This is a genomic window from Paenibacillus alkalitolerans (assembly GCF_016482785.1).
In the GTDB taxonomy this organism is placed as follows: Bacteria; Bacillota; Bacilli; order Paenibacillales; family YIM-B00363; genus Paenibacillus_AE; species Paenibacillus_AE alkalitolerans.
On record NZ_JAEMXM010000035.1, the window covers coordinates 1 to 46,946 of the forward strand.

46 protein-coding genes, 1 tRNA gene, 1 pseudogene and 1 riboswitch are annotated in these 46,946 nt (G+C 52.8%); of the genes and pseudogenes, 31 read left to right on the plus strand and 17 right to left on the minus strand.

What is annotated here, in order from left to right; genetic code table 11:
- Window positions 1-70: 70 nt before the first annotated feature.
- The 3 genes from JET16_RS28450 to proV are packed head-to-tail and all read right to left on the minus strand — an operon-like array spanning window position 71 to window position 3,021.
- Window positions 71-976 (minus strand): glycine betaine ABC transporter substrate-binding protein, encoded by a 906-nt coding sequence (locus JET16_RS28450; protein WP_407673217.1) that lies wholly within the window; start codon window positions 974-976, stop codon window positions 71-73.
- A gap of 1 nt (window position 977) precedes the next feature.
- Window positions 978-1,817 (minus strand): ABC transporter permease, encoded by an 840-nt coding sequence (locus JET16_RS28455; protein ID WP_199624462.1) that lies wholly within the window; start codon window positions 1,815-1,817, stop codon window positions 978-980.
- Complete coding sequence (gene proV / locus JET16_RS28460; protein WP_199624464.1) at window positions 1,792-3,021, minus strand: glycine betaine/L-proline ABC transporter ATP-binding protein ProV; 1,230 nt, start codon at window positions 3,019-3,021, stop codon at window positions 1,792-1,794. Before proV ends, JET16_RS28455 begins: the two co-directional genes overlap by 26 nt.
- A 259-nt stretch (window positions 3,022-3,280) precedes the next feature.
- Here proV and JET16_RS28465 point away from each other — a divergent pair, with 259 nt between their 5' ends.
- Both JET16_RS28465 and JET16_RS28470 read left to right on the plus strand, forming a co-directional pair.
- Window positions 3,281-3,835 carry a GbsR/MarR family transcriptional regulator gene (locus JET16_RS28465; RefSeq protein ID WP_199624466.1) on the plus strand — a complete coding sequence of 185 codons (555 nt, stop codon included), beginning with the start codon at window positions 3,281-3,283 and terminating at the stop codon, window positions 3,833-3,835.
- 29 nt (window positions 3,836-3,864) lie between these two features.
- Window positions 3,865-5,577, plus strand: a complete 1,713-nt coding sequence (locus tag JET16_RS28470) for an ABC transporter ATP-binding protein (protein ID WP_199624468.1) — start codon at window positions 3,865-3,867, stop codon at window positions 5,575-5,577.
- A gap of 285 nt (window positions 5,578-5,862) precedes the next feature.
- Here JET16_RS28470 and JET16_RS28475 read toward each other — a convergent pair whose 3' ends face one another.
- On the minus strand, window positions 5,863-7,551 hold the full coding sequence (locus JET16_RS28475; RefSeq protein ID WP_199624470.1) for a DUF6044 family protein: 1,689 nt from the start codon (window positions 7,549-7,551) through the stop codon (window positions 5,863-5,865).
- 123 nt (window positions 7,552-7,674) lie between these two features.
- Here JET16_RS28475 and JET16_RS28480 point away from each other — a divergent pair, with 123 nt between their 5' ends.
- Window positions 7,675-9,537 carry an LTA synthase family protein gene (locus tag JET16_RS28480; RefSeq protein ID WP_325176796.1) on the plus strand — a complete coding sequence of 621 codons (1,863 nt, stop codon included), beginning with the start codon at window positions 7,675-7,677 and terminating at the stop codon, window positions 9,535-9,537.
- On the opposite strand, the gene JET16_RS28485 is transcribed toward JET16_RS28480, so the two are convergent.
- A complete protein-coding gene (locus JET16_RS28485) occupies window positions 9,521-11,287 on the minus strand; it encodes a methyl-accepting chemotaxis protein (RefSeq protein ID WP_199624472.1) in 1,767 nt (588 codons plus the stop codon). The two genes, JET16_RS28480 and JET16_RS28485, sit on opposite strands and share 17 nt — an antisense overlap.
- Before the next feature lie 250 nt (window positions 11,288-11,537).
- Here JET16_RS28485 and JET16_RS28490 point away from each other — a divergent pair, with 250 nt between their 5' ends.
- The 6 genes from JET16_RS28490 (at window position 11,538) to JET16_RS28515 (ending at window position 18,231) form a co-directional block, all read left to right on the plus strand.
- Window positions 11,538-12,554: a PstS family phosphate ABC transporter substrate-binding protein gene (locus JET16_RS28490; protein ID WP_325176797.1), complete on the plus strand. Its 1,017-nt coding sequence runs from the start codon at window positions 11,538-11,540 to the stop codon at window positions 12,552-12,554.
- 126 nt (window positions 12,555-12,680) lie between these two features.
- Window positions 12,681-13,598 carry a phosphate ABC transporter permease subunit PstC gene (gene pstC, locus JET16_RS28495; RefSeq protein ID WP_199624474.1) on the plus strand — a complete coding sequence of 306 codons (918 nt, stop codon included), beginning with the start codon at window positions 12,681-12,683 and terminating at the stop codon, window positions 13,596-13,598.
- Window positions 13,598-14,464, plus strand: coding sequence for a phosphate ABC transporter permease PstA (pstA, locus tag JET16_RS28500; RefSeq protein ID WP_199624476.1), 867 nt, complete (start codon window positions 13,598-13,600; stop codon window positions 14,462-14,464). The genes pstC and pstA overlap by 1 nt, the downstream gene beginning before the upstream one ends.
- 34 nt (window positions 14,465-14,498) lie before the next feature.
- Window positions 14,499-15,260, plus strand: coding sequence for a phosphate ABC transporter ATP-binding protein PstB (pstB, locus tag JET16_RS28505; protein ID WP_199624478.1), 762 nt, complete (start codon window positions 14,499-14,501; stop codon window positions 15,258-15,260).
- 23 nt (window positions 15,261-15,283) lie between these two features.
- Window positions 15,284-15,946 (plus strand): phosphate signaling complex protein PhoU, encoded by a 663-nt coding sequence (gene phoU, locus JET16_RS28510; RefSeq protein ID WP_199624480.1) that lies wholly within the window; start codon window positions 15,284-15,286, stop codon window positions 15,944-15,946.
- Window positions 15,947-15,972: 26 nt separating this feature from the next.
- Window positions 15,973-18,231 (plus strand): GGDEF domain-containing protein, encoded by a 2,259-nt coding sequence (locus JET16_RS28515; protein ID WP_199624482.1) that lies wholly within the window; start codon window positions 15,973-15,975, stop codon window positions 18,229-18,231.
- On the opposite strand, the gene JET16_RS28520 is transcribed toward JET16_RS28515, so the two are convergent.
- Window positions 18,203-19,018: an HAD family hydrolase gene (locus JET16_RS28520; RefSeq protein WP_199624484.1), complete on the minus strand. Its 816-nt coding sequence runs from the start codon at window positions 19,016-19,018 to the stop codon at window positions 18,203-18,205. The two genes, JET16_RS28515 and JET16_RS28520, sit on opposite strands and share 29 nt — an antisense overlap.
- A gap of 97 nt (window positions 19,019-19,115) precedes the next feature.
- On the opposite strand from JET16_RS28520, the gene polA reads away from it, so the two are divergent.
- The 5 genes from polA (at window position 19,116) to JET16_RS28545 (ending at window position 24,803) form a co-directional block, all read left to right on the plus strand.
- On the plus strand, window positions 19,116-21,764 hold the full coding sequence (polA, locus tag JET16_RS28525) for a DNA polymerase I (protein ID WP_199624486.1): 2,649 nt from the start codon (window positions 19,116-19,118) through the stop codon (window positions 21,762-21,764).
- A gap of 48 nt (window positions 21,765-21,812) precedes the next feature.
- Window positions 21,813-22,646, plus strand: a complete 834-nt coding sequence (gene mutM / locus JET16_RS28530; protein WP_199624488.1) for a DNA-formamidopyrimidine glycosylase — start codon at window positions 21,813-21,815, stop codon at window positions 22,644-22,646.
- Between the two features lie 76 nt (window positions 22,647-22,722).
- Window positions 22,723-23,388: a sporulation membrane protein YtaF gene (gene ytaF / locus JET16_RS28535; protein WP_199624490.1), complete on the plus strand. Its 666-nt coding sequence runs from the start codon at window positions 22,723-22,725 to the stop codon at window positions 23,386-23,388.
- Window positions 23,389-23,607: 219 nt separating this feature from the next.
- Window positions 23,608-24,210 carry a dephospho-CoA kinase gene (gene coaE / locus JET16_RS28540; protein WP_199624492.1) on the plus strand — a complete coding sequence of 201 codons (603 nt, stop codon included), beginning with the start codon at window positions 23,608-23,610 and terminating at the stop codon, window positions 24,208-24,210.
- Window positions 24,207-24,803: a lytic transglycosylase domain-containing protein gene (locus JET16_RS28545; RefSeq protein WP_199624494.1), complete on the plus strand. Its 597-nt coding sequence runs from the start codon at window positions 24,207-24,209 to the stop codon at window positions 24,801-24,803. The genes coaE and JET16_RS28545 overlap by 4 nt, the downstream gene beginning before the upstream one ends.
- A 193-nt stretch (window positions 24,804-24,996) precedes the next feature.
- Here the strand turns inward: JET16_RS28545 and JET16_RS28550 are convergent, their stop codons facing one another.
- Window positions 24,997-25,233 carry an alpha/beta-type small acid-soluble spore protein gene (locus tag JET16_RS28550; RefSeq protein ID WP_199624496.1) on the minus strand — a complete coding sequence of 79 codons (237 nt, stop codon included), beginning with the start codon at window positions 25,231-25,233 and terminating at the stop codon, window positions 24,997-24,999.
- Between the two features lie 110 nt (window positions 25,234-25,343).
- Between JET16_RS28550 and nrdR the strand changes: the two genes are divergently transcribed.
- Both nrdR and JET16_RS28560 read left to right on the plus strand, forming a co-directional pair.
- Window positions 25,344-25,802: a transcriptional regulator NrdR gene (gene nrdR / locus JET16_RS28555; protein ID WP_199624498.1), complete on the plus strand. Its 459-nt coding sequence runs from the start codon at window positions 25,344-25,346 to the stop codon at window positions 25,800-25,802.
- Window positions 25,803-25,845: 43 nt separating this feature from the next.
- Window positions 25,846-25,918, plus strand: a tRNA-Ala gene (locus JET16_RS28560).
- Window positions 25,919-26,152: 234 nt separating this feature from the next.
- Here JET16_RS28560 and JET16_RS28565 read toward each other — a convergent pair.
- Both JET16_RS28565 and JET16_RS28570 read right to left on the minus strand, forming a co-directional pair.
- A pseudogene (locus JET16_RS28565) lies at window positions 26,153-26,640 on the minus strand (5'-nucleotidase C-terminal domain-containing protein); the annotation flags it as partial.
- 2 nt (window positions 26,641-26,642) lie between these two features.
- Window positions 26,643-27,383, minus strand: coding sequence for a type II toxin-antitoxin system prevent-host-death family antitoxin (locus JET16_RS28570; RefSeq protein ID WP_199624500.1), 741 nt, complete (start codon window positions 27,381-27,383; stop codon window positions 26,643-26,645).
- Between the two features lie 210 nt (window positions 27,384-27,593).
- On the opposite strand from JET16_RS28570, the gene JET16_RS28575 reads away from it, so the two are divergent.
- The 3 genes from JET16_RS28575 to JET16_RS28585 all read left to right on the plus strand — a co-directional run bounded on the left by JET16_RS28575 (window position 27,594) and on the right by JET16_RS28585 (window position 31,249).
- Entirely contained in the window at window positions 27,594-27,848 is a 255-nt protein-coding gene (locus JET16_RS28575; RefSeq protein WP_199624502.1) for a YozQ family protein, read from the plus strand.
- 165 nt (window positions 27,849-28,013) lie between these two features.
- Window positions 28,014-29,678, plus strand: a complete 1,665-nt coding sequence (locus tag JET16_RS28580) for a histidine kinase N-terminal 7TM domain-containing diguanylate cyclase (protein ID WP_199624504.1) — start codon at window positions 28,014-28,016, stop codon at window positions 29,676-29,678.
- A 47-nt stretch (window positions 29,679-29,725) separates the two neighbouring features.
- Window positions 29,726-31,249, plus strand: a complete 1,524-nt coding sequence (locus JET16_RS28585) for an FGGY-family carbohydrate kinase (protein WP_233532398.1) — start codon at window positions 29,726-29,728, stop codon at window positions 31,247-31,249.
- Here the strand turns inward: JET16_RS28585 and thpR are convergent.
- Window positions 31,246-31,839 carry an RNA 2',3'-cyclic phosphodiesterase gene (gene thpR, locus JET16_RS28590; protein WP_199624506.1) on the minus strand — a complete coding sequence of 198 codons (594 nt, stop codon included), beginning with the start codon at window positions 31,837-31,839 and terminating at the stop codon, window positions 31,246-31,248. The two genes, JET16_RS28585 and thpR, sit on opposite strands and share 4 nt — an antisense overlap.
- Before the next feature lie 285 nt (window positions 31,840-32,124).
- On the opposite strand from thpR, the gene JET16_RS28595 reads away from it, so the two are divergent.
- The gene (locus JET16_RS28595; RefSeq protein WP_199624508.1) at window positions 32,125-32,643 is read left to right on the plus strand and encodes an RNA polymerase sigma factor; all 519 of its coding nucleotides are present in this window, start codon (window positions 32,125-32,127) and stop codon (window positions 32,641-32,643) included.
- 3 nt (window positions 32,644-32,646) lie between these two features.
- Here JET16_RS28595 and JET16_RS28600 read toward each other — a convergent pair whose 3' ends face one another.
- A complete protein-coding gene (locus JET16_RS28600) occupies window positions 32,647-33,009 on the minus strand; it encodes a helix-turn-helix domain-containing protein (RefSeq protein WP_199624510.1) in 363 nt (120 codons plus the stop codon).
- Window positions 33,010-33,165: 156 nt separating this feature from the next.
- On the opposite strand from JET16_RS28600, the gene JET16_RS28605 reads away from it, so the two are divergent.
- The 5 genes from JET16_RS28605 to selD all read left to right on the plus strand — a co-directional run bounded on the left by JET16_RS28605 (window position 33,166) and on the right by selD (window position 36,216).
- Window positions 33,166-33,411 carry a helix-turn-helix domain-containing protein gene (locus JET16_RS28605; RefSeq protein WP_325176798.1) on the plus strand — a complete coding sequence of 82 codons (246 nt, stop codon included), beginning with the start codon at window positions 33,166-33,168 and terminating at the stop codon, window positions 33,409-33,411.
- A 14-nt stretch (window positions 33,412-33,425) separates the two neighbouring features.
- Complete coding sequence (locus tag JET16_RS28610) at window positions 33,426-33,569, plus strand: hypothetical protein (protein ID WP_199624512.1); 144 nt, start codon at window positions 33,426-33,428, stop codon at window positions 33,567-33,569.
- A gap of 253 nt (window positions 33,570-33,822) precedes the next feature.
- Entirely contained in the window at window positions 33,823-34,497 is a 675-nt protein-coding gene (locus tag JET16_RS28615; protein WP_199624514.1) for a tetratricopeptide repeat protein, read from the plus strand.
- Between the two features lie 155 nt (window positions 34,498-34,652).
- The gene (locus JET16_RS28620) at window positions 34,653-35,120 is read left to right on the plus strand and encodes a DUF86 domain-containing protein (RefSeq protein ID WP_199624516.1); all 468 of its coding nucleotides are present in this window, start codon (window positions 34,653-34,655) and stop codon (window positions 35,118-35,120) included.
- A gap of 43 nt (window positions 35,121-35,163) precedes the next feature.
- Window positions 35,164-36,216: a selenide, water dikinase SelD gene (selD, locus tag JET16_RS28625; RefSeq protein WP_199624518.1), complete on the plus strand. Its 1,053-nt coding sequence runs from the start codon at window positions 35,164-35,166 to the stop codon at window positions 36,214-36,216.
- A 104-nt stretch (window positions 36,217-36,320) separates the two neighbouring features.
- Here selD and JET16_RS28630 read toward each other — a convergent pair whose 3' ends face one another.
- The 5 genes from JET16_RS28630 to JET16_RS28650 all read right to left on the minus strand — a co-directional run bounded on the left by JET16_RS28630 (window position 36,321) and on the right by JET16_RS28650 (window position 40,130).
- A complete protein-coding gene (locus JET16_RS28630; protein WP_199624520.1) occupies window positions 36,321-36,530 on the minus strand; it encodes a helix-turn-helix domain-containing protein in 210 nt (69 codons plus the stop codon).
- Window positions 36,527-36,703, minus strand: coding sequence for a YvrJ family protein (locus JET16_RS28635; protein WP_233532399.1), 177 nt, complete (start codon window positions 36,701-36,703; stop codon window positions 36,527-36,529). Before JET16_RS28635 ends, JET16_RS28630 begins: the two co-directional genes overlap by 4 nt.
- A complete protein-coding gene (locus tag JET16_RS28640; protein ID WP_199624522.1) occupies window positions 36,700-37,119 on the minus strand; it encodes a sigma-70 family RNA polymerase sigma factor in 420 nt (139 codons plus the stop codon). Before JET16_RS28640 ends, JET16_RS28635 begins: the two co-directional genes overlap by 4 nt.
- A gap of 110 nt (window positions 37,120-37,229) precedes the next feature.
- Window positions 37,230-37,329, minus strand: a riboswitch (cyclic di-GMP riboswitch).
- Window positions 37,330-37,399: 70 nt separating this feature from the next.
- Window positions 37,400-39,163: an EAL domain-containing protein gene (locus tag JET16_RS28645; RefSeq protein WP_199624524.1), complete on the minus strand. Its 1,764-nt coding sequence runs from the start codon at window positions 39,161-39,163 to the stop codon at window positions 37,400-37,402.
- Between the two features lie 133 nt (window positions 39,164-39,296).
- Window positions 39,297-40,130 (minus strand): AraC family transcriptional regulator, encoded by an 834-nt coding sequence (locus tag JET16_RS28650; protein WP_199624526.1) that lies wholly within the window; start codon window positions 40,128-40,130, stop codon window positions 39,297-39,299.
- Between the two features lie 165 nt (window positions 40,131-40,295).
- Between JET16_RS28650 and melA the strand changes: the two genes are divergently transcribed.
- The 5 genes from melA to JET16_RS28675 all read left to right on the plus strand — a co-directional run bounded on the left by melA (window position 40,296) and on the right by JET16_RS28675 (window position 44,592).
- Window positions 40,296-41,594, plus strand: a complete 1,299-nt coding sequence (gene melA, locus JET16_RS28655; protein ID WP_199624528.1) for an alpha-glucosidase/alpha-galactosidase — start codon at window positions 40,296-40,298, stop codon at window positions 41,592-41,594.
- 346 nt (window positions 41,595-41,940) lie between these two features.
- Window positions 41,941-42,756, plus strand: coding sequence for a glutamate racemase (gene racE / locus JET16_RS28660; RefSeq protein ID WP_407673218.1), 816 nt, complete (start codon window positions 41,941-41,943; stop codon window positions 42,754-42,756).
- A 58-nt stretch (window positions 42,757-42,814) separates the two neighbouring features.
- Entirely contained in the window at window positions 42,815-43,912 is a 1,098-nt protein-coding gene (locus JET16_RS28665; protein WP_199624532.1) for a M14 family zinc carboxypeptidase, read from the plus strand.
- A gap of 99 nt (window positions 43,913-44,011) precedes the next feature.
- On the plus strand, window positions 44,012-44,260 hold the full coding sequence (locus JET16_RS28670) for a hypothetical protein (RefSeq protein ID WP_199624534.1): 249 nt from the start codon (window positions 44,012-44,014) through the stop codon (window positions 44,258-44,260).
- Window positions 44,261-44,289: 29 nt separating this feature from the next.
- Window positions 44,290-44,592: a HesB/IscA family protein gene (locus tag JET16_RS28675; protein ID WP_199624536.1), complete on the plus strand. Its 303-nt coding sequence runs from the start codon at window positions 44,290-44,292 to the stop codon at window positions 44,590-44,592.
- On the opposite strand, the gene JET16_RS28680 is transcribed toward JET16_RS28675, so the two are convergent.
- Window positions 44,589-45,656 (minus strand): YheC/YheD family endospore coat-associated protein, encoded by a 1,068-nt coding sequence (locus JET16_RS28680; RefSeq protein WP_199624538.1) that lies wholly within the window; start codon window positions 45,654-45,656, stop codon window positions 44,589-44,591. The two genes, JET16_RS28675 and JET16_RS28680, sit on opposite strands and share 4 nt — an antisense overlap.
- Window positions 45,657-45,849: 193 nt before the next feature.
- Here JET16_RS28680 and JET16_RS28685 point away from each other — a divergent pair, with 193 nt between their 5' ends.
- Window positions 45,850-46,485 carry an O-methyltransferase gene (locus JET16_RS28685; protein ID WP_199624540.1) on the plus strand — a complete coding sequence of 212 codons (636 nt, stop codon included), beginning with the start codon at window positions 45,850-45,852 and terminating at the stop codon, window positions 46,483-46,485.
- Window positions 46,486-46,946 lie beyond the last annotated feature (461 nt).

Below are 46,946 nucleotides of genomic sequence, written 5' to 3' on the forward strand. Positions count from 1 at the left end.
AGGGCTTTCTTCAAAGTGTCCACCAACAAGGTCACAGTTCAAGGGCAAGGCGGCTTCAAATTACGCTTACTTATTGCTTCTTCAAATCCTCGATCGAACCGATTTCCATATACGACGGGACGACAAGGCCGATCTTTGTCCCGTTCAGGTTCGGTCCCAAATCTTCGAATTTTCCGTTGAATTCGTCATAATAGTCCTTATGCGTCGTCGGCAGCCATGCGGCAACCATCGCGTCGGCATCGCCGCCCGCAACTCCCGACCACATCGGACCGGCTTCCACCTGCAGCATTTCCACCTTGTAACCGAGACGGCTTTCCAATACGTTCTTAACGACATTGGTGCTGGCGATTTCCGAATCCCAAGCGACATAGGCCAGTGTAAGCTGCTTGCCTTCGGCTTTCGGGATGTCCTTCGTCCAAGCGTCCGCTTTATCGGCGTTCGCTTCCACCCATTCGGCTGCGGCTTCTTCCGGTTGTTTGCCGTCTTGAATCGAAACCATTACCTTGGCCATTTCGTCAGGCGTCCATTCGAAGTTATCCAAGAACGCGTACGCCGACGGATGATCGTCTTTCAGACCCGTGCGGACAATCGTATGAATTTGTTCGTCACCGCCGTATACGCCCTTCGGATCCTCCAAATATTTCAATTCGTATTTGGCGAACATCCAATGGGGAGTCCAGCCGGTAACGATGATCGGCTTTTTATCTTCATACGCCTTGTCCAGCGCCGCGGCCATCGCGGTGCCCGACCCTTCCACCAATGTCCAGTCCGTCAGGCCGTACTCCTCGACCGCCGAGGCGGTAGCCTTCATGAGTCCTGCGCCGGGGTCAATGCCGATGATCTCGTAATTTACTTGATCCCCGACAAAACCGGAATCGCTTGCCGCGGGTGCGGAACAAGCCGATATCGCAGCGACAGATACGGCTAAAACCGCCGCCGGCAAAAATCCTCGAAACATCTTTTTTCTGATTGACATGTCAACCTCTCCTTTGTTTGTTGCTTCGAATTATATTTTGAGTAATCCGGTCCAGCAAAATCGCAAGTATGACGACGGCAAGACCGGCCTCGAAGCCTTCCCCTATTTTCAATTGCGTGACGGCGCGGTAAACGTCCGCCCCAAGTCCTTTCGCTCCGATCATGGAAGCGATGACCACCATGGAAAGCGAAAGCATTATCGTTTGATTGATCCCCGCTACGATCGTGGGAACAGCTATGGGAAGCTGAACCTTCACCAATTTTTGCATCGGGGTCGACCCGAACGCGTCGGCCGCCTCCGCCAAATCCGCCGGCACTTGCCGGATGCCTAAGTTCGTCAAGCGGATCGTCGGCGGAACCGCGAAGATCACGGAAGCGATTACGCCCGGACCGACGCCAAGCCCGAAGAAGAAGATGGCCGGAATCAAGTACACGAAGGCAGGCATCGTCTGCATGAAATCGAGAATCGGCGTCAAGGCGTTCTGTATGGCGTCTTTTCTTGCGCTAAGAATGCCGAGCGGGACTCCGATCACTATCGAAATGAGCGCGGACGTGATGACCAGAGCCAATGTGTCCATCGTGCTTTCCCAATAGCCGAGATTATGAATCAATAGAAGTCCTGCAAGAGCAAACAATGATAAACGCCATTTCCCGATCACATACGATATGACCGTCAAAATAAAGATCATGATCAGAGGATGCGGGAAGTGGAACCAGAAAGCGAAAAAATCGACGGTTCCCCGGATCGAAAGCTTAATGCCGTCAAAGAATAAAGAAAAATTATCCATCAACCAGTCTACAAACGTCTCCACCCATTCAGCGAGCGGTATTTTCCATTGCATTGGAAATCACCTCCCGGCTTTGAAGGTTGATTTGGCCCGCGAGTGCTCCAAGCACGGCGCCTTTCACGATAATGCCGAGCAGCCGCCCTTCTTCGTTGGTTACCGCCACCGGATATTTCGACCTGCCGCAAATTTCAAACAGCTCGTGCAGCAGCGTTTCGGGACGCACCGTCTCCACTTCGGAGATGGCGATTTGCTCGAGCTGCAATCCGTCTTTCACCGCGTTCGATGCATCGTCCGCCGTAACGACTCCTAGAAGCTTCTTTTTCTTGTCCACTACATAAAGTGTGGAGACGCCGCTTTCGCGCATCAATTGAAGCGCAACCCGAGGTCCGCGGTCCGGGCCGATCGTTTCCGGACGACGCATCACGTGGGCGGCTGTCAGCACCTTGGACAGATCGACGTCCTCCACAAACCGCTCGACGTATTCATTCGCCGGATTAATCATAATTTCTTCCGGAGTCCCGATTTGAACGATCGCTCCGTCTTTCATCAAAGCGATTCGGTCTCCGATTCGCAATGCCTCGTCCAAGTCGTGAGTGATGAAGACGATCGTCTTCTTCATCTTCGTTTGCAGCTCCAGCAGTTCGTCCTGCATATCCTTGCGGATGAGAGGATCCAGTGCGCTGAACGCCTCGTCCATCAGCAAAATATCCGGATCGTTCGCCAACGCGCGCGCCAGCCCGACCCTCTGCTGCATCCCTCCGCTTAATTGATCGGGATAGCTGTTTTCCCAGCACTCGTCCAGCCCGACAAGCGCGAGCGCGTCCATTGCTTTGGCTCTCCGTTCCTTCTTATCCACTCCTCGGACTTCAAGACCGTATTCCACGTTCTGAATAACCGTCCGATGAGGGAATAACGCGAATTTTTGAAATACCATGCTTATTTTTTTTCTGCGTACTTGTCTTAACTGCTCCGGGCTCATCTTGACGATGTCCTGTCCTTGGATGAGCACCTGCCCCCTTGTCGGTTCGATCAGGCGGTTCAGCAGACGGACCAGGGTCGATTTTCCGCTCCCCGACAATCCCATGATCACGAAAATTTCTCCGGGTTCGACGGAGAACTGCGCCCGTTTGACGCCGACGGTCAGTTTCGTTTGTTTATAAATCGCTTCTTTGGATACCCCTTGCTCGAGCAATGGAAACGCTCTTTCCGGATCGGTTCCGAAAACTTTCGTTAACTCCTTCACTTCAATAATGGGCACTCGTTTCACCTCATCTTTTTCTGTAACCCCCGAAAATTACATGGCCGCATGGGCAGCTTTCACTGAATTAAGTGTATCGAACAAGGAAAATCGAGGTCAAAGCTCAAAACAGTACGTTAAGTACGTACAGTAAAAACTTTACGTACAAAACATGCCGAATACTCCCGTTTCCTTACAATTCCTTTCCGAACGCTTTCTTTACATTGAAAATTATATTTTCTACAATGAGTCGTAACAGCCGATAACGGAGGAACTCGCCATGAATCCATGGGAAGGTATTACCGAACAACAGGCATCAACCATTCATAAAGCGAGAAAGAGAGTCATAGAATCGATTGGCGCCAACATGGATTTGTATGGAGTGACTCACTCCACCGGTCATTTGTACGGACTAATGTTTTTTCAAGACCGGCCGATGACGTTGGATGAGATGGGCGGCGCCATGGAGATGAGCAAAACAAGCATGAGTACGGGCGTCCGTACGCTGCTGGATTTAAAGATGGTGCACAAAGTATGGGAAAAAGGTTCGCGGAAAGATTACTACGAGGTTGAAACCGATTGGTATCAGACATTTGCGGATTTCTTTGTGGTAAAATGGAAAAAGTCGGTCGAAATGAACCTGCAGGCGATACGAAAATCGAAGCAGGAGCTGGAGGGGTTGGCGGCTTCGCATCCCGAAGACGCAGCCCTCGCTGACATTGTCGATAGAGATATTCAGAAGCTCGAAGAAACGATCCGATATTATTTGTGGCTGCTGCGTCTGATCGACACATTTGAGTCGGGTGAAATTTTTAAGTTGGTGCCCAAAGATTAAGTTTGTGCCAACATCCAAGGGGAATACTCATGATTCGTCGTTTTCTCGCTTATTACCGGCCGCATAAGAAGCTGTTCCTGCTTGATTTCAGCTGCGCCGTTATCGTTGCGCTGCTGGAGCTGGCCTTTCCGATGGCCGTTCAATGGATGATCGATTCGCTGCTTCCGTCGCAAAACTGGTCCGCGATCATGTGGGCGGGAGTCGGTCTGCTGCTGTTATATTTAGTCAGTATGGGACTGCAGTTTGTGGTCAACTATTGGGGACACAAGCTGGGTATCAATATTGAGACGGATATGCGACGGCAGCTGTTTAATCACGTGCAGAAGCTGTCGTTTCGTTTCTTTGACAACACGAAGACCGGACATCTTATGTCGCGCATCACAAACGACCTGTTCGACATCGGCGAGCTTGCGCATCACGGGCCCGAGGATCTGTTTATCGCGATAATGACGTTCGTCGGCGCGTTCGGCATTATGGCCACGGTCAATTGGGAGCTGGCGGTCATTACGTTCACGGTCGTGCCGCTGCTTGTTTGGCTGATCGTGCACTTCAACAAGAAGCTGCACCGGGCCGCCACCAACATGTTCGAGCAAATCGGCGAAGTAAACGCACGCGTGGAAGACAGCATTTCGGGCATTCGCGTGGTGAAATCGTTCGCCAACGAAGAGCATGAGCGGACGCGTTTCCATGCGAACAACAATCTGTTTCGTTTAGCGAAGCTGCGTTCTTACTTGGCGATCTCCTACAGCTCGTCCGGGATCTACATGTTGACCCGTCTTATCTCGTTGACCGTGTTGGTTTGCGGAGCATGGTATGCATTCAGAGGGCACTTGACTTACGGTGAATTGGTCGCATTCTTGCTATATGTGAACATCTTCCTCAAACCGATCGATAAGATCAACGCATTAATGGAGAGCTATCCGAAAGGAATGGCGGGCTTTAAGCGGTATTGCGAGCTGCTCGATACGGAGCCGGATGTGAAGGATCGTCCCGAAGCGATCGAGGTCGGCCATTTGCGGGGAGATATCCGGTTTCACAATGTAACCTTCGGTTATGAAGGGCATACGCAGGTGTTGAAAAACATCAATTTGAACATTCGGGCCGGAGAAACAGTGGCGCTCGTCGGACCGTCGGGGGCGGGAAAATCGACGATATGCAGCTTAGTGCCTCGTTTCTATGAAATTGAAGAGGGCAGCGTTACCATCGACGGTATCGATATCCGGGATATGACGCAGCGTTCGCTTCGTTCCCACATCGGCGTCGTGCAGCAGGATGTGTTTCTGTTTAACGGGACGATTCGCGAGAATATCGAATACGGCAGGCTCGGAGCGGGCGAAGCGGAAATTCGGGAGGCGGCCCGCAGGGCGCATCTCGACGCATTGATCGAGTCGCTGCCCGACGGTTTGGACACGGTTATCGGCGAGCGGGGGCTGAAGCTGTCCGGCGGCCAGCGGCAGCGTCTTTCGATTGCGCGCATGTTCTTGAAAAATCCGCCGATTCTTATATTGGACGAAGCAACCTCGGCGCTTGACACGGAGACGGAAGCGATTATCCAGCAAGCGCTGCAGGAATTGTCCGTCAACCGTACGACGCTGGTCATCGCTCACCGGTTGGCCACGATCCGTCATGCGGACCGTATTGTAGTGGTAACGGAAGACGGCATTGCCGAAGAAGGAAGCCATCATGAATTGATCGCTGCGGGCGGCGTCTACAGCCGTCTGCACCAAGTGCAGGTGGGGTGAGGCGGCGGGAACGCCGATCTACGGCGCAGCGGCAAAAATTACCGCTAGAGAACGAGTTCGGATAATCGTTGAACTGCAGCGGTAAAAACTACCTCTGCATTCAACGAATTGTGTGCAAAGAGCGTTTTGGCAACTGTACAGCGGTAATTGTTGCCGCTAGGGAGTGCAGTAATTTGCTTTGGCTGTTGCAGCGGCAATTTTTTCCGCTGCAACGAGGGCCCCCTATAAAGGATAAATTTCCCTTTACACGTGCGTGCGTGCCGAAAGAACCGCTATGCCCGACGGTTACCGGACCTCATACAAGTACACTCTCCAAGCCGATTCCTCGTGATCGAACCTCTTCAGAAGAAACAGCCGGTTGCTCTCCGCATTCGCGATCCGTACGGCGGAAAATATGTACCTCCCTCCCAACTGTTCAAACGCTTCGGTATTTAACTCCAAATTGCGGATTTTCTTCTTCGACGTTTTCCGGTAATCGTATTTCTTGCCGAGCTCCGCCACGAATACATAGCATCTTCCTCCCCAAGTGTCGAAATACGTTCGCAATTTTTTGCTCTTATCCAGCTCTTTCGCAATGATCTTCCGAAACGCATGTTTATATTGCAAGGAGTAGAAGTTATTGTAGGTATCCAAAGTATAAAAACCGTTATATTGCGCTATCGCGGGGTGCAGCCCGATACTGGCGACACGGTATGCATGCTTCGGCAGACCGATGAACCGTTCGATTTCGCGGAACTGCTCCACAGCGTAAAATTCGCGGAAAGACGGTTTATTTTCGTAACGGTACACGAGTTCGTCATTATAGGCGAACAACAGCGCCACCTGCCCGACGATGGCGGCCTTGACGAGCATCTTCCCCTTTCCCCCTCCCCTCTGCCATAACAACCAACATCCGATAGCGAATCCCAGATAAATGATGAGCGGGCGCAAGAAGTGGAACCGGGCGAAATTAAACGTATTCAAAATATCGATCTTTACTTTCAATGGCTGCCAGGCTTCATGGAACCAGAACGCATACCATGTGGATAAAGCGAAATTGAGCGTGAATAGGAACATGAAAGCACCGGACATGGGCAAGCTTCTCCAGTTTCGGCGGCCAAGGCACAGGTAGAAGACGACAAGCGTCAGCGGCAGCACAAACACGGTATGCAGCGTCATCACATGGTTGTGTCCTAGCACGAAATTTTTTACGGTTAACCGGATGCAGCGCCATGTATCCAGACGGGAGGAAACGAATTCGTTGCGGCTGGTCGGCTCACCCGAGACGACAAGAGAGAGAAGCAGGCGGTATTCCACCAGTAAATAAACGGAACACATCAAGATGATGCTCCTGAGGAAGGGCGCGTTCCATCTCTTCTTGGTTACCGCGTCCCACAGCCAAAGAACGGCGACCGCCGTCAAGAAGAAGAAAAAGCCGAGCACCAGACTGGAATAAAACGGGATCAACACGAGGGCCGCCCATTGCTTCCATGTTCCGCGTCCGTTGCGAATGTGAAGGAACGCCCATAAAGCCATCGGTTGCCCCAACGTGCTCAGCATCCCCGAAGGCCAGAACGGCGTCAAAGCGAATGCGAGCGGCACTCCGATACGGATAAAAGCGGTTTCCGGACGGCCGGTCACATGATCCTTAATAAGCAAGTACATGCCTAGAAAGGCGAAAATTCTAGTTATTGTCTGGCTTAGCGCATAGGCCGCCATGGATGGAAAGAGCGCATGCAAAAGCACGATTCCGCTGAATTCGGTCCCGAATGCGTTGCGCGAAAGCCCGTTGATGATTTGCGGAATTACAGCCGAATACGGCCCGAACCATTCGCCGCTGCGGACGAGCACCTTGTACCAAGCGATGTTGGAATCGAGGTTGTCGTGGACGCGGATATGGGCGTCTTCACCCAGGATGTACAGAGGGGATACATATAGAGCCAGCAGTACGAAAGCAATCGCAAGCATCTTGTTTTCATGACGGCCAAGCTGCATTAACGGGTCTCCTAAGTGATTTGATGCAAATTAATATTCCTCTTTTCGCCATTGAATATTTTGGAAAAGGACGGCAAAACATATCTTTTGTTTTCGTATATACATGTTTCGGAGGACAACAAATTGAAATTGTTACAAAGCTTTGGATTGCGGGAGAACAACGGCTTCGCATATCTTTCGGCGCTCTTGATCTGGCTGAAAACATACTTTGTGCAGCGGTTCTGCTTTGTGCTGCCCGTCAAAGGGTGGTATCAGGAACTCATTATTTTCATCAGTCCGTTAAGCTCTGTATTGGTTTTATTGAGTCTTATTATGATTTTCTTGCGGCGCGGCGTACGTGCGGCCGTTATCGCCGCCAGCGCGTTCACCTCATTGCTGCTGCTGGCGGATCTCGTATATTTTCGGTTTTACAACGATTTCATTACGATTCCGGTCTTATTCCAATCGGACAACTTGGGCGATTTGTGGGGAAGTATTTTCAGCCTCCTTCGCCCGCTGGATCTGCTCATTTTTACGGATACGCTCGCTCTTGCCGTTGCGGCGTGCGCCATGGGATGCAGGGCAGCCGCCTGGGGCAAATACCGGATCGCGGCCGCGCTTGTGCTTGCGTTCATGGTATTTTCGACGAATTTGTCGATGGCCAACACCGTTCGGCCGGAGCTGCTGGAACGGACGTTCGACCGCCAAATTATGGTCAAAAGCATCGGCGCTTACAATTATCACTTGTACGACGCTTTGGTCAATGCGCAGATGGGATCGAAAAAAGCGTTCGCAAGCAACGGAGATTTGGTCGAGATCGAAAATTTCTTGCGGCAGATCCCCAAGGATGAAATCGACGCCGAGATGTTCGGAATAGCAAAAGGTTACAATGTGTTTCTGATTTCTATGGAGTCGCTGCAAAGCTTCGTGATCGGCAGGAGCATCGAAGGCAATGAAATTACGCCTTTTTTAAACCGCCTGATAAAAGACAGCATTTATTTCGAAAATTTTTATCACCAGACGGGTCAAGGCAAGACTTCCGATGCCGAGTTTCTTGCGGATACGTCCTTGTACCCGCTCCCGAGCGGCGCCGTCTATTTCACGCATGCGCAGAATGCGTATGACACCCTTCCGAAAATATTGAAGAAGCTGGGTTATTACACCGCGGTATTTCATGCGAACGACCCGTCGTTCTGGAATCGGGGCCACATGTATCCCACGATGGGGTACGAGCGGTTTTTCGCCGCTTCCGATTACAACATTACGGAACAAAACTCGATCGGCTGGGGACTAAAAGATATATCCTTTTTCGAACAAACGACCGATTTGGCCAAAAGCTTGCCCGAACCTTTCTTCGCGAAGCTGATCACTTTGACAAACCATTATCCGTTCGAGCTGACCGCAGGGGACCGGTTCATTCCCGAATATACGTCCCGGTCGCAGACGTTAAACCGGTACATAGCGACAGTAAGGTATATGGACGAAGCGTTGAAGCGGTTTTTTGACAAGGTGAAGGAAGAAGGATTATATGAGCGCTCGATATTCGTCTTATATGGGGATCACTATGGCATATCGCAAAAACACAGGAAAGCGATGGCCGGGCTGCTGGGGAAAGAAAAGCTTACTCCGTTCGACCATGCGCAGCTGCAGCGCGTGCCTCTCATCATTCACATTCCGGGATCCGCCGGGAAGAGAATGAAGACGGTCGGGGGACAAGTCGACCTGAAGCCGACCGTTCTTCATCTTCTCGGCGAGGAAACCGTGGGGGAGATCAATTTCGGGCACGGTCTGTTTGCGAAAAACAGACCGGAATTTGCCGTATTTCGCGACGGAAGCTTCGTGACGGACCGGTACGTCTTCACGGAAAATACGTGTTATGACAAAGCGACCGGCGAAAAAACCGACAAGGCCCGGTGCGAACCGTTCAGGGAATTGGCCGACAAGCATTTGACATATTCGGATCAAATCATTTACGGAGATCTTCTGCGGTTCAATCCTCGATTTTGAAATGGCTGATCTCCTTGAAGATCGCCTCCGACAAAGAGTTCATATTTTGCGCTTCGGCGGCGACACGGCCGACCGACCGGTCTTGTTCCGCCGAAGACGCGGCGGTTTCCTGAACTCCGGCGGCTGTCTGTTGGGCGATGGAGGCGACGATCTGCACCGATTCGGCCAGATGTTCCTGCTTCTCCTTGGAATCGTTCACTTTCTCGTTGATAAACCGAATTTGTTCGTCGAAGTCGGAGATGACGGAGAAAATCGTCCGGAACGTCGCTTGGGTTTCCTCCACTTTGCCGTTCTGCGTCATAAGACTGTCCATCGCCGTGCCCATAAGGCGCGAAACATCGGCGGTTTGCCTGCGCAGGTCCGACAATATGTGCTCGATCCTTTTGGAAGATTGGTTTGATTGCACCGACAGCTCCCGCACTTCTTCCGCAATGACCGCAAACCCTTTGCCTTGCTCGCCCGCACGGGCCGATTCAATGGAGGCGTTCAAGGCCAAAATGTTCGTGCGCTGGGAGATGTCGGCGATCGTACCCGTTATTCCGGCGATTTCGGAGGATTGCTTTTCCAGACGGGCAAGCGCCTGCTGCATTGTTTTTACGGCGTCAACCGTGACTCGCGAAGCGTCCTGCAGTTGTTCTACAAGCACGGCGCCTGTCTTTGCGTGCCGATTCGCTTTGGCGCCGGTGCCAAGCAGGACGGAAGCCGTCGATTCGATTTCTTGCAGCCGGTCTTCCCATTCGCGGAGGACGGACGAGCTCCGTTCGGCCTGCACCGCCTGTTTCGATGCGCCGGCCGCAATTTGTTCCATGGCGGCGACGATGCTTCCGTTAGAGTCCGCCGTCGTGCGGGCGAACCCCGCAAATAGCTGGCTTTGTTCCCGTAACGATTCCGCGAACCTCTTCGTCTCCGTCAACATATGCTTGATCCGGGCGACGCTTGCGTCCAAGCTGTCGCTTAACAGTCCCAGTTCGTCTTTCGTTCTTGCGTTGATGGTGTGACGCAGGTCTCCTTCGCTTAACAATTGTACCGAGCGGCTGATTTTGCTTATTCCCCTTCTAAGCGAAAGAACGAGAGTTACGGCTAGCGCAACGCCGACGATCAAAGCGGCCGCCGCGGCGTAAGAGGTGACCGTCCGGGTCTCGGCAAGAAGCTTGGCCGTCTCTGCTTTCGCTTCTTCATCGGCCGCCGTATAGGCATCGTAAAACTTCTGCACAAGATCGAATATCGTTTGCTTGTGCAGTTGAGATAGCATGTAAGCCCGCGCAAGAGATTCTTGCTTTTCAATCGGGGACAAGCTCGGATCGTCGGCGATCGCTTTCACGCGCTCGAAATTGCCCATGAACTCTTTGGAAACGGCGGTCAACCGGGCTCCCCATTCCCGCTGCTCGCGGTCAGCCGCCGTTTGCCCCACCTGCTTGACCAATAGATCGAGCTTGGCGCTTAATGCGTCGTAACGATCGACGAGATCGGACTTATTGGAAACCATGTATCCGGTGGCGACGGAATCCAGCTCAAAAACCAGCATCTTTAATTCGGCAGAAAGCTGCTGCCGGGTCGCCAGGTTTCTTTCATAGGTATCTTTCGCTTGAATTTGTTCCATGCGGAAATGATTAAAAATGGCAACCGCGGAGAATATAAGAAGGACTAAAGCGAACCCGGCCGCCAGTTTCACCGATAAACCCGTATGGCGTAATAAAGAGATGAAGTTGAGTTGCGGGCGGTGCGTGCGGGATCGAAGCTGCGTCAGCATGCGCGTAAACACTCCTTTAATATATGTATGGCTTCAACACCGAATTGTAAACAAAGATTGTTAACGGAGTGTCATATATTGTTAACGGAGTGTCAGAAGTTATCGAAACTCGTCGAATACGCTGCAGCCGATGAATCGGATTCGACAATTTTACAAAGAATTAACAAAACTTTGGGACTAAGTTAACAAATGAGGTTTATAGTGGACAACGTAAGAGAAAATTTTAAAATTCATTAGGGAGTGGTCTTGAGTGTCAAAGGCATGGTTAGGTAAAGGTTCGTTATTGCTCGCAGCTATTATCATGGTGTTTGCATTGGCTGCTTGCGGCGCGAACAATGCCGGACAGGAACCTACGAACGGAGCGGGCGGAACAACAGAAGAAGCGCCTGCAGAAAACCAAGCGCCTGCCGATGAGCCGGCGGAATTGTCCGGTGAAATCAAACTTGACGGTTCGTCTACCGTATATCCGATTTCTCAAGCGGTCGCAGAAGAGTTCATGAACATCCACAGCGGCGTGAACGTGACGGTCGGATTGTCCGGTTCCTCGAACGGAATCAAGGCGATCATTAACGGCACAGCCGACATCGCTGACGCTTCCCGGACCATTAAAGATAAAGAAGTAGAGGAGATCAAAGCTAAAGGCGACGACGTCGTCGAGATGCCGGTCGCTTACGACGGAATTACGGTCGTTGTTCACCCGGAGAACGACTGGGCGACAGAAATGACGGTTGAAGAGTTGAAGAAGATTTGGAATAAAGGCAGCACGGTAACGAAGTGGAGTGAAGTTCGCGAAGGTTGGCCGGACGAGAAGATCACATTGTTCGGTCCTGGCACGGCTTCCGGTACGTTCGAATATTTCACGGATGAGATTAACGGCGAAGCGAAAGTATCCCGCGAAGATTACACGGCGTCCGAAGACGACAATGTCCTGGTTCAAGGCGTGTCCGGCGACAAGTACGCCCTCGGTTACTTCGGCTTTGCGTACTACGAAGAGAACAAGGATAAGCTGAAAGCTGTAGCTATTAAAGAGAACGCGGATGCGCCTGCCGTATTGCCGTCTCTTGAGACGATCGGCGACTTCTCCTATAAGCCGCTTTCCCGATTCATTTATATCTACCCGTTGAAGAGCGCGATGGAGCGCCCGGAAGTGAAAGAATTCCTCAAGTTCTATATGAGCCCGGAAGGCTCTGCGCTGGCCGGCGAAGTCGGATACGTGCCGCTCGACCAAGCGACGCTCGACAAAAACTTGAGCTTGATTCCTGAGTAAATACTCCAAAAGTTCGACAAAATTTGCTATAATATTCGAGGTTGATTAACCGTGGCGAATCATGGCGCTTTCATGACTCGCCACGGTTATCGACTTATGTCAGCCTATTGAAAACGGGAGTTGCATATGGAACGCCAAATGAAGAAGTCCGCATTAACGAGCCGCAAAAGCATTTTTTCCTCCGATATCATCATGCCGAAAGTCTTGTTGTTGTTCGCCGCGATATCGATTTTGACGACGGTAGGGATCGTGCTTGTTTTGCTGGAGGAGTCATATCGATTTTTCCAAAAAGTCCCCATTCTTGAATTCATCACGGGAACAAAATGGACCCCGCTGTTCGCCGATCCGCAATACGGAGTCCTTCCTCTGCTTGTCGGAACCTTCCTCGTTACTGTGATCGCAAGCATTGTCGCTTTACCATTGGGATTAGGCAGCGCCATTTATTTAAGCGAATATGCGCCCGACAAACTTCGGTCGGTGTTAAAGCCGGTATTGGAAATATTGGCCGGAATTCCAACGATCGTGTACGGATTTTTCGCGCTGTCTTTCGTAACCCCGATCATTCGGGCCATTCTCCCGCAGACCGAGGTTTTTAACGCGCTCAGCGCCGGAATTGTTGTGGGCATTATGATTATACCGATGATATCCTCCTTGAGTGAAGACGCGATGAGCGCCGTTCCGGCAAGCCTTCGCAACGCAGCCTACGCTCTCGGTTCAACGAAACTTGAAGTTGCCGTGAAAGTCGTCGTGCCCGCCGCATTATCCGGAATCGTCGCTTCGTTCGTACTGGGCTTGTCCCGTGCGGTCGGCGAAACGATGATCGTGACTTTGGCCGCGGGAGCGCTGCCCAACATGTCGTTTAACCCTCTGCAAAGCGTAGAGACGTTAACCGCGTATATCGTTTCCGTCGCCAGCGGCGACACGACATACGGAAGTGTCGGATATTTGACCATTTATTCCGTCGGATTTACATTGTTTGTTATTACATTACTTATGAATATTATTGCAGGCTACATTTCCAGAAAGTTTAGGGAGGAATATTGATGGCCCGTTCTGCCGAAGAGATAAGAATCAGCCGACGCAAGCGGATGAACGCCTTGTTTCATGCCTTATTTTTTTCCTCCACTTTAATTGGTGTCGTAGCGCTCGCATTGTTGATATATCAAGTGCTTTCCCAAGGGCTGGGCTGGCTCGATTGGCAGTTCCTGACCAGCAATTCCTCCCGGAGTCCGGAACGGGCCGGCATTTACACGGCTCTTCTGGGTACGCTGTGGCTGATGGCGATAACCGCTCCGTTAACGTTCATCATCGGGGTGTTTACAGCGATATATTTGGAAGAATATGCGAAGGATACGAAGATATCGAGATTGATCCAGACGAACATATCCAATCTTGCCGGCGTCCCTTCGATCGTATACGGCATTCTCGGATTGACGATTTTCGTCCGGTTGTTCGCATTCGAGCAAAGCATTCTTTCCGGCGCGCTGACGATGACGCTGCTCGTACTGCCGATTATTATCGTCGCTTCCCAAGAGGCGATCCGGGCGGTACCGGGCAGTTTGCGCCACGCTTCCTTCGCGCTTGGCGCTAACCGTTGGCAAACCGTCGTAAGGGTCGTGCTGCCTTCGGCCATGCCGGGCATAATGACGGGCTCGATACTGTCCTTGTCGCGTGCGATCGGCGAAACCGCGCCTTTGATCGTTGTCGGCGCCGCCGCTTTCATCATACGGCCGCCGCAAGATTTGTTCTCGCAATTTACGGCGATGCCCATTCAGATTTATACTTGGGCCAGCCAGCCTAAAGCCGAGTTTCAGAATATTTCCGCCGCGGCCATTATCGTACTATTGGTGATTTTGCTTGGAATGAATGCGCTCGCCATCATCTTGCGCAACAAATATCAAAGGAAGTAACCTGAAAAAAAGGGATCCGTTTGGAGGAGAAGCCATGTCCGCTCGCACCATAGTGAATATCAACGATTTACAGCTGTACTACACGGATTTCCATGCGTTAAAGTCCGTGAAAATGCAAATAAAGGCGAATTCGGTCACAGCGTTCATCGGACCGTCCGGCTGCGGCAAATCGACGCTGCTCCGCACGTTGAACCGCATGAACGATATGATCAAAGGGGTCAAGATTACAGGGGCAATCGAAGTGGACGGCACGGACATATACGACCCGGCGGTGAACGTTGAATTGCTGCGCAAGAAGATCGGCATGGTATTCCAACAGCCGAACCCGTTCCCGAAATCGATATACGACAACATCGCATACGGACCGCGCATCCATGGAATAACAAAGAAAGCCGAACTCGATTCGATCGTCGAGAAAAGTTTGCGGGGCGCCGCGCTCTGGGATGAAGTGAAGACCGACTTGAAGAAAAGCGCGTACGGCCTGTCCGGCGGGCAGCAACAGCGTCTTTGCATCGCACGCGCGCTCGCGGTGAATCCGGAAATACTTCTCATGGACGAGCCGACGTCGGCGTTGGATCCGATTTCCACGCTGAAAATAGAGGAACTTATCCAAGAATTGAAGAATAAGTATACAATTGTAATCGTAACGCATAACATGCAGCAGGCGGCTCGCGTATCAAGCGATACCGCATTTTTCCTTAACGGCGAAGTCGTCGAGTTTAACGAAACCGTAAAACTGTTCTCCAACCCTCGCGACCAACGTACGGAGGATTACATTTCCGGCCGCTTCGGCTAACTACACAAAAATGGGGTGGGCGTATGCCGCTACATCGTCAACAATTCGACACTGCATTGGAAGAACTTCGAAACGAGCTCATCGATATGGGGAAGAAAGTCGAAGAAGCCATTATCGAGTCGGTCGAGTCGCTCCGGACGAACGATCTGGATCGGGCGAACCGGGTCATAGAACAAGATATTGAATTGAACCGCATGGAAGAGAAGATCGCCGAGATGGGTTCGTCCCTTATCGCTTTGCAGCAGCCCGTCGCGAAGGATTTGCGAAGAATCTTAATTGCGTTCAAGATGGCGAGCGATTTGGAGCGGATGGGCGACCTCGCGGTCGATATCGCGAAGACGGTACGGCGCATAAACGGCGAACAATTGGTCAAGCCGCTGGTGGACATTCCCCGGATGGCGGAAATCGTTCAGCTGATGACGAGCGACAGCTTGCGCGCCTATATTGAAGAAAATGTGGACCTCGCATACAAAATGGCCAAGATGGACGATGAAGTCGACCATCTTCACGCGCAAATACTGCGCGAATTGTTCGTGTTCATGATGGAAAACCCGAAGACGGTCAATCAGTCGCTTCTTCTTTGTTTCGTAAGCCGCTATTTGGAGCGGATGGCCGACCATGCCACAAACATCGGGGAAAGCGTCGTCTATCTCGTTATGGGCCAACGCCCGGATTTAAACCAATAGTTAAACCGGCGAGAGAGGTTGTTTTCGTGATCTGCGTCAAATCCTTTGAAGTTCAATTGCTTCAGCAAATTTCGTCTCATATGAACGAAGGAACGGTTGGTCTTATTTGCTTGGACATCACGAAACTGGCGCAGCTTGAAGTAAAATACGGGCGAACGTTTTGCGAGCGAATGGCGCTTGCGGCGCGAACGTTTTTGGAAGAGCTGCGCCCCCTCCTGCCCAACGTCTTCTCCGTCAAGTCGGTTGGCGACGTTTTTTTTGTTTACGCCGCTTTTGAAGGCAGCGAGTTGAATCGAGCTCTCCGGCAGTTGGAAGAGACGAGCCAAGAATTGAAACTATTTTTGGAATCGAGGCTCCGGCCGCAGTTTCCCGCGGAACCCCAGATTACCGTAAGTACCGGATCGGCGCTGCTTTTCCACTCTTCCGAACGAGAGCTCGAGTCCATACTGTATTCGGCGGTAAAGGAAGCGATCCGTCAAGCCAGAAGCCCTTCGCACAGCCTGGAAGAAGCCGCGCTCGTTGACGAGTTTGACACGATTCTGGCGCAGCGTAATGTCAGCCCCGTGTATCAACCGATACTTTCTTTGTCGGACGGCAAGCTGTTCGGATACGAAGCGTTTACGCGCGGTCCCGTGCAATCCTACTTCAGATCCCCTGTTCAGCTCTTTACGTTTGCCGAACGCGAAGGCAAGCTGGGCATCCTCGATAACATGACACGCGAAGAAGCGGTATCCGGCTGTTCGGGCATGGGGAACCATCAAAGACTGTTTCTCAACGTTCCCGCACGCATGTTTCACGACCCTCGGTTCACGCCCGGCCGGACGCTTGAATTGCTTCAACATTACGGCTTGAAACCGGGCAATATTGTGTTTGAAATAACGGATCGCAACACCATTGAAGATTTCCCGGCTGCGAGGCAAATCATTGATCAGTACCGCAATCAAGGCTGCCTGATCGCCACCGATGACGCCGGCTCCGGATATTCCTCTTTGCAAGCAATTGCAGAAATCCAGCCTGATTTTATCAAACTAGACCGCTCTCATATCGTTAACATTCATAAAGACAAAGTGAAAGAATACGTATTGGAGACGTTCATCACATTCGCCAAGCGCCTTAACATTAAACTCATAGCCGAAGGAATCGAACAGACGGACGACCTTGCCAAGCTGATAAAGATGGGCGTTCATTACGGCCAAGGTTACCTGCTCGGTTACCCGGCCGCGGAATTGGCGGAAGCGGATCCGAGCGTGCGGGAATCGATCGCGCGGCTGAACGAGAGAACCGTGTACAGCGGCAACGCATTGATGATCGGAGATATTGTTTCGCCGATAAAAACATTCGGCTCCGGCACTTATACTTCAGAGGTCGTAAAGTATTTCCGCGAGCACGGGGACGAAACGGGAGCCGTCATATTGCAAGAGGACAAGCCGGTCGGTCTCATGTCCCGCGACAACTTGTTCCGGAAGCTTGCCGTTCAATACGGGATTTCTTTGTATTGGAATAAGGAAATTTCTCATTTAATGGACGAGAATCCGCTTATCGTCGATTTCAATACGCCGCTCGAGAACGTGTCCCAGCTTGCCATGACCCGCGAATCGGGCAAGCTGTACGACTTGGTCGTCGTGACCAAGGGTGATAAGCTGGCTGGCGCGGTCACCGTTCGGGCGATACTTGAGAACATAACGAATATCCGGATGGAGCATGCGCGGGTCGCGAATCCGTTGACTGGGCTTCCCGGAAACGTTCAAATCCAGCGCGAGTTGAACCGGCGCCTTCTGAGCGGCGAACCGTTCTCGGTCATCTATATCGATCTTGATTATTTCAAGTGGTTTAACGATTACTTCGGCTTCCAGCGCGGGGATGAAGTGATCCAATTCACCGCCGAGGTCGTTCAGCATTCGACGGAAGTATGCGGTAATTCTCACGATTTTGTCGGTCATATCGGCGGGGACGATTTTATTGTCATTACAGCCGCCGAACAGCCGGACACGATTTGTTCCGAAATCATCAGACGTTTCGTGACGGGAATTCCCTCCTATTATGAAGGCCAACTGACCGTCGACTTTGTGCAAGACCGCAACGGAAATAAGGTGGAATCGGACGGCATTGCGGTTTCATTGTCGCTTGTCAACGTTACCGAAACACAATCCGTTACCGTCGATATGATCTCACGAGCCGCTGCCGTTTGCAAGAAGAAAGCGAAGTCGCGCAAAGGCAACGTTTGGGTGTCCCAGAACATTTTTCCCGCCTCGTCCGTCACCGGAGCAAACGCGGCAAAGCGGTGAGCGATCCGATTCGGGCGACGGGCTTCCCGTTAAGCAGCCGGCGCGTCGTCTGCCGTTTGCTGCGAGAGCGGACCCATACCGCGCGCCAGCCCGCGCGAACCGCGCCGGCGACGTCGCGGTTCCATGAATCCCCGACCATAACGCACCGGGCGGGAGAGACGCGCAGCGCATCCGTAACGGCGCGAAACCGGGCGATGCTCGGTTTCTTGCTGCCGGAGGACGGAGGCGTGAACAGCTGGGATTCGGGCACGTAATCCCGCAAGCCTAATCGGTCCCATAACTGAAGAGCCGTCTTCCGGTTCGTGTCGCTGATGATGACGAGCCGGTATCGCTCGGAGAGCAGGGCCAACGCCTCCTTCGCGCCATCGGCCAGCTTTGCGCGTTCCGGCTGAATTTGCCGGATTCTGCTCAGGATCGCGGCCGCATTCTCATCGTTGGACGGGAAAGGCAAATCCTTCAACGCCGCCTTGATCCACTCCCTCCGGTGCGGCTCAACTCCGGCTCCGGCTGCTTTTCCCGTTCCCCTCCCTGTTCTTGTATCACTGCCTGTTTTTGTCCCCTTCCTTTCCCTTGCCGCCGTCCTCCATTTTTTAGACTGTTCATAATAAGCTTGCAGCGTACTTCCGACCACATCGCCATCCTCCCCGCCGCTCCAACGGCCGACCCAGTCTTGCACCGTCTCCTTATAGCTCGCGTCAAAAGCTTCTTTCCATTTCACTAACGTTCCGTTCAGATCGAACGCAACGAGCGATATTCGGTCGGGCGAAAACAAGCGCGATTGTTTCATTAGGTTGATCCCTCCTCCTAACAAATTATGCACAACAAAGAGCGCTATGCTATGATGGGGAAAGCGAAGATATAAGGATTATTAAGAGGTGTGAGCCGTGGCCAAATGCATTATTATCGACGGAAACAGCATTATTAACCGGGCGTTTTACGCATTGCCTCCGTTAACGAACGGAGCAGGTCAGCACACGAATGCAGTATACGGATTTACGACCATGCTGCTTCGATTGATTGAAGAAGAGAAGCCGACACATATGCTGGTGGCGTTCGATGCGGGGAAAGCGACGTTCCGGCATGCGGAGTACGGCGAATACAAAGGCGGACGCGCGAAGATGCCGCCGGAGCTTGCCGAGCAATTTCCGCTGCTGAAGGAATTGCTGCACGCTATGGGCATCCGTCAGTTCGAGCTTGAAGGATACGAGGCGGACGATATAATCGGCACGTTGACGAAGCGGGCCGATGAGCAAGACGTGGAGACGCTCGTCGTTTCCGGCGACAAAGATATGCTTCAGCTGGCGTCGGAGCGCGTGACGATCGCCCTCACGCGCAAGGGCATCTCCGAAACGGAAAAATACGACCCCGCGGCGATTCAAGAGAAATACAACCTTTCCCCGTCGCAAATTATCGATTTGAAAGGACTCATGGGCGATTCTTCCGACAATATTCCCGGCATTCCCGGCGTAGGCGAAAAGACCGCGTTAAAGCTTCTTCACGAGTATGGAACGGTGGAGAACGTTATCGAGCATGCGGACGATATGAAAGGCAAAATCAAAGATTTGGTTCGCGAACATGCGGACAGCGCCCGGATGAGCAAAGATATCGCGACGATCTTCCGGGATGTGAGCTTCGATGCCGGTTGGGACGATCTCGTGTTCGACGGGTACGACAAATCGGCAACGAAATCGATGTTTCAAAGGCTGGAATTCAGGTCGCTGCTTGAACGGCTCGATTGGGGCGAAACGCCGGACGCGCACGAGGAACGGCAAAAGATCGAGGTAGTCACGGTTACGGAGCACGATAAAGAACTGTTGGCAGACGCGGTTTCGCAGATCAAAGCGCTGTATGTCGAAGCGATCGGCGACAATCCGCACGAAGCGGAAGTTGCGGGATTAGCCGTCTACACGGGTGAGGAACGTTCGTATTTCGTTCCCTTCTCGGTACTGACGTCGGATGCCGCAGAGCCGCTGCGAAGCTGGCTTGCGGACGAAAGCGCGGAGAAAGCGCTGTACGACGGGCATAAAGCCAAGCTGGCTCTCGGCTGGAACGGCATCGCGGTAAATGGAATCGCATTCGATGTCATTCTTGCCGCTTATTTGCTCGACCCGACCTCGTCAAGCGACGAATTGAACGACTTGGCGTCGCGTTACGGCGCCTCACCGCTGCCTTCCGATCAAGACGTGTACGGCAAAGGCGCGAAATTCCGTCTGCCGGAACAACCGCAGCTGGCTGAGTTTGTCGCGCGTAAAGCGCTTGCCGTTCACCAGCTTGCCGACAAGCTCCGCGAGGAACTGCGGAAGAACGACATGGAGCCTCTTTACTACGAGCTGGAGCTTCCATTATCCATGGTGCTGGCCTCGATGGAACGGCGCGGCGTGAAGGTGGACGTCGATGAGCTGAGAGCATACGGCAAAGAGCTGAGCGCTCAATTGGACAAGCTGATGAGCACCATCTATCAGCATGCCGGTACCGAGTTCAATTTGAACTCACCGAAGCAGTTGGGCGAAATTCTTTTCGAAAAGCTGGGACTGCCTACTGTAAAGAAGACAAAAACCGGATATTCGACGGATGCGGAAGTGCTCGAGAGATTGGCGCCGTACCACGAAATCGTGAACGTCATTTTGCATTACCGGACGCTTTCGAAGCTTCAGTCGACCTATGTGGAGGGTTTGCAGAAGGAAGTTCGGAAAGAGACCGGCAAGATCCATACGTATTACCACCAGACGATTGCGGCGACAGGACGCCTCAGCAGCCAATATCCGAACCTGCAAAACATTCCGATCCGGACGGAAGAGGGCCGCAAGCTTCGCAAGTTGTTCGTTCCCGCGCAGCCGGATTGGCGTATTCTCGCAGCCGACTATTCGCAGATCGAGCTTCGGGTGCTGGCGCATATTTCCGGGGACGAGAGAATGAAAGAAGCGTTCCTTAACGATATGGACATTCACACCAAGACGGCGATGGACGTATTCGGCGTGAACGCCGATCAAGTGGATGCGAACATGAGGCGCCAAGCAAAGGCCGTAAACTTCGGAATCGTATACGGAATAAGCGATTACGGCCTGTCCCAAAACTTGCACATTACGCGCAAAGAGGCCGCGGAATTTATCGAGCAATATTTCTTCGTGTTCCAAGGCGTGCGCAAGTATATGGATGAGATCGTGAAGAAGGCCCGGACGGACGGGTATGTCACGACCTTGTTGAACCGCCGCAGATATTTGCCGGAAATTCATGCGTCCAACTTTAATTTGCGATCTTTCGCCGAGCGGACGGCGATGAACACGCCGATTCAAGGAACGGCCGCCGACATCATCAAGTTGGCAATGGTGCGGTTGGACGGACGGATGCGCAAAGAAGGGGTGGAAAGCCGGATGCTGCTGCAGGTTCATGACGAACTTGTGTTTGAAGTGCCGGAATCCGAGCTTGAACGGATGTCCGCGCTAGTCAAGGAAGAGATGGAAAGCGCGCTGGCATTGGACGTTCCTCTGAAGGTCGATGTCAGTTACGGAAACAATTGGTACGAGGCAAAATGACGCTTCAACGCATCATGTGCGCCACAATCATAGGTTGAGGTGAAGATTATGCCGGAATTGCCGGAGGTAGAGACGGTGCGGCGAACGCTGCAGCGATTGGTTCCGGGCAAGACGATTCGCCGCGTCGACGTGTTTCTTCCGCGGATCGTAAGAAGGCCAGCCGAGCCCGAGAGCTTTGCCCGCGCACTCGAGGGGCGTACTTTTACCGGTGTCGAACGCCGCGGGAAATTTTTGCGGTTCGAGCTCGACGGTCTCGTGCTTGTGTCTCATTTGCGGATGGAAGGCCGTTACGGATTGTTTCCTGAGGACGAGCCGCTTGAGAAACATACTCATGTCGTGTTTGCTTTCACCGACGGAACGCAATTGCGCTATCGGGACGTCCGCCAATTCGGCACGATGGATTTGTTTTCGCCAGGCGAAGAATTTATTGAAGGTCCGCTTCATAAATTAGGATTGGAACCGTTGTCGGACGAGTTCACCTTCGAGGCGTTCCGGAACAAGCTTGCGGGCAGCGAAACGAAGATCAAGCCGCTGCTGTTGAATCAAGAGCGCATCGTGGGCATAGGAAACATCTATGCGGACGAAGCGCTGTTTCGTGCCGGCATTCATCCGGAGCGTTCGGCGAATGCGCTGAAGCTGCCGGAACTGAAGCGGCTGTACGAAGCCGTCAAGTCCACGCTTACCGAAGCCGTCGAAGCGGGCGGATCCTCCGTCAAGTCTTATGTGAACGGCCAAGGCGAGCAGGGATCGTTCCAATACAGCTTGAAAGTATACGGCCGGAAAGCGGAACCGTGCTCGGTTTGCGGGACCGGTATCGAGAAGACGGTGGTCGGCGGACGAGGCACCCACTACTGTCCGCGCTGCCAACCCCGGAAAAAGTAGCACCCATCTTGCCGCCCTCCCATATATTGTTGAGGTAAATGCAATTGGGCTTTTGCCTTGCGGGAGGGATTGCACCATGGCTGGCATATTATCACTTCTTGTGTTGGCGCTGGCAGTCAGTTTAGACGGCTTCAGCGCCGGAATCAGTTACGGAATTCGAAAGATTCGGATACCATGGACATCTATCGTTATCGTGGCGCTGTGCTCGGGAATCGTGATATACGCCTCGATGGCTGCGGGAAACGTATTCGCTTCATTGTTGTCCGAACGGACGGCTGCGGCGATCGGAGCCGGCATATTGATTGCAATCGGCGGATGGGCTATATATCAAGTAAGCTCCGCCTCATCCGCGGAAGAAGCGGATTCCGTCGAAGAAGCGCCTGCCGGCAATGGCGGAGAGCAAACGATTGTATTTTGGGAAATTCGGCGTCTGGGATTGATTATCAAGATTTGGAGAAGCCCGTCCGTTGCGGACGTCGACCGTTCGGGAGTCATTAGCGCATCGGAGGCGCTGCTGCTCGGCATCGCGCTGTCGATCGACAGCCTCGGAGCGGGCATCGGCGCCGCTCTTGTCGGATTTCCTCCTCTCCTCACAGCGGTAGCGATCGCGGTTGCGTGCGGGGCGTTTATCGCATGGGGCGCCAAGCTCGGCTATCTTTGTTCCGGCTTCCGCTGGATCGGCAAGCTTGCGGTGCTGCCGGGGTGCATTCTTGTCGCGGTGGGACTTTTAAAATTGTTGTAAAAAAAACTTCATCGAAGCACAAGCAAGGAAGCAAGACCGCGTAAGTGGAAGTTTTTCTTGCAACATCAGAAGGCGTATTCGTCTAATAACTTGTCATTTCTGAGGTTAACAAGGATGAGCGACCGCGGTTTAGAGGAAGTTTTTCTTGGTATAGAATTTACTCGTTTCGTGTTGTAGAAGAAAACTTATAAATTCTATATCGTTGAAAGGAGCTATTTCATGAACGCAGGTTTGACGGGTGGAATCGCTTGCGGCAAGTCTACGGTCGCGCGGATGTTCGCGCAGCGCGGCGCGCATATTGTGGATGCTGACGTCATCGCCCGGGAAGTCGTGCTTCCCGGACGGCCTGCGTTGACGAAGATCGTGGAAGCGTTCGGAGAATCCGTGCTGCGGCAAGACGGAACCCTCCATCGGAAACGGTTGGGGGAGATCGTATTTGCGGATACTGAAGCGCGTAAGACGCTTGAATCCATCCTGCACCCCCCGATCCGCGCGGAAATGCGCAGACAGATGGAACACTGGAACGAAACGGACAACGGCTCGCTTGTGCTGGCGGATATTCCGCTTCTTTACGAGTCCGGCCTGGACAAGCTGTTTTCCTTCGAAGAAATTATCGTTGTCTATGTTCCCCGCCATGTCCAAATCGAACGGCTGCGTCTTCGCGACGGTTTGTCGCATGACGAGGCGGAACGGAGATTGGCTTCGCAGATGCCGATCGAGGATAAGAAGCGGCTCGCCGACGTCGTCATCGACAACAGCGGTACGATCGAAGATACTGAGCGTCAAGTGGAGCAATATTTGTTACGGAAGGGTTTTACATGATGTGGTACCGGAAGAAAAGGCTTTACGCGGTTTTATTGCTGTTGGTTCTTTTCGTGTTGTTTTCGGACAAGGGATGGCTCGGACGGCTCATGTATCCGATTCATTACCAGCACGTCATAACGAAGCATGCGTCGAATCACGAAGTAGATCCCTATTTATTGACCGCGATTATTCGCGTCGAAAGCAACTTTAAACCGGACAAGGAATCCCGCAAGGGTGCCGTAGGATTGATGCAGCTTATGCCGGCGACGGCGGAGTGGATCGTTCAAGAAGCGGGTTATGGGCGCAGCGCATTGGATCGCTTGCGCGAACCGGAAACGAACATACAAATCGGCGCATGGCTCGTGCATTCGCTTCATGACGAATTTATCGGGGAAAACCATGCGGACAAGGACCGCGAAATCGCATTGATTGCAGCAGCCTACAACGCCGGTTCGGGCAATGTGGCGAAATGGCTGAAGGCGAATCAATGGGACGGAAACCTGAACAGCGCGGATCAAATACCGTTCGGGGAGACGAGGCATTACATTTACCGGGTGCATTATTATTATGAGAAGTACGCGCAAATTTATCCCGAGTTGAAAAAACAATAAGTGACAAAGCAATAAGAAAAACTTTTAACGAAGTACATTCAAGGATGAGCGACCGCGAATCAAAGAAGTTTTTCTTGGTAAAGAAAATTGGCGTCACCTCAGATGTTATTGGTGAGCTGAACTTTCTTTAACAATAAGAAGCATTGAAAGGCTGTGCGAGAGCACAACCTCCCAATGCTTCATGAATCCGGGATTATCGATTGAATTGTTGGCCGCTTTGGCCTGCAAGCTGCTGCTCGGCGATTTGAACAAGGCGGCGAGTGATGTTACCCCCGATTGCCCCTGTGTCGCGAGTAGCCATGTGACCCCAGTAGCCGTCACCCGGTGTTTGGATGCCCAGCTCCTGCGCTATCTCGTATTTCAATTGATCCAATGCCTGCGTCGCTTGAGGTACTACCAATACATTGGTGCTTCTGGATCCTTGTGCCATTGTGTTTCACCTCCTTGGCGTTGGTGATAGTATTATGTGCGGTTGCTTAAAGTTCAAAACAGGTAGTGTATGGTAATAAGTTGACGATGTAGGTTTGGAGGGAAGCATTTATGAAATGTCCGTATTGCGATCATCCGCACACGAAAGTGTTGGATTCGAGGCCGGTGAACGAGAACAAATCGATTCGCCGCCGCCGGGAGTGCGAGAAGTGCGCGAGACGGTTTACGACGTTCGAGACCGTGGAGGAAGCGCCGCTTATGGTCGTGAAGAAAGACGGCAGCAGAGAAGAGTTCAGCAGGGACAAGATGCTGCGCGGCCTGATCCGGGCATGCGAGAAACGTCCGGTGTCGGTTGAGCGCCTGGAGTCCATCGCGGACGAGGTGGAACGCGATTTGCGGCAGACGGCCGCGACCGAAATTCAAAGCCGGGATATCGGCGAATTGATGATGGAGAAGCTATACGATGTGGACGAAGTCGCGTACGTCCGATTCGCTTCCGTGTACCGCCAATTTAAAGATATCGACATGTTCATGAAGGAATTGTCTGCCTTGTTAAATAAACCGCATTGACAATGATTTCGCATTTGTGTTAATCTACTGATTGTCGTCTAACGGGCCCATAGCTCAGCTGGGAGAGCGCATCGCTGGCAGCGATGAGGTCAGGGGTTCGATCCCCCTTGGGTCCATATAATGCAAACAACCGATCCTTAAATGGGTCGGTTGTTTGCATTTAGGAGCGGAAGAAGGGGGCGGACCAAGTAGTCTGGCCGCGTCCGTATCGCAGCGTGTGTTCGTTTTTTGTTCACCGCTTTCGACGAAGATACTTCGAACGAAGGCCATGTACTTGTCTCAGGAATAAAATGTGCCGCAGCAGCAGGAAACGTTCCGGAGTCAAGGTGATCCGATCGGTTTGAAATAACTTAGGCGCCCCCTACGACTTGCCAATTGCCGTTTGCCTCGGCTTTGATGCAGCGTCGTTCCCGAATGTAGTCAGCCAGTAACTCCACCATGTCCGTCGCGATGTCCTTGATAACGGGTTTGCCTTGGAACATGGTGAAGTTCCCGCCTCCGCCCGTGTTCATGACGACATCGAACTCTTCGTCTTCGCCGAGCGGGTGTCCATTAGGTTCAGACGCGTCACCCGCTGCCCGATCGGTCTGGAGATATCCAGGACATATTCGATGCCTTCCCACATGTCGTAATTGTAATGCTGCGGTTTAGGAGTAAGAAACGACCGGTTCACGATACTATCGCCTTGCGGTCCAAGCTCGAAATATTTCGCCGACTTTTCCAATGCGGCCCGGATATCGCGCCCGAGAATGCGGATGACCTTTAAGGTGTTAGGGTACACGTAATTGGACACAATATCTCGCATCGTGATCCGTTCGCGGAATCCGGGTGATTGATTATCTACTTGAAAATTCTTTCAAGCTCGGCGGTTAATCCCTCAAAGATGCAAGATTCCGCAGTTTCGCTATTCTTGAAAGTGATATTCCTGCTGATGTTCTTGTCTTCAAACGTATAGACGGCGACTTCCCTGTTGATCGGGTTAACGATCCAGTACTCGCTTATCCCGCAGGACATATAAAGATCGAGCTTCTTCACCAAGTCCTTTCTTCGCGTGCTTTCGGAGATGATCTCCACGACCAATGCGGGTACGCCCTTATAATAATCATCTTCATCCAAGTGCTCCTCCAGGTCGCAAATAACCATGATATCCGGTTGGACTACATTAATGCTGTCGGCCGTTCGATATAGCGTGATATCGTAAGGGGCCATCAGCGGAGTGCACTTGCTCCCCTGGAACCAGCTGTGAAATATTACAAACAGTTCTGCCAGAGCGATCTGGTGTGCCGTTCTCGGGGAAGCCAGAAAAAAGATTTCTCCGTCGATGTATTCGTATCTGTCCTCGCTATTCTTGGTCAACTCCAAAAACTCTTCATAGGAAGCCTTTCTGCCGCCCGCATGGTAGGACGCCGCTTTCTCCATCACGATTTCTTTCGCAGCGCCGCGATCCGAAAAGGCTTCCTTGTTGATCGCCGTTAATCTGGCAATTGCGGTTCCGTTTCGCGTAATGACAATGTCCTCTTGCGCCGCAATCATCAAATATTTTCCAAAGTTGTTCTGCATCTCCGTTGAGTTCACGATCATGAAGAATTCCCCCGAAACAATAGTGACATTAGCTAAATTAGCTAATGTTATTATATGCCAATGGAAGGCGCTGCGTCAACAAACTCTGCTTGGAACTTTCCGGAGTTACGGCGATGGATTTCGGCGGCGAAATATCGAGGTGCGAGACGGTTGCGAATAACGTTTTCCATTCAGGGGACGCTAGAACAAAGAAAGGAGAATGCAATTCATATGAGCGAAAACGAATCAAAGGCGCCGTATCCTTCCGAACAGCTTGCCGATGAAGCGTTAAAACGGAATTTTAGCGGAGTTGCCGGCACGAATTACGATCTGTCCGAAAAAACCGGGAGTTCTGCTGTCCGGCAAGGACTTCAGGCCACTCACGAACAGATAAGCGACGACTACTTCGCGGGCGGCAACGAAGCCGGGTTTCTCCGGGACGGCAAAGACTTGGCGAAGGACGACGGTTTCGCGCCGAAAAAATAAAACGAAAAGACGTGCGACCGTTTCGTTCGGTTTCGCACGTCTTTCTCAATTTTGATATATTTTTCTGAAAAGAGTTGTTTTCTACGTGGAAATAAAGGAAAATAAAAGAATGAGTCGAATAAAATAATAGTATATTAGACCTAAGTTGCCGGTAAGGAGCTCTCTATGGTGCTTGAGTTCAACTGGGTGGATTTCCTCGCTTTCGTCATCCTAAACATTCTTTTCTTATACGTTCTCTTCGCCAACGAAATTCGCCAGCTGCATAAAGTGTATATATTTTTTCATTTTGCGATGATGCTTTGGCCGTTCGGACAGTTTTCCATATCCATGACAACGGTGCCGGTCTATCACTGGATTTACGTCAATATTTCATTCCTCGGCATAGCTTTCCTGGGATACGGCTGGCTGCTCTTTTCGATCATGCTGACGCGAGGCCGAACCAATGTAAGAGCTTTGGGCGCAGGCTTGCTTGCCGTTCCCGCAATTGCCGCGGCATTGATGGTTACGTTGAATCCGGTGCACCGGCAGTTTGTTTCGGCCGTAGACGGAATGTATGCCCAACGGTCATACGGGCCTTTATTTTGGTATTTTGCCGGGATCTGCATGTTCTATGTCGTTATCGGCGCCGTCATTATGCTGCGCGCGCTGCAGCGTCCCGCCGCATATACGTATCGCACGCAAGTCGTGTTGTTTCTGGCCGGCCAATCGCTTCTGTTGGGGTTTGCGGCACTGGACACGATTTCCAACACCACGGACTGGCTTCCATGGCTGGGGCATCCCGGAGGATTGACTTCCATCGGCATCCTCGCGTCCGACATTTGCATTGTGATCGCCATACGGAAGCAAAATATGTTCCGGGTTATTTCTCTCGCATTGCGGGAAGTAGTGGATTCTATGGATACCGGATTTGTAATCTTGGACGACAGGCACGTCGTTCTTGACCATAATGCCGCAGGGAGAAGGTTTTGCCGTACTCCCGTCGGGCAGCCTTTCCCGATCGATAAGCTGTTGGAGGGCGCCATCGAGCCGCAGTTCGGCCGTTCGTTCCTGCAAGCGTACTATCAAGAGAAGGGAAAGTTTCTTCAGACGGAGATCGTGATCCGGGACAAGGCGCCTGTAAACGTATCCATGCGCATATCGCCGGTCTATAGCGATAACGGCGCCTTCGTCGGCCGCATCGTGACGTTCCAGGACGTTACCGAATGGCGGAACATGGTGCATGAATTGCATGACCGCAACGAAGATTTGGTGCACCGGAACATGGAGTTGACGCAAATTCAGGAAGAATTGTCGATCGCGAACCGGAAGCTGGAGCAGCTGGCGACGACCGATCCGTTGACGGGCTGCTTTAACCGGAGATACTTGTATCAAATGTTGGAGCATCAGCTCGCCGTCGAGCATAGATACCGCGTTCCGTTCTCTATTATTTTGTTTGACGTCGATTACTTCAAACAAATCAACGACCAATTCGGCCACCACGTCGGAGACGAAGTGTTGAAGCATACGGCTTCGCTCATACGCGAGCGGTTGAGAGACACCGATATTTTCGCCCGTTACGGCGGGGAAGAGTTCATCATCCATCTCCCCCATACGGTGAAAAGCGACGCATTGAGGTTGGCCGAGGAGCTTCGCGGCCTCGTCGAGTCCCAAATCGTTCACACCGACCGGGGGGATGTTCGGATTACGGTAAGCATGGGCGTGATCAGTATGGAAGGCCGCACGTACGAAGGCGGGAACCCGAGACAATGGCTCTTTGATTTGCTGAGAGAAGCGGATAATGCGCTGTATGAAGCCAAGCATTCGGGCCGCAACCGTATCGTATCCGCTTAATCGACGGGGAGAAGCTTTTACAATATTCTATCAATGGCTGGAGGATTATGATGGACGTTTTGCTCGGCATTGACATAGGCACAACGAACAGCAAGGTGGGGGCTTATACCGTCGACGGACAATCGTTGCGGACTGTGAGTCGCCCAACGGAGACGTTTCGGGACGAGCGGTTGGGCTACTCGTTCTACGATCCCGAACGGATGTGGGAAGGGATACGGTCGGCCATCGCCGAGGTGATGGAAAGCCTTGAGTATAATAGAGTCTCTGCTGTCGGCATTACCTCGATGGCCGAAAGCGGCCTGCTGGTAGACCGAAGCTCAGGCAAACCGCGCTCGCCCTTTCTTCCTTGGTTCGATACTTGCTCCGAGCCTCAAGCGGCTTTCATGAAGAGAGAATCGGATCCGTTCGAGCGGTTTGTGCGTTCCGGCCTGCACGGCAGCTTTAAGCTTGGCTTGCCGAAGCTGTTATGGCTTCGCGATCGCTTTCCGGAGGCGTTCCAAGGAGAAGAGCCGGTATGGCTGTCCGCTTCCGGGTGGATCGCTTACCGGTTAACCGGAACATTTGCATTCGACTATACGCTTGCGGCCCGAACGTACGCTTTTCGCATCGACCGCAAGGAATGGGACGGCGAATGGTTGAACCATTTCGGCTTCTCCTCTTCATTGTTTCCGAAAGCGGCGGGCAGCGGTTCGATTATCGGCACCGTGGGAAGCGCCGGCCAGTCGGCGGGCCTGCCGGCGGGCACTCCCGTCGGAATTGCCGGCCACGATCACGTTGCGGCCGCGCTGGCCGTCGGCGCCGTCAAGCCAGGCGTCGTCTACGATTCCATGGGGACGGCGGAAACGCTCGTCGGAACGTTGGATGAGCGGGAACTTTCAAGGCAAGACTACGAGGCCGGCCTGTCGTTCGGCATACACGCGGCGAACGGGCGGTATTTTTGGATGGGAGGCCAGCCTTCTTCGGGAGGATCGGTCGAGTGGCTGCGCGGACTGTTGGGCGCCCCTTCGCTCACTTACGGCGAAGTGTTGACGCTGCTGGAAGAAGCGGGCGGCGGCGGAACCGGGCCGACCGGGGTGTTGTACTTCCCGTATTTAACGGGAAGCAGCGCTCCCCGTCCGGACTCGAGGATGCGCGCCGCATTCGTCGGGCTGTCGAAAGAGCACGGCAAGGGCGATTTGTTGAAAGCCGCGCTCGAAGGCACGGCGTATCAGCTGGAGTTTATCAAGCGAAGCGCGGAACGGTTGTCCGGGCAGCCGATCGAGCGTCTGCTTGTCGTCGGCGGAGGAACGCGCAACCCGCATTGGTTGACGGTCAAAGCCGATGTGACCGGCTGCACGTTGGAGCTTCCGGGCATCGCGGAAGCGAGTTTGCTCGGCGCGGCGCTTGCCGCCGGCATAGGCGCAGGCGTGTACGCGGACGCCGAGGAAGCTTTCGCCGCCGTCGCGGAAGCCGGCGCGGCGCGGGTTATCGCCCCCGATCCGGGGCGGCGTGAGCAATACCGCGCATTGTACGAGCGCGGCTTTAAACCGCTGCAGGAACCGCTGCGGCGTTGGTTTTCGGAGGGCGTCTAGCGGCCGCCCTCAAGCGGCAGTTGCGCCAGCGCTTCGTACGCGGGCCTATGGCCGAAGCGGGTGCGGTACAGCACGAGCTCTTGAACGCGCCATGCGATGGGGCGCGCGGAAGCGGCTTTCGCGAGCGTGGCGCCGGAGAAAGGCGCTTCAACGCCGCGGTACCTGCGCGCGACCGTAATATGCGGGCGGAACGTCCGCGTATCGCGCGGAACGCCGCAAGCGGCGGCGGCCGCATCCGCTGCGGCGTGCAGCGCTTGCAGCGATTCCGTCTCTCCGCTTACGCCGCACCAAAGCACGCTCGGCGAGTCCGGGCGGCCGAATGCGCCAAGTTCGGCGAGAGCGAGCTCGAACGGCGCTATCACCGAGACCGCCTCTCGAACGGGCGGGAGCAATTCATCCGCCAGACGCGGATGGACGTCGCCGATAAATTTGACCGTCACATGAAAATCCGCGGGGTGGTGCCAGCTTGCGAACGGCAGCGACTTTCGCCACGCCTCGCATGCGGTTTCCAGCGCTAGCTTGGCTGGTGCCGACAGAGCGATCGCGAAAAACAAGCGTATTGAATCCCCGGTGCTTCCTTTATTCAGCATGCGCTCTCCTCCTTCTATTTTTTTCTAGTATTGCCAAGCATCTGTTTTTGTAACATAATTGTAACGCTAGATTCATTTACATTTAATATAGAGCGGTTATTATAAGGATGACCCCCTTTTTGATGATATATTATTTCTTGAACCTATGGCGAAGATGCCGTAGGTTTCTTTCTTTTTTCCAAATCTACTAGCATTTGGATTGCCCAAATGGTAGAATTTTTCCAGGGGCAATATTGACAGCATTAAATTACTTCATTTTTAAGTTAGTAATGGAAGTGGACAGTTGTGCAGGTGTTGGAGCAGCGATTCGGCCGGTTATTTCAACAATACCGCGACCGCGTATACCGTACGGCGTTCTATGTAGTCAAAGATCCGCATCTGGCGCAAGACGTCACGCAGGAAACCTTCCTTAAAGCTTATCGAAACATCGATTCGGTGAGGGAAGACGGCAGAGAGGGCGCTTGGTTGACGACGATCGCAACGCATGCGGCCATCGATGCGGTGCGCAAGCGAAATTGCTGGAACGGAATTCCGATGGAGAACCCTTATTTGACGGTGCTCGTCGGCACTACCGAGAGCGATGTGGAAGAGGAAGTCGGCAAGCGGCTCGAGAGGGAGCATTTGTGGAAAGAAATAACAAAGATGAAACGAGAGTACCGCGAAGTTCTGATTCTTAAGCTGCATTCGGGCTTGAAAGACGGGGAGATCGCCTGCCTGCTGAAAGTGTCGGTCGGCACGATCAAATCGCGCGTGCATCGCGCCAAGCGGATACTACGCAAAGCATCCGGTTGTTGGCACGGGTAACCGCTATTCCGGTTCGGCGGACTTCTTCGCTTTCCAAAGACGGAACATTTCAAGACTGTTTTTGACATGCTTCGCCTCGTCTTCCGTCAATGTTTCCATCTCGCCTTCCAGAATCGCATAATTGTACGGTACAACCGACTCCCGAACTTCACTTACGGGTGCCGGCGGCTGCTCCGTCCGGCCAAGCAAATAATCGACGGTTACTTCAAATAAGTCGGCAAATTGCAATAACGTGTCCATATCCGGTTTGCGGATCTCATTCTCGTAGCCGGATATTGTGGACTCGGCCAGAGACAGACGTTGTCCGAGCTGTTTCATCGTCATTCCCCGCGCTTTGCGGAGCTCGCGAATTCTCGTTCCGTACATACGTATCACCTCCGCTCCCATTATACTTTGCACGATGCAAATTGTGAAATGGAAGAGTCAAAACTTTGCATTTTGAATTGAAAATATGCGGAAGCTGGGGTAATATATGGGTATTACAACGCGATTTGCGAAGTTGGGGTGAGGACAATAGACTCCGTGTTGAAATCTACGAGGGAAGCTCTGGGGATGACGCTGGAAACGGCAGCCAAGCATTTACGCATTCCTCCAGGATATTTACTGCAAATCGAAAGGGGTGACCGAGGCGTAGGAGTGGAAAGGGCGGAACAGATTGCTAGTTTATATGAAACCAGAAGGGACGTATTGTTTGATGCGTCAAGATTTACCGCACGGTTGGATAGAAAGAGGCAACCGAAGGTTGTCCGCGACGACGAGTATATGTAGCTAGGAGGGAAACGATGATCGAGCCGCCGTTATGGTTTTGGATAATGGGCATCATTATTTTAGGCATTGCTTGCGTTTTGGAAGTTCGGGAACGCAAGATAATGAAAGATAAGAAAACCTCTTTCGACGCCAATTCTGAGAAGCAAGACCGCGTTTAGCGGAGTTATCAAGAGAACTGACACTTTTCGGGGAGAAGGCCGCTTCTTCCCTTTTCTTTTTCCGATACGACCGGACCCGGCTAAAACCCGTCGGACACGGGAATGATAATGGAAAAAGCGGGAAGGAGGTTTTGTCCGTGTCCATTATTTATTACGCGGCGGGTTGCATTCTGGGCGCGCTTTCGCATCTGTGGTTCGGAAGCGCCGGGATATGATATAATGGCGGTAAAATTGAACGGAGGTGGCGAGCTGGATGGGCAAAGGATTGCTGTTCATTCTACTCTGGTGGATCACCGGAAATCCGTTCGTCGCAATATTGATATTACTAGCGATAGTTTATGCGCTTGATCGCCGGTTCGTCGGCTTGCTGCCGAGCGTTACACGGCCGTTTAAGCTTAGCAGGCGCCTCGCTCGCGCGAAGCAGGACATTCGGCTGCGTCCGTTCGACGTTTCGGCCAAACAAGAGGCGGCGCGAATCTTGATGGAAAAGAGGCGCTATCGCGAAGCCTTGCCGCTGCTTAAAGACATCGCGCCGCAGATGGACGATTCCGCGGAAGTGATTTGCGATTTGGGCATATGCGAATTGAAGGCGGGAAACGTCAGCGACGGCGAGCGGCAATTGATGCGGGCGCTGGAAATCAATCCGCGGGTTCGTTACGGCGAGCCTTACTTGCGCTTGGCCGAGGCGCTGGCGGGCACGCAATCCGGGAAAGCTCTCGAAGCGTTGGAGCAAATCCGGGGACTTCATTCTTCGTCATGCGAATTATATTACCGGCTCGGCCGGTTGTACGAAAGGCTCGGCGAGAAACAACAAGCGCGGGAAGCTTATAAGGAAGCGGCGGAAGTATACCGGACGCTTCCCAAGTACAAGAGAAAGACGGAACGGCGATGGGCGCTGCTGGCCTTCTTAAGGCGCGCCGCCGTTTAAATGCGGAAAGCGGGGAAGAAGCCATGAGTCGCGACGTAAGCGAAGCGATGCTCATCCTGTTCGTAATCGTGCTGACTTTTGTGATTAGCACCGTATGGTTGAAGCGGAGATCAAGAAGAAAGAAACCATAACGGTCATTCGGGAGGCGCGCTGGCATGTATTATGTAAATGAAGAACAAATCCGGGTAAGGCTTGAGTTTATGACTGTGGTGGCGGGCTCGCTGCGACGGCTCGCTTCCGTCGAAGACCGGAACGCGTACGACATCGTATACGGATTCGCCGAGGAGAGGGCGCTGCACCTTGCGATAGAAGCCGTGACGGATGTCGGAAGCTTGCTGATCGATAAATTTATTTTGCGGGATGCAAGCAGCTACGAGGACATTATCAATATTATTCGAATGGAAGGCGTCCTGCCGGCGGAGACGGCCGCCCGTTTGCGGGAGTTGATCGGAATGCGCAAGGCGCTGACGCAAAATTATACGGAGCTTGACCGTACACAGCTTCGTCCGAGTGAGCAGCTAACGGCTATTGCCGATTTATTGGACGAATTTCCCGGACACGTTCATGCGTTCATAGCGAAAGAAACGGAAGGGTTTATTGCGCCCGAAGGTCCGAAAGAATAATCGGAACGGATAAGGCGAAGGGATATGAGGAGGAACGTTGCGGATGAACCTGCATGGCGATGAAATCAAGCTGACTTCGTATTCCACGAAAGGCGGGTGCGGCTGCAAGATCGGTCCGGGCGAGCTGTCCGGAATACTAGGCAGCCTCCCGCGGGAAGACAGGCACCCGAATTTATTGGTCGGCACGGAAACGAACGACGATGCCGGCGTGTACCGGTTAACCGACGACCTCGCTCTAGTGCAGACGGTCGATTTTTTTACTCCGATCGTGGACGACCCTTACGACTTCGGGCAAGTGGCCGCGGCGAATGCGCTCAGCGACGTATATGCGATGGGAGGTACTCCCCTCACCGTGTTAAACTTGGTCGCGTTTCCGATACAGAAATTGGACCGGTCCGTGCTGGCGGTAATTTTGCGCGGAGCGGCGGATAAAGTGCGGGAGGCAGGCGCTACGCTTGTCGGCGGGCATTCCATCGACGATAACGAGCCGAAGTTCGGCTTGGCGGTGACGGGCACCGTCCATCCGGGACGTGTGCTGACGAACGCAGGAGCCCGACCCGGCGACCGGCTCATCTTGACGAAGCCGATCGGGGTCGGTATTTTGACGACGGCTATCAAACGGGACAAGCTGTCCCGTGAAGAAATCAAGCGGGTAACCGCCGTAATGGCCGCGTTGAACAAGCGTGCGGCGGAGATCATGGCGGATTACGACGTTCACGCATGCACGGACGTCACCGGCTTCGGACTGATGGGGCACGCTTTAGAGATGGCGCGCGGCAGCGGACACGGCATTGTCATTCACAATCGCGATGTTCCCGTTCTTCCGCGCGTACGGGAGTTGGCGGAGGAAGGAGTGGTCCCCGGCGGCACGAAAAACAATTACCGCCATGTGGAGCAGCATGTGGATTTTGCGCCTGCATTGGACGAGACCGGCCGATTCATCCTGTGCGACGCCGTTACCTCCGGCGGACTTCTCATCGCCGTTGAAGGCGCGCAATCCGAAGCGCTTCTTCGTGCGCTGCGCGACGCCGGTGTTGAGGCCGCGCTGATCGGGGAAGTAACGGGCCGGCATCCGGGACGGATCGTCGTTGAGTGATAACGGACCGTGAGAACGGAGGCAACGGAACGTTGCCGATAGTTGTTCAAACAAATGCAGAGCGAAGGGGTTATAGCCATCTATGGCCGTAACCCCTCAGCCCCTCATTCTTCTCTCCTTCGGACTTCCGCCCTAAGCACGGTTCCTATCAATTTTTCCACCAACGCTTGCTCCAGGTCCGCCCGTTCTTGCGGATGCACTCCATATAACCGTTTGCGGATGAGCGGCCGGTATTTTTGCACGATTTTCATCAACGCCTCTTGATCCCCTTCTTGCGACTTGCGCACAAGCTCGTACAACGTTTCTTCTTTCATCGAGAACGACCCTCATCTTTGATCTGTTGACGCAGTTCGTTAACGGATTGCGTTAAATCGTCGATCTTTCTTTGAAAGCTGATCAGCAGATAGACGGCTACTGCGATCGGAAAACCGTAATTGCCGATTGCCGCCGAGAAGGCAGCAATCCATTCCCCTTGATTATTCATCATCGATCCCTCTTTTCGTTTAAATATTTGCGCATTTTGCGCAGACCGCTTAACCGAAGCTTTGTGACGGCCTGCTGCGTTACATTCCAATTTTCCGCGATTTCGGTGTCTTTCCACTGGTAAGCGTATACAAGCGTCAGAACATTGCGCTGCTTTTCCGTCAACAAGTTGAATGCGTCCCACACCTCCTTTCTTTCCAGCTTCTCGGAAAGAGGAATTCGCGGTTGAAAATCCTCTTCGGCCGCGGGAAGCAAGTCCCCGTAAGTCGTAGAGGGATCATAAGAGACGGGCTGATCCAGAATGAGCAAATTTTTGTCGCGAAACCGCTTTGCGGCGCGCTGATGGTCGATTGCGGCGTACCGGATCGACCGGCTGACGTAGGAAGTGAACCGGGCATCGAAGAGTTGGCTGCTTTGCACTGGAAACCACCGCCTTTCAGTAGAACACATGTTCTGATTATGGGTATAAAAAACTTCCTGCCGTTAAAAGCAAGAAGGTTCCGAAGGAAGTGAGCCTCGAAGAGCAATCATTCGGTAACCTGGCAATCTTGGCTAGATCGACTACAACAATCTAACTTTAGACCCATGGTTTTGCGTCCCAATCTTTAGATTGGTTTGCCGTTTCGCAACTTGAGGAAACTCGTCTATTTATATTTGTATTATATATAACGTTCCGCAAGAAGAAAATCACAACTGAAAACTAACAATTTTCACCACTTGGAACAATCGGTTCCCGCAGCAGACGTTCGAATTGATCGGCCGGAAGAGGCTTGCTGTATACGTAACCTTGGATTTCATTGCAGCCTTTTTCCCGCAAAAATTGCAGCTGTTCTCTCGTTTCCACGCCTTCCGCGAGAGACCGCATCTTCATTTGCTGGCTCATCGCGATGAGCGCGGTAACGATCGCCGCATTATCTTCGTCGGTCGTCACGTCCCTGATAAACGATCGGTCGATCTTCAGCGTGTGCACCCGGAATCGCTTCAAATAACTAAGGGAGGAATATCCGGTCCCAAAGTCGTCGATCGAAATATGAACGCCGATTTTCTTCAATTCATCGATCGTTTCCATGACGAAGCCGACGTTCTTCATGGCGACCGATTCCGTTATTTCAAGACAAAGCGCTTTCGGCTCGAGACGGGATTCCTCCAAGGAGCTCCTTATGGTTTGCACGAAATCCGGGTGCTGCAATTGCTGCACCGAGATGTTCACCGATACGCAGAGGGAGTAGCCTTTAGATTGCCATTCTTTGTTTTGCTTGCACGCTTCCTGCAGCACCCAAGTGCCGATGGGCACAATGAGACCCGTCTCTTCGGCCAGCGGTATGAATTCACCCGGCGGTATGAGGCCCAGCTCGGGATGATCCCAACGAACGAGCGCTTCCATCCCGAAAATCGTGCCGGCCTCCAAGTCGACAAGCGGCTGATAATGGATGCGAATCTGGTCCCGGACCAGCGCTTTGCGCAAATGCGTTTCGAGCTGAAGCCGTTCGAGCGAGCGGAAGTTCATGTCCGGGTGATAAAATTCATACGTGTCTCCGCCTTTTTCCTTCGCCCGGTACATAGCGGTGTCCGCATGCTTGATTAGCGTCTCGGCGTCTACTCCGTCCTGTGGGTAGAAAGAAGCGCCGATGCTGACCGTGACCATCAGTTCCTTGTCTTCGTAGTGAAAAGGCTGGCTAAGCAATGCGCTCAGACGGCGGGCATACTCTGCGACCGCGGCCGAGTCTTCGACATGCGGAAGCAGTGCGATAAACTCGTCTCCGGCGAACCGGGCGATCATTTCGTCGGGACCGATGAAAGAGCGTATTTGATTGGCGAGAAATCGCAGCATTTCGTCGCCGATATGGTGTCCGAGCGTGTCATTAATCACTTTGAACCGGTCCAAGTCGAAAAACAAAATGGCGGGCTTGCGGCCCGTCGTCTTCGCATCTTCGAAACAGCCGGCCAGCCGTTCTTGAAACAGCAGCCGATTCGGCAAATCGGTCAAAGAATCATGGAACGCGAGATAATTGATTTTCTCGTCCGTGCGCTTGCGTTCCTCGGCGACCCGCATGGCGGCGTACGATTTGTCGAACATCGGATGATCGCCGCCTGCGGCCTCCCCCGTGCGGATAATTTGCAGAAGGTTTTCAATATGCTGTTTATGTATGCGGGCGGCGGATGCAAGTTTGCACGCACTTTCGTTATCCTGGGAAGTTCCCAGATATATGGTGCCGCGCTCCGAATCGTACTGCACGACACGGTTCATATTGACTATATTGTGGCTGTCCAAAATACGAAAACCGTCTTCATAGAGCCATTCCTCGATTGAATTGAAGGAGACGTTAAGGTAATACTTCTCGTCCGCCGTATGAACGATATATTCGTTCTCTTTCACTTTATCGATCTTTAGTACCTCGGACGAATCGATCGCGAAGACATCGCCGTTCTTTTTGTCTCGGGTTACCGGTATTTTTTGAGCCATGCCCTTTGAACCATCTCCGAATCGAACCGTATCTATTTACCCATTCTTCATTGTAACAAGAGTTTAGAGAGAGCGTTATAGTCAAGTCGTCCTGTTTTTCACCAAAGTTCGACATAAATTTCATCTAATTTACTTATTCTTGTCTGAACTCCGTCGGAGAAATGCCGTACCGCCGTTTGAACTGGCGGGAAAAATACAGCGGATCGGATATGCCGACGCTTGACGCAACTTGTTCCACAGTCAACGGCTGTCTCAGCAGCTCCTTGGCCCGCTCCATTCTGATGTGAAGCAAGAACTGTTGGGGCGACATGCCGACCGTCTTTCGAAACAATTTGGAAAAGTACGTGCGGTGATAGCCCAAATCTTTCGCCAGCTTGGCGATTGCCTTCGGCTGGGCGTATTGGAGCGTGAACCATTGCAACGCGCGCTCCACCTGAATTTCGGCTTGCGTCATTCGTCTTTGCGGCTGCGGTGCGGGAAGCCGGCTGCGGATCCATTCCGAGAACAGAAGACGGAGGTATGCTCCCGCTTGAACGTCGCTTGATATGCCGTCGTTCGATCGGAGGCTTCTGTACACCGATTGAAACAGCTTTAACAGCTTGCGGTTCCGTTCCGAGAACAATGCCGGCTGTTCTGGAGAAACCCCGAGCATCTCCGTCCACTCCCGGGCAAGCGCACCGCGGAAGGCGATCCAGCAATAGCGCCACGGATCGGTTTCATCCGAACAATATTCGGACAGCGTGCCGGGAAATTGAAAGAAGCTGTCGCCGGCCTTCAGATGCTGCTTGTCGCCGGAAGCGCGGCACCATCCTTTACCCGACATAATGTAATGAACAAGGAAGTAATCAAGCACGCGGGGACCGACGTGGTGGCCGGCAGGGGTACGCTCATGTCCGGAAAACAAAACTACAATTTCCCCATCCCCGTGGCTTCCGTTAATTGCGACCGTAAACGCTTCCTCCCACACGTTCAAACACCTCCCTGCCGTCTACGATATCATATTTTCTATTAATAAAACTACATAAATCCATGTCGAAACGACGTGGTTCCATGGGCAGGACGAAGGAAACGAGGTACATTGAAGTGGTAAAACGAAGCAATACGCAAGTTACTTTTCCGAGGGGGTACTCAAGTGTCCAAAATTACTTTTTTAGGCGCAGGAAGCACCGTTTTCGCTAAGAACGTTTTAGGAGATTGCATGTTCGTGCCTTCTTTGCAAGGATTCGAACTCGCGCTGTTCGATATCGACCGCGAACGGTTGAAAGATTCCGAGATGATGCTTAACAATTTGAAACGAACGACCGGCAGCAGCTGCCGCGTCGTCGCCTACACAGACCGGAAAGAGGCGCTTCGAGGAGCGAAGTATGTCGTCAATGCGATTCAAGTGGGCGGGTATGACCCGTGCACGATTATAGACTTCGAGGTGCCGAAGAAATACGGGCTGCGCCAGACGATCGCGGATACGCTCGGCATTGGCGGCATTTTCCGCAACTTGCGCACTATTCCGGTGATGCTCGATTTCGCGCGCGATATGCAAGAAGTTTGTCCCGACGCATGGTTCCTCAATTACACGAATCCGATGGCTGTGCTTACGAACGTAATGAACACATACGGAGGCATCAAGACCGTAGGCTTGTGCCACAGCGTTCAAGTTTGCGTCCCGCACCTGTTTAAGAACCTCGGCATGGACATAACGGGGATTCAGTCGAAAATTGCTGGCATTAACCATATGGCTTGGCTTCTTGAAGTGAAGAAAGACGGCGTCGATTTGTATCCGGAAATTAAAAAGCGCGCCGCCGAGAAACAAAAAGAGAAGCACGGGGATATGGTCCGATTGGATTTAATGCTGAAATTCGGATATTACGTGACGGAATCGTCCGAGCATAACGCCGAATATCATCCGTACTACATTAAGTCGAAGTATCCCGAATTAATCGAGAAATTCAATATCCCGCTCGATGAATATCCGCGCCGCTGCATCAATCAGATCGAGGGCTGGAAATCGATGCGGGACAAATTGGTGAACGACGACAATTTGACGCACAAACGGTCGCACGAGTACGCGTCCTATATTTTCGACGCGATGGAGACGAATACGCCGTTCAAGATCGGCGGCAACGTCATGAACACCGGATTGATCACGAACTTGCCGAAAGAGGCTTGCGTCGAGGTGCCTTGCCTTGTCGACGCGAGCGGCGTAACGCCCACTTATGTCGGCGACCTGCCGCCTCAGCTCGCTGCGCTCAACCGTACGAACATCAACACGCAGCTGCTTACGATCGAAGCGGCGATTACGGGCAAGCGCGAGCATATTTATCACGCGGCGTTTCTCGATCCGCATACGGCGGCGGAGCTGCCGCTTGACGAAATCGTCTCATTGTGCGACGACTTGATCGAAGCTCACGGCAGCTGGCTGCCTGAGTTCAAATAATTGTCCGGGAATCGGCGACGGCGGGATCCTCCTACGTGGGTGGGGGACTCTTTTCTTTGCACGAACGATGTACATGACTCCGGAGACGTTACAAGGATTAGAGGCGGTCGGGCTCCTGAGTCATGTATACGGATCGTTACGCTGACACCGTTCCTTCCTGGCTTCTTCCGCTCGTTCGTTTCCCCCTCAATTCGCCGACTTTCCGTGCCGCCGGCCAATTTCCACGTTGCTTGTATCCAATGTCCGTCGTATAATGTAAATTTCGGAGCGGTGACCTTTTGAACTGCCGCTACATATTCTGCTTATGTCGCAATCCATTACAAACTTACAAAGGAAGCGGTACAGCGTGTCAAACCAGCAGGCTATAGCAATTCTGGATTCGGGTGTCGGAGGATTGACCGTAGCGAAAGAAGTGATGAGGCAGCTTCCTCAAGAGAAAATTATTTATTTCGGAGATACGGATCGAGCTCCTTACGGGCCGCGGCCGGCGTCGGAGGTCGTGTTGTTCACGACGCAGATCGTAGATTATTTGCTTCAATTCCAGCCGAAAATGATCGTAATCGCGTGCAATACGGCGACGGCTGTCGCCCTCGAAACGATCCGCGCACGCGTGAACGTGCCTGTCCTTGGCGTTATTACACCGGGTGCGCGCGCGGCGATCAAAGCGACGCGCAACGGGGAAATCGGCGTGATCGGGACGGATGGAACGATACGCAGCGGCGCCTACGAAACGGCGCTTCGCCGCATTTCTCCGGGCATCCGTGTCATCTCCAAAGCATGTCCCACGTTCGTTCCGCTTGTCGAGAAGGGACTGTTTCGTTCTTCCGAAGCGAGAGACACCGTTTGCGATACGCTCAACGGCTTGAAAGACGAAACGATCGACACACTCATCCTTGGCTGTACTCATTATCCGTTTTTGGCCGACTTGATCCAAGAGTGTATGGGTCCGGGTGTGACGCTTATTTCGTCTGCCGATCAGACGGCGAGGGACATTAGTACGCTGCTTTACCACAACGGCCAGTTGGCGTCTTCCCGCGAATTGCTTATGCATCGGTTTTTTTGCAGCGGCGACGCGAATACTTTTCATGCGATTGTACAGGAATGGCTTAACGAAGAGATCTGCGTAACGCCCGTCGTCTGGCAAGTGCCCCGTTTCGTATAAATTCATTCGGCAAGCGTTTCCCGCATATGCTGATTGATAAAAAGGGGAGGCGTATGCGGTGACAAAAATCATAAAGACCGAAGAAGGCGACACTTGGTTTCGCGTTTCCCGCCGGCACGGCGTGAACGAATATGCTCTTTATGCCGCAAACCCCGGCTTGCCCGCCGGGGATTTTATTATTCCCGGCACTTCAATTTCGGTACCGGATACCTCCGGTGCCGGCGCAGACGCTAAAGCAAGCGGCGCTTTGATCGTGGATACGCTGCGGCCTTACGGTTATGTTGAGTTGAAATCGGACGCAGAATTGTTGGGCGACCGATATCCGATGATGGACTGGTCGACGATCGGGCGAAGCGTGCTCGGTAGGGAGCTGTTTGCGGTTCGGATCGGAACCGGTCCCAAAGAAGTGTTTTATAACGGATCGTTTCACGCGAACGAATGGATTACGTCATTGGTGCTGATGAAATTTATAGAGGATGCGAGCCGGGCGGCGGGTGAAGGAGTCAGTATGCGAAATATCCTTTTGTCAGCTTTGTTTGAGCGTGTTACGTTGTGGATTGTGCCGATGGTGAACCCTGACGGAGTCGAGCTGGTCCACACGGGGGCTTACCCCGGGCATCCGTATAGAGACAGCCTCCTTCATTGGAACGACGGTTACGGCCGGTTCGAGCATTGGAAGGCGAACATACGCGGCGTCGACTTGAACGACCAGTTCCCGGCCCACTGGGAGGAAGAGCGGGAACGCCGTTCCCCCGACGGACCGGGGCCGCGCGATTTCGCAGGAGAGCATCCGCTGTCCGAGCCGGAAGCATTGGCGGTCGCCCGGTTTACGGAGCAGAGGGATTTCAAGCTGACGATGGCGTTTCACTCGCAAGGCCGAGAAATCTATTGGAACTACCGGGATATGGAGCCTCCGCAATCCGAGCGGATCGCGTCGGATTTGTCGGCTGCCAGCGGATATGCGCCGGTCAAGCTGACGGGCAGCGACGCCGGCTATAAAGATTGGTGGATTCAGGAACGGCGCCGTCCCGGTTTCACCGTCGAGCTTGGGTTGGGTGTGAATCCTCTCCCGCTAGGTCAGTTCTCACTCATTTACAGAGAAGCGTTCGGCATTCTCCTTGGAGGCTTGGTGGCGGCGGCGGACGGCAACTGGTAGAATGGAGGAAAGTTTCGTCTCTCGTTTCGATTCCGGTATGGAGGAAGTCCCCGGAGGGCAACGATAAGAGCATAATGTTCTCCAAGGAGGGCCGCTTTTATGAAGAAATGGCTTTCGATCGCGGGGTGGGCGCGCATCGCCGCAAAGCTCGGCGCCTACCTCCGCTCGCCTATAATACCGCTTTGGGAGAAGGCGCTGCTGTTGGTGCCGGTTATCGCCTATTGGGTGCTTCCCGATGTATTGCCTTACCTGCCGTTTGACGATTTGGCCGTTACATTGATTATGGTGAATTGGTTCGTCGGGCGGATCGAGCGAAAATATCCTGCCTTGAACAGGGACAAGCTTTAAACTTTACACATAAAGGAGAACAACCGGACATGAAATGCAAAATAACACGGAATGCCGCGAAAATGCTGTTGAAAGAGATGGAAGGGGAAGAAAACAAGGAGCTGAAGCTGCGCGCATACGTCACTCATGCACACGGAGACCATGCCCATTACGGTCTTGGATTGGATGCCCCTACGGATGAGGATGTCGTCGTTGCGACGGATAAAGGAATTGAAGTCATATTGAAGAAAGACGATCCTTTCTTGGACGGCATAGTGATCGATTACTTGTATACGCCTGAAGAAGGGTTCGTCATTACGAACCCGTCGAAAGGCAATCACGGCGATCATTAACTGTCTGACTTCGCACCGATCCCCGCCCGGACCGCCGCATAGCGGATCGGCGCGAAAAGAGCGTCCGCGTATGCTTTCTCTCCGGAAAGCGCGCGGACGATTTTTTTTCCGGGCTTGACGTTCACTTCAATGATTTTCACCGTACCCTTCCGTTCCACCGCAAGATCGATGCCGAGCTCGATGAACGGTTTGCCGTAAGCGGTCTCGAGCAAGCCGGGGACGAGTACGGCAACGCGGGTAAGTTCGTCGGCGATCGTTTCCGCTTTGCTTTCGCCGAATTGGCCGGACAGAAACGGAAGCAAGGGGTGTACGGCACCGCCGGCGCGCAGATTTGCTTTGATTGTTCCCTCCGCGCCCTTCCTCACGCCGATCGCCGTCATCCCCCAAGAGTGATTCGGCTGCTTTTGCATTAACGCCCGGACATCGTACACCCGTCCGTCCCGATCCCGTATGTCGAGCCACTGCTGAACCAAGATGTCGCCTTCGGTATAAGAACGGTCAAGCTTTCTAAGCAGCCGTCCCTCCGTCATCATCACGCGCCGTTCCCGTCGGTCTTGCCAAATATAAGACGAAGGCTTCCGGTCGTGCGTACGTTCTACCTTGACAATGCCGGTTCCCCCTTTGCCGTTGCGCGGCTTGAGTACAACAGCGCCATATTGCCCGGCCATGGCGATTACGGTTCCGGGACCCTTATACAATCGGGTCGCGGGCAAGTACCGTTCCAAGCCTGACCGCTGAAGCTTATTGTGGATTTCCCATTTATGGCCGAGGCCGTAACCGACACATTCCACATTGGGGTCGTGTTTGAATCGTCTGACGAGACGGACGGTTTTGTGCGATACGTAATAACCTAGGTCGTGAATGACGTCGGGATAAGGACATACGACGTCTTCCCATACCCCTCTTCGGTAACGGAATGCATGGAGCCTCCGGACATTGTGTCGAATCCTCTCCGGTGTGAACAACACGGTGTCCGAGAAACCGAGTTTCTCGGCTTCTTGAGCCCAATGATCGAACCGGCGCGGATTCGGTATGCGGTGAGTGAGAAGTCCCATGGTTGTCATACCGAACACCCCTCCTATTGATCTATTGGAACTTATTATATTCAGCTAGAGTATGATTTGCGCACAGTCGATGTAAACGCTCCGTAGAGTTAATCGTCAACGTCTTCTGCGGAGAAATGTTGATGGAGTATTCAATGGTCATTTCGTGTAAAATGTTACAAGGAAAATATTGCGAAAACGGAGGAATCATGACATGCCGATCGTCGATGCAGAGCAGTATACGGAATCGCTGCACGAAACCGATGAACAGTTGGAACAGGTGTTGGAGAGTGTCCGGACAAACGGAATGCCGGAAATTTCAGTGAAGCCGGGGTACGGGCGGTTGCTGACATTGCTTGTTGCCGTATCCGGAGCAAGGCGGGTTTTGGAAATCGGAGCCCTGGGGGGCTATAGCGGAATATGTCTTGCCAGAGGGTTGGGTCCGGGCGCAGTTTTGGTTTCTTTGGAACTGAAACAGGAATATGCCGATTTGGCGAAGCGAAATTTGACCGAGGCGGGGTTTGGCGGTATCGTGACTTATCGTGTCGGAGAAGCTTTGCACAGTTTGGAGGAGTTGTCCGCGGAAGGGCAGACGTTCGACTTCTTCTTCATCGACGCGGATAAAGGAAATTATCCGAAATACTTGGATTGGGCGCTGCGGTTGGGATCGCCGGGAGCTGTCATTGTCGGGGACAACATGCTTATGCACGGACGGAGCATGGATCCGGATTCTTCTTCGCCGTCGGTTGCCGCCATGCGGCAGTTTAACGAGCGAATCGCATCGGATCCGCGTCTGCAAGGCGTGGTGCTGCCGGCTTATGACGGATTGGCGATTGCCCGGATTCGGTGAGGAGGATCAACGGCCAGTCCGACTGTTGTTGGGAAAATTTGGTGCGCCCCTCGTCTCCTGTCTTCTATGAGTCTATCACCATGACTCAGCACCGGTGTTCTTTACGCGACTCTCTCACCATGACTCAGCACCTGTGTTCTTTACTCGACTCTGTCGCTTTGATCCGCACCGATGTATCTTAACCGACTCTATCGCTTTGACCCAATGGTTTTCCCAGAAATTGGGACACATCATCTGCCACTCATCCCCCGACCCTATCACCATGACTCCGCAAAGAATGAACAAAACCCGGATTTGCCGCTCCGGGCTTTTTGCGTATTCCTTATTGCGGTCGACTGCGGAGTTATATACATCGAGTTTTTGCGGGAGAGGGCACATCGGGAGAAGGTGCGTCGGGAGAGGGTACGTCGGGAGATGGAAATTCGGACTTGAAATAGGAACACATGTTTGATATAATGAAA

Excerpts from the sequence above, each read along its gene's own strand:
- JET16_RS28450 (WP_407673217.1), bottom strand. The coding sequence starts at position 976 with ATGTCAATCAGAAAAAAGATGTTTCGAGGATTTTTGCCGGCGGCGGTT.
- JET16_RS28455 (WP_199624462.1), bottom strand. The coding sequence starts at position 1,817 with ATGCAATGGAAAATACCGCTCGCTGAATGGGTGGAGACGTTTGTAGAC.
- JET16_RS28465 (WP_199624466.1), top strand. The coding sequence starts at position 3,281 with ATGAATCCATGGGAAGGTATTACCGAACAACAGGCATCAACCATTCAT.
- JET16_RS28470 (WP_199624468.1), top strand. The coding sequence starts at position 3,865 with ATGATTCGTCGTTTTCTCGCTTATTACCGGCCGCATAAGAAGCTGTTC.
- JET16_RS28475 (WP_199624470.1), bottom strand. The coding sequence starts at position 7,551 with ATGCAGCTTGGCCGTCATGAAAACAAGATGCTTGCGATTGCTTTCGTA.
- JET16_RS28485 (WP_199624472.1), bottom strand. The coding sequence starts at position 11,287 with ATGCTGACGCAGCTTCGATCCCGCACGCACCGCCCGCAACTCAACTTC.
- pstC (WP_199624474.1), top strand. The coding sequence starts at position 12,681 with ATGGAACGCCAAATGAAGAAGTCCGCATTAACGAGCCGCAAAAGCATT.
- pstA (WP_199624476.1), top strand. The coding sequence starts at position 13,598 with ATGGCCCGTTCTGCCGAAGAGATAAGAATCAGCCGACGCAAGCGGATG.
- pstB (WP_199624478.1), top strand. The coding sequence starts at position 14,499 with ATGTCCGCTCGCACCATAGTGAATATCAACGATTTACAGCTGTACTAC.
- phoU (WP_199624480.1), top strand. The coding sequence starts at position 15,284 with ATGCCGCTACATCGTCAACAATTCGACACTGCATTGGAAGAACTTCGA.
- JET16_RS28520 (WP_199624484.1), bottom strand. The coding sequence starts at position 19,018 with ATGAAACAATCGCGCTTGTTTTCGCCCGACCGAATATCGCTCGTTGCG.
- mutM (WP_199624488.1), top strand. The coding sequence starts at position 21,813 with ATGCCGGAATTGCCGGAGGTAGAGACGGTGCGGCGAACGCTGCAGCGA.
- ytaF (WP_199624490.1), top strand. The coding sequence starts at position 22,723 with ATGGCTGGCATATTATCACTTCTTGTGTTGGCGCTGGCAGTCAGTTTA.
- coaE (WP_199624492.1), top strand. The coding sequence starts at position 23,608 with ATGAACGCAGGTTTGACGGGTGGAATCGCTTGCGGCAAGTCTACGGTC.
- JET16_RS28545 (WP_199624494.1), top strand. The coding sequence starts at position 24,207 with ATGATGTGGTACCGGAAGAAAAGGCTTTACGCGGTTTTATTGCTGTTG.
- JET16_RS28550 (WP_199624496.1), bottom strand. The coding sequence starts at position 25,233 with ATGGCACAAGGATCCAGAAGCACCAATGTATTGGTAGTACCTCAAGCG.
- nrdR (WP_199624498.1), top strand. The coding sequence starts at position 25,344 with ATGAAATGTCCGTATTGCGATCATCCGCACACGAAAGTGTTGGATTCG.
- JET16_RS28570 (WP_199624500.1), bottom strand. The coding sequence starts at position 27,383 with ATGATCGTGAACTCAACGGAGATGCAGAACAACTTTGGAAAATATTTG.
- JET16_RS28575 (WP_199624502.1), top strand. The coding sequence starts at position 27,594 with ATGAGCGAAAACGAATCAAAGGCGCCGTATCCTTCCGAACAGCTTGCC.
- JET16_RS28580 (WP_199624504.1), top strand. The coding sequence starts at position 28,014 with ATGGTGCTTGAGTTCAACTGGGTGGATTTCCTCGCTTTCGTCATCCTA.
- JET16_RS28585 (WP_233532398.1), top strand. The coding sequence starts at position 29,726 with ATGATGGACGTTTTGCTCGGCATTGACATAGGCACAACGAACAGCAAG.
- thpR (WP_199624506.1), bottom strand. The coding sequence starts at position 31,839 with ATGCTGAATAAAGGAAGCACCGGGGATTCAATACGCTTGTTTTTCGCG.
- JET16_RS28600 (WP_199624510.1), bottom strand. The coding sequence starts at position 33,009 with ATGTACGGAACGAGAATTCGCGAGCTCCGCAAAGCGCGGGGAATGACG.
- JET16_RS28610 (WP_199624512.1), top strand. The coding sequence starts at position 33,426 with ATGATCGAGCCGCCGTTATGGTTTTGGATAATGGGCATCATTATTTTA.
- JET16_RS28615 (WP_199624514.1), top strand. The coding sequence starts at position 33,823 with ATGGGCAAAGGATTGCTGTTCATTCTACTCTGGTGGATCACCGGAAAT.
- JET16_RS28620 (WP_199624516.1), top strand. The coding sequence starts at position 34,653 with ATGTATTATGTAAATGAAGAACAAATCCGGGTAAGGCTTGAGTTTATG.
- selD (WP_199624518.1), top strand. The coding sequence starts at position 35,164 with ATGAACCTGCATGGCGATGAAATCAAGCTGACTTCGTATTCCACGAAA.
- JET16_RS28630 (WP_199624520.1), bottom strand. The coding sequence starts at position 36,530 with ATGAAAGAAGAAACGTTGTACGAGCTTGTGCGCAAGTCGCAAGAAGGG.
- JET16_RS28635 (WP_233532399.1), bottom strand. The coding sequence starts at position 36,703 with ATGATGAATAATCAAGGGGAATGGATTGCTGCCTTCTCGGCGGCAATC.
- JET16_RS28645 (WP_199624524.1), bottom strand. The coding sequence starts at position 39,163 with ATGGCTCAAAAAATACCGGTAACCCGAGACAAAAAGAACGGCGATGTC.
- JET16_RS28670 (WP_199624534.1), top strand. The coding sequence starts at position 44,012 with ATGAAGAAATGGCTTTCGATCGCGGGGTGGGCGCGCATCGCCGCAAAG.
- JET16_RS28675 (WP_199624536.1), top strand. The coding sequence starts at position 44,290 with ATGAAATGCAAAATAACACGGAATGCCGCGAAAATGCTGTTGAAAGAG.
- JET16_RS28680 (WP_199624538.1), bottom strand. The coding sequence starts at position 45,656 with ATGACAACCATGGGACTTCTCACTCACCGCATACCGAATCCGCGCCGG.
- JET16_RS28685 (WP_199624540.1), top strand. The coding sequence starts at position 45,850 with ATGCCGATCGTCGATGCAGAGCAGTATACGGAATCGCTGCACGAAACC.